General features: G+C 61.7%; 53 protein-coding genes, 1 tRNA gene, 1 pseudogene and 1 riboswitch. Of the genes and pseudogenes, 29 read left to right on the top strand and 26 right to left on the bottom strand.

Annotation, left to right across the window (positions count from 1 at the left end; translation table 11 throughout):
• Nucleotides 1–973 precede the first annotated feature (973 nt).
• Nucleotides 974–2,017 (top strand): hypothetical protein, encoded by a 1,044-nt coding sequence (locus F7R19_RS25465; RefSeq protein ID WP_150982437.1) that lies wholly within the window; start codon nt 974–976, stop codon nt 2,015–2,017.
• A 212-nt stretch (nt 2,018–2,229) separates the two neighbouring features.
• Here the strand turns inward: F7R19_RS25465 and F7R19_RS25460 are convergent, their stop codons facing one another.
• On the bottom strand, nt 2,230–2,568 hold the full coding sequence (locus tag F7R19_RS25460; RefSeq protein WP_150982436.1) for a hypothetical protein: 339 nt from the start codon (nt 2,566–2,568) through the stop codon (nt 2,230–2,232).
• A gap of 641 nt (nt 2,569–3,209) precedes the next feature.
• Here F7R19_RS25460 and F7R19_RS30305 point away from each other — a divergent pair.
• Nucleotides 3,210–3,737: a hypothetical protein gene (locus F7R19_RS30305; RefSeq protein ID WP_223505817.1), complete on the top strand. Its 528-nt coding sequence runs from the start codon at nt 3,210–3,212 to the stop codon at nt 3,735–3,737.
• A 185-nt stretch (nt 3,738–3,922) separates the two neighbouring features.
• On the top strand, nt 3,923–4,462 hold the full coding sequence (locus F7R19_RS25450; protein WP_249043173.1) for a hypothetical protein: 540 nt from the start codon (nt 3,923–3,925) through the stop codon (nt 4,460–4,462).
• Between the two features lie 201 nt (nt 4,463–4,663).
• On the opposite strand, the pseudogene F7R19_RS25445 reads toward F7R19_RS25450, so the two are convergent.
• The 15 genes and pseudogenes from F7R19_RS25445 to ybgC all read right to left on the bottom strand — a co-directional run.
• A pseudogene (locus tag F7R19_RS25445) lies at nt 4,664–4,804 on the bottom strand (helix-turn-helix domain-containing protein); the annotation flags it as partial.
• The gene (locus tag F7R19_RS25440) at nt 4,791–5,372 is read right to left on the bottom strand and encodes a 3'-5' exonuclease (RefSeq protein ID WP_150982434.1); all 582 of its coding nucleotides are present in this window, start codon (nt 5,370–5,372) and stop codon (nt 4,791–4,793) included. The pseudogene F7R19_RS25445 and the gene F7R19_RS25440, both read right to left, overlap by 14 nt.
• Nucleotides 5,373–5,833: 461 nt before the next feature.
• On the bottom strand, nt 5,834–6,091 hold the full coding sequence (locus F7R19_RS25435; RefSeq protein WP_150982433.1) for a hypothetical protein: 258 nt from the start codon (nt 6,089–6,091) through the stop codon (nt 5,834–5,836).
• 111 nt (nt 6,092–6,202) lie between these two features.
• Nucleotides 6,203–6,400: a ribosome modulation factor gene (locus tag F7R19_RS30720; RefSeq protein WP_425545164.1), complete on the bottom strand. Its 198-nt coding sequence runs from the start codon at nt 6,398–6,400 to the stop codon at nt 6,203–6,205.
• Between the two features lie 3 nt (nt 6,401–6,403).
• Nucleotides 6,404–7,432, bottom strand: a complete 1,029-nt coding sequence (locus F7R19_RS25430) for a site-specific integrase (RefSeq protein ID WP_150982432.1) — start codon at nt 7,430–7,432, stop codon at nt 6,404–6,406.
• A gap of 164 nt (nt 7,433–7,596) precedes the next feature.
• Nucleotides 7,597–7,672 (bottom strand) — tRNA-Lys (locus F7R19_RS25425).
• Between the two features lie 70 nt (nt 7,673–7,742).
• Nucleotides 7,743–8,858 (bottom strand): YeeE/YedE family protein, encoded by a 1,116-nt coding sequence (locus F7R19_RS25420; protein WP_150982431.1) that lies wholly within the window; start codon nt 8,856–8,858, stop codon nt 7,743–7,745.
• A gap of 83 nt (nt 8,859–8,941) precedes the next feature.
• Nucleotides 8,942–9,625 (bottom strand): 7-cyano-7-deazaguanine synthase QueC, encoded by a 684-nt coding sequence (queC, locus tag F7R19_RS25415; protein ID WP_150982430.1) that lies wholly within the window; start codon nt 9,623–9,625, stop codon nt 8,942–8,944.
• 211 nt (nt 9,626–9,836) lie between these two features.
• Entirely contained in the window at nt 9,837–10,595 is a 759-nt protein-coding gene (gene ybgF, locus F7R19_RS25410; protein ID WP_061956804.1) for a tol-pal system protein YbgF, read from the bottom strand.
• A gap of 17 nt (nt 10,596–10,612) precedes the next feature.
• Nucleotides 10,613–11,128, bottom strand: coding sequence for a peptidoglycan-associated lipoprotein Pal (pal, locus tag F7R19_RS25405; protein ID WP_200899021.1), 516 nt, complete (start codon nt 11,126–11,128; stop codon nt 10,613–10,615).
• Between the two features lie 20 nt (nt 11,129–11,148).
• The gene (gene tolB / locus F7R19_RS25400) at nt 11,149–12,489 is read right to left on the bottom strand and encodes a Tol-Pal system beta propeller repeat protein TolB (RefSeq protein WP_061956803.1); all 1,341 of its coding nucleotides are present in this window, start codon (nt 12,487–12,489) and stop codon (nt 11,149–11,151) included.
• A gap of 214 nt (nt 12,490–12,703) precedes the next feature.
• Nucleotides 12,704–13,777, bottom strand: a complete 1,074-nt coding sequence (gene tolA, locus F7R19_RS25395; RefSeq protein ID WP_211922791.1) for a cell envelope integrity protein TolA — start codon at nt 13,775–13,777, stop codon at nt 12,704–12,706.
• Between the two features lie 69 nt (nt 13,778–13,846).
• Complete coding sequence (gene tolR, locus F7R19_RS25390; RefSeq protein ID WP_061956801.1) at nt 13,847–14,284, bottom strand: protein TolR; 438 nt, start codon at nt 14,282–14,284, stop codon at nt 13,847–13,849.
• Between the two features lie 21 nt (nt 14,285–14,305).
• Nucleotides 14,306–14,989 (bottom strand): protein TolQ, encoded by a 684-nt coding sequence (gene tolQ, locus F7R19_RS25385; protein ID WP_061956800.1) that lies wholly within the window; start codon nt 14,987–14,989, stop codon nt 14,306–14,308.
• Nucleotides 14,986–15,390 carry a tol-pal system-associated acyl-CoA thioesterase gene (ybgC, locus tag F7R19_RS25380; RefSeq protein WP_061956799.1) on the bottom strand — a complete coding sequence of 135 codons (405 nt, stop codon included), beginning with the start codon at nt 15,388–15,390 and terminating at the stop codon, nt 14,986–14,988. The genes tolQ and ybgC overlap by 4 nt, the downstream gene beginning before the upstream one ends.
• Nucleotides 15,391–15,559: 169 nt before the next feature.
• Nucleotides 15,560–15,662: riboswitch (ZMP/ZTP riboswitch) on the top strand.
• Nucleotides 15,663–15,852: 190 nt separating this feature from the next.
• Here ybgC and glyA point away from each other — a divergent pair.
• The 16 genes from glyA to F7R19_RS25300 all read left to right on the top strand — a co-directional run bounded on the left by glyA (nt 15,853) and on the right by F7R19_RS25300 (nt 31,722).
• Entirely contained in the window at nt 15,853–17,100 is a 1,248-nt protein-coding gene (glyA, locus tag F7R19_RS25375) for a serine hydroxymethyltransferase (RefSeq protein ID WP_061956798.1), read from the top strand.
• 144 nt (nt 17,101–17,244) lie between these two features.
• Entirely contained in the window at nt 17,245–17,712 is a 468-nt protein-coding gene (gene nrdR, locus F7R19_RS25370) for a transcriptional regulator NrdR (protein WP_150982428.1), read from the top strand.
• Nucleotides 17,713–17,901: 189 nt separating this feature from the next.
• Nucleotides 17,902–18,501, top strand: coding sequence for a type IV pilus modification protein PilV (gene pilV, locus F7R19_RS25365; protein ID WP_061956796.1), 600 nt, complete (start codon nt 17,902–17,904; stop codon nt 18,499–18,501).
• Entirely contained in the window at nt 18,501–19,430 is a 930-nt protein-coding gene (locus F7R19_RS25360) for a PilW family protein (protein ID WP_150982427.1), read from the top strand. The genes pilV and F7R19_RS25360 overlap by 1 nt, the downstream gene beginning before the upstream one ends.
• Entirely contained in the window at nt 19,430–20,062 is a 633-nt protein-coding gene (locus F7R19_RS25355; RefSeq protein WP_150982441.1) for a pilus assembly PilX family protein, read from the top strand. Before F7R19_RS25360 ends, F7R19_RS25355 begins: the two co-directional genes overlap by 1 nt.
• A gap of 43 nt (nt 20,063–20,105) precedes the next feature.
• Nucleotides 20,106–23,978 carry a pilus assembly protein gene (locus F7R19_RS25350; RefSeq protein WP_150982426.1) on the top strand — a complete coding sequence of 1,291 codons (3,873 nt, stop codon included), beginning with the start codon at nt 20,106–20,108 and terminating at the stop codon, nt 23,976–23,978.
• A 12-nt stretch (nt 23,979–23,990) separates the two neighbouring features.
• Nucleotides 23,991–24,443: a type IV pilin protein gene (locus F7R19_RS25345; RefSeq protein ID WP_150982425.1), complete on the top strand. Its 453-nt coding sequence runs from the start codon at nt 23,991–23,993 to the stop codon at nt 24,441–24,443.
• A gap of 5 nt (nt 24,444–24,448) precedes the next feature.
• Entirely contained in the window at nt 24,449–24,997 is a 549-nt protein-coding gene (locus tag F7R19_RS25340; RefSeq protein ID WP_150982424.1) for a GspH/FimT family pseudopilin, read from the top strand.
• Nucleotides 24,998–25,194: 197 nt separating this feature from the next.
• Complete coding sequence (locus F7R19_RS25335) at nt 25,195–25,530, top strand: hypothetical protein (RefSeq protein WP_170292655.1); 336 nt, start codon at nt 25,195–25,197, stop codon at nt 25,528–25,530.
• On the top strand, nt 25,527–26,459 hold the full coding sequence (locus F7R19_RS25330) for a PilW family protein (protein ID WP_223505820.1): 933 nt from the start codon (nt 25,527–25,529) through the stop codon (nt 26,457–26,459). Before F7R19_RS25335 ends, F7R19_RS25330 begins: the two co-directional genes overlap by 4 nt.
• Nucleotides 26,453–27,022 (top strand): pilus assembly PilX family protein, encoded by a 570-nt coding sequence (locus tag F7R19_RS25325; RefSeq protein ID WP_223505822.1) that lies wholly within the window; start codon nt 26,453–26,455, stop codon nt 27,020–27,022. Before F7R19_RS25330 ends, F7R19_RS25325 begins: the two co-directional genes overlap by 7 nt.
• Nucleotides 27,019–28,848, top strand: a complete 1,830-nt coding sequence (locus F7R19_RS25320; RefSeq protein WP_150982421.1) for a pilus assembly protein — start codon at nt 27,019–27,021, stop codon at nt 28,846–28,848. The genes F7R19_RS25325 and F7R19_RS25320 overlap by 4 nt, the downstream gene beginning before the upstream one ends.
• Nucleotides 28,845–29,309 (top strand): type IV pilin protein, encoded by a 465-nt coding sequence (locus F7R19_RS25315; protein ID WP_150982420.1) that lies wholly within the window; start codon nt 28,845–28,847, stop codon nt 29,307–29,309. Before F7R19_RS25320 ends, F7R19_RS25315 begins: the two co-directional genes overlap by 4 nt.
• Nucleotide 29,310: 1 nt before the next feature.
• Nucleotides 29,311–29,841, top strand: coding sequence for a GspH/FimT family pseudopilin (locus F7R19_RS25310; RefSeq protein ID WP_150982419.1), 531 nt, complete (start codon nt 29,311–29,313; stop codon nt 29,839–29,841).
• 86 nt (nt 29,842–29,927) lie between these two features.
• Nucleotides 29,928–31,049: a bifunctional diaminohydroxyphosphoribosylaminopyrimidine deaminase/5-amino-6-(5-phosphoribosylamino)uracil reductase RibD gene (ribD, locus tag F7R19_RS25305; RefSeq protein ID WP_150982418.1), complete on the top strand. Its 1,122-nt coding sequence runs from the start codon at nt 29,928–29,930 to the stop codon at nt 31,047–31,049.
• Between the two features lie 46 nt (nt 31,050–31,095).
• Nucleotides 31,096–31,722 carry a riboflavin synthase gene (locus F7R19_RS25300; RefSeq protein WP_150982417.1) on the top strand — a complete coding sequence of 209 codons (627 nt, stop codon included), beginning with the start codon at nt 31,096–31,098 and terminating at the stop codon, nt 31,720–31,722.
• A 165-nt stretch (nt 31,723–31,887) separates the two neighbouring features.
• Here F7R19_RS25300 and F7R19_RS25295 read toward each other — a convergent pair whose 3' ends face one another.
• Nucleotides 31,888–32,079: a YjfB family protein gene (locus F7R19_RS25295; protein WP_061956783.1), complete on the bottom strand. Its 192-nt coding sequence runs from the start codon at nt 32,077–32,079 to the stop codon at nt 31,888–31,890.
• Nucleotides 32,080–32,208: 129 nt separating this feature from the next.
• Entirely contained in the window at nt 32,209–33,240 is a 1,032-nt protein-coding gene (locus F7R19_RS25290) for a CaiB/BaiF CoA transferase family protein (protein ID WP_150982416.1), read from the bottom strand.
• A 253-nt stretch (nt 33,241–33,493) separates the two neighbouring features.
• On the opposite strand from F7R19_RS25290, the gene ribBA reads away from it, so the two are divergent.
• The 4 genes from ribBA (at nt 33,494) to F7R19_RS25270 (ending at nt 37,050) form a co-directional block, all read left to right on the top strand.
• A complete protein-coding gene (ribBA, locus tag F7R19_RS25285) occupies nt 33,494–34,609 on the top strand; it encodes a bifunctional 3,4-dihydroxy-2-butanone-4-phosphate synthase/GTP cyclohydrolase II (RefSeq protein WP_061956781.1) in 1,116 nt (371 codons plus the stop codon).
• 89 nt (nt 34,610–34,698) lie between these two features.
• Nucleotides 34,699–35,199, top strand: a complete 501-nt coding sequence (gene ribH / locus F7R19_RS25280; RefSeq protein WP_061956862.1) for a 6,7-dimethyl-8-ribityllumazine synthase — start codon at nt 34,699–34,701, stop codon at nt 35,197–35,199.
• Between the two features lie 37 nt (nt 35,200–35,236).
• Nucleotides 35,237–35,716, top strand: a complete 480-nt coding sequence (nusB, locus tag F7R19_RS25275) for a transcription antitermination factor NusB (RefSeq protein WP_061956863.1) — start codon at nt 35,237–35,239, stop codon at nt 35,714–35,716.
• 152 nt (nt 35,717–35,868) lie between these two features.
• Complete coding sequence (locus F7R19_RS25270; protein ID WP_150982415.1) at nt 35,869–37,050, top strand: pyridoxal phosphate-dependent aminotransferase; 1,182 nt, start codon at nt 35,869–35,871, stop codon at nt 37,048–37,050.
• A gap of 103 nt (nt 37,051–37,153) precedes the next feature.
• Here F7R19_RS25270 and F7R19_RS25265 read toward each other — a convergent pair whose 3' ends face one another.
• Nucleotides 37,154–38,221: a lytic transglycosylase domain-containing protein gene (locus tag F7R19_RS25265; RefSeq protein WP_061956861.1), complete on the bottom strand. Its 1,068-nt coding sequence runs from the start codon at nt 38,219–38,221 to the stop codon at nt 37,154–37,156.
• Nucleotides 38,222–38,863: 642 nt separating this feature from the next.
• Between F7R19_RS25265 and ubiD the strand changes: the two genes are divergently transcribed.
• Together ubiD and F7R19_RS25255 are read left to right on the top strand one after the other, a co-directional pair.
• Nucleotides 38,864–40,381 carry a 4-hydroxy-3-polyprenylbenzoate decarboxylase gene (gene ubiD / locus F7R19_RS25260; protein WP_150982414.1) on the top strand — a complete coding sequence of 506 codons (1,518 nt, stop codon included), beginning with the start codon at nt 38,864–38,866 and terminating at the stop codon, nt 40,379–40,381.
• Nucleotides 40,382–40,456: 75 nt separating this feature from the next.
• A complete protein-coding gene (locus F7R19_RS25255; RefSeq protein ID WP_150982413.1) occupies nt 40,457–42,469 on the top strand; it encodes an acetoacetate--CoA ligase in 2,013 nt (670 codons plus the stop codon).
• 57 nt (nt 42,470–42,526) lie between these two features.
• On the opposite strand, the gene F7R19_RS25250 is transcribed toward F7R19_RS25255, so the two are convergent.
• Nucleotides 42,527–43,183: a glutathione S-transferase family protein gene (locus F7R19_RS25250; RefSeq protein ID WP_150982412.1), complete on the bottom strand. Its 657-nt coding sequence runs from the start codon at nt 43,181–43,183 to the stop codon at nt 42,527–42,529.
• Between the two features lie 267 nt (nt 43,184–43,450).
• Here F7R19_RS25250 and F7R19_RS25245 point away from each other — a divergent pair, with 267 nt between their 5' ends.
• Entirely contained in the window at nt 43,451–44,689 is a 1,239-nt protein-coding gene (locus F7R19_RS25245; protein WP_150982411.1) for a polyhydroxyalkanoate depolymerase, read from the top strand.
• 22 nt (nt 44,690–44,711) lie between these two features.
• Here F7R19_RS25245 and F7R19_RS25240 read toward each other — a convergent pair whose 3' ends face one another.
• A complete protein-coding gene (locus tag F7R19_RS25240; protein WP_285847160.1) occupies nt 44,712–45,197 on the bottom strand; it encodes a cupin domain-containing protein in 486 nt (161 codons plus the stop codon).
• Nucleotides 45,198–45,440: 243 nt separating this feature from the next.
• On the opposite strand from F7R19_RS25240, the gene F7R19_RS25235 reads away from it, so the two are divergent.
• On the top strand, nt 45,441–46,331 hold the full coding sequence (locus F7R19_RS25235; protein WP_150982410.1) for an aldose epimerase family protein: 891 nt from the start codon (nt 45,441–45,443) through the stop codon (nt 46,329–46,331).
• 2 nt (nt 46,332–46,333) lie between these two features.
• Here the strand turns inward: F7R19_RS25235 and F7R19_RS25230 are convergent, their stop codons facing one another.
• From F7R19_RS25230 to F7R19_RS25220, 3 genes are all read right to left on the bottom strand, one after another.
• Nucleotides 46,334–46,723 carry a DUF5594 family protein gene (locus F7R19_RS25230; protein ID WP_150982409.1) on the bottom strand — a complete coding sequence of 130 codons (390 nt, stop codon included), beginning with the start codon at nt 46,721–46,723 and terminating at the stop codon, nt 46,334–46,336.
• Between the two features lie 388 nt (nt 46,724–47,111).
• On the bottom strand, nt 47,112–48,065 hold the full coding sequence (locus F7R19_RS25225; protein ID WP_223505824.1) for a potassium channel family protein: 954 nt from the start codon (nt 48,063–48,065) through the stop codon (nt 47,112–47,114).
• A 30-nt stretch (nt 48,066–48,095) separates the two neighbouring features.
• Entirely contained in the window at nt 48,096–49,307 is a 1,212-nt protein-coding gene (locus F7R19_RS25220) for a hypothetical protein (protein WP_150982407.1), read from the bottom strand.
• Nucleotides 49,308–50,149: 842 nt separating this feature from the next.
• On the opposite strand from F7R19_RS25220, the gene F7R19_RS25215 reads away from it, so the two are divergent.
• Together F7R19_RS25215 and F7R19_RS25210 are read left to right on the top strand one after the other, a co-directional pair.
• On the top strand, nt 50,150–51,343 hold the full coding sequence (locus F7R19_RS25215) for a reverse transcriptase domain-containing protein (RefSeq protein ID WP_150982406.1): 1,194 nt from the start codon (nt 50,150–50,152) through the stop codon (nt 51,341–51,343).
• Between the two features lie 42 nt (nt 51,344–51,385).
• Entirely contained in the window at nt 51,386–52,534 is a 1,149-nt protein-coding gene (locus tag F7R19_RS25210) for a TIR domain-containing protein (protein ID WP_150982405.1), read from the top strand.
• Nucleotides 52,535–52,666: 132 nt separating this feature from the next.
• On the opposite strand, the gene F7R19_RS25205 is transcribed toward F7R19_RS25210, so the two are convergent.
• Together F7R19_RS25205 and F7R19_RS25200 are read right to left on the bottom strand one after the other, a co-directional pair.
• Nucleotides 52,667–52,990 (bottom strand): hypothetical protein, encoded by a 324-nt coding sequence (locus F7R19_RS25205; protein ID WP_150982438.1) that lies wholly within the window; start codon nt 52,988–52,990, stop codon nt 52,667–52,669.
• A 387-nt stretch (nt 52,991–53,377) separates the two neighbouring features.
• Nucleotides 53,378–53,728 carry a hypothetical protein gene (locus tag F7R19_RS25200; RefSeq protein ID WP_150982404.1) on the bottom strand — a complete coding sequence of 117 codons (351 nt, stop codon included), beginning with the start codon at nt 53,726–53,728 and terminating at the stop codon, nt 53,378–53,380.
• Nucleotides 53,729–53,882 lie beyond the last annotated feature (154 nt).

The raw sequence follows: 53,882 nt of genomic DNA, 5'->3' as shown, positions 1-53,882 counted from the left end.
GGCTTTCCGCTTCCGCAAAACTGATCTGTCGCTTCATCACCGGACCTGAATCATGGACACATCTATGACAACGCGTTCACCAAACGCCTCGATGACCCGCACGCTGATTTAATCAGCGTTTCCCTAGGTGATGACGGGGAGCCATGCAATCTTTGCAGGATCCTGTGGATAACATGCCCATGAACATTCACCTTTGAAACACCCCACCCCATAGACATTCACCTTTGCATCAAAAGTGAATGTCTGTGGGGCGAGATGCGAAAGAGCGCAGACTTATGCCAGCCCCATAAACATTCACTTCACACCCCATAGACGTTCACCTTACACCCCATAAACATTCACCTCACCCCATAAACATTAACCTTCGATCGAAATAAGCCTTACCGATCAGATATTTGCAACCACGTAAACAGTCTGTTGTTGTTTGTACTTTAAAAAACAACATACAAACAAGAGCGAACGATACGCCTTTAGCACGTCATGCTGTGGACAGCCGCCGTGGAACGGCGGCCCGCGTGGACAACCTGATGGACAGGCAGGGTCGCCCTGCCTGCCCACGAGGTTGCCCGCACTTGCCCACAGCAACCCCTGGTGCGCTAACCAAATGCACTACCAAAGTTGGTGGAGGACAGCCCCCAAAAAGGCCGTCCAAGGTAACCTTGAATTCCCCCGCTCTGGCGTCCTGGCGATCTCAGTTCAGGAGGACACCCGCCTAGCGCATTGCAGACACGCGCCTGACCGGGAGAGCCCTTGCGGTCCTGCGCCTTGATTTTCGGCGTGTCATTGCTCGTAGTATCTGCGGCCCGCTGCGGATCCCACACGCAGATTCTTCGGTATTGACTCTAACATTCGATAGCCCCTATCTATTAGCCCGGTTGCCCCTTGATATTCATTTTGACTACGTGTAGCCTTTTTGAGTTCGCACTCATCGACTCGAACGCCATCGAGGCAACAGCACATCAAGAGAAAGAACATGTCACAACCAACATTCGGGCAGTTGCTGTACACCCTTTTTAGCCGCGGTGTAGTCTTGGCGCGCAAGACTCCCGCTCAAGAGAACGAACCGATAACACCGACCTCCATCAGATTGCCCCCTCACGTCCGCCGCTTCTATGAAGCTCAGGCCGAGGCACTCGGTGGCATTTCGTTTCAGGCCGCAATCACAATGGCGCTGACCGGTCTTGCCGAAGCATCTGTAGCTGACGAGCCTTACCACGACCCGGCGCATTTCGCCAGGACGGTCCAAGAACGCTTCTTCCTACTGTTCAAGGAACACCGCATTGATCTGATTGAGATCCCATCTATCTTGGAACAGTCTGGCTTCACCCCGTCGTCACTGACGCAGCCAGACCGGCTGCTTGACCTTTTGCGACCGTCCGTAGTTGCTTGGCTAGCCGAAACAATGGGTATCCGCGCGGATTGGCTCAAAGGCACTTCACCGTTTCCGGCAGAGGACAAATTTAACTGGTACACGTACGTACCGAACGCTATCCGCCGACTCAGCAGCCTCGTACTGGCAGGCAATCGGGTCGATGTGCTATTTGTCCGGCGCGCCGGGGCGGACTTTGCTGCCGCACTTGCCGGCGGCGATGCAAACTCCGACCGTGAACCGGTCGGAGTTGTCTTACGCATTTACCGCAAGACAACTGACCAGGTCTCCTACACGACCTATGAGAAATGGGCCTTCGAGCGTTGGAACTATGAGCGTTGCCGCCATCAGCTCAAGCTGATGATGACTTTTTGCGATCAAGCGATGGCGCACCACATTCCCGGACTGTCATATGCCGGGCTTGAACTTCCCGCCGACATCTTTGATCAGCTCGATCACGATAAATGCTTGCCAGTAACTGCCTTCAGGTCTTGGCGGAATGGTGCAATTTGGCATCCAGAGGATTACGGCTCGCTGCGCGACAACTGGGTAACCGAGGAGCGTGACGATTTCCGATTGAACGTGCTGCCAGAGTACACATCATCCAATCTCGATCGCTTCCTTGCACCCGAGTATTGGCGGGGCTGACAGCTCACACCAAGAGTGACGCTCAATCGCTGCCCATCTTGCTGTTTGGACAACCGCCAATCGTGCAACTGATCCCGATGACAAGTCGCGATTGATCGATTGATTGCTTGTCCGTGCCAAGCTATGCATTCGGCAGAATGGCGGGCTCGCCTGCAATCACGCAGCATCGGCCAGGGCGCCCTCCCGTCCGGCACCGTTTGAATGGAGAACGATCAATCGGCCAGACTGAGCGGCGTGTGGTCAGGCTTCTCGTTCACGCGCTCTACTACACCGAGGACTTGATCAGGCTCCGGCTCCCATGCAAGGTCTGGGTAGATCTCACTGTTCGCGTCGTCGTAAATGCGGATGTCGAACGCCTCTGACTTACATTCCGGGTATCGTTCGTATAGGAGACAGAGGGCAGCTTTCGCCTGCGATGGCCGCGGAAGTTCGTCCACCAAATATCGTTCCAGATAGGCGCTATAAACTCCCTGCCACCTTCGGGCTCCACTCGCCTCCGCAGCAATGGCTACGCTGAGGTAGAGGAACTGCTCATGATCGTTGATCGGCATTGTGTTGGCTCCAAGATCCATCGGGATGGAAAGGCAATTTACCTTTGCTGGCCAAGAACACCAAACCGGGAGTCAAAACTTGGCCAAATTTTGGAAAAAGCTCGAAGTTGCACCATTCCCGATGCACTCCTTGCCCCATCCGCATGGGGAGTTTTGTCGACGAGGCATGAAGAAATCGACGATCAGCCCTCAAATTGGAGCTCGCCTAGGAGGATCGTTGGCTGACCATAAACTTGGTGGATTTCGTATCGTATTGGGAGCGATACGATACGGAATACGATACGGAACCATCGCCACTCAAACGGTGCGGGGTATGGCTTGGGATTCAAGTACTTTCGCCTGGCGATCTTCTTCCATGCCACTGTGACTCAAGTCACAGTAAGTGGTCTGATGTGAACGGAGTCAAAGTGACCTAGATTTACAGAAAGGGCATACAACGTTCGGTCACAGTGACGCGGGAAACTGGCAGCACCTGGGTCACATTGACCACGATCTTTATGGGCGAACGCAGTTGGGTGGGTACCTGGATCGCTGGTCTTGATTCAGCACCGAACGCGACTAGTCGTGTTGATCGATGGAAATGTCACCGCACGCCATCAGGAAACCGTTTCTTTTCGCCTGTCCCCAGGCCGAGGTCTGCTATGCGCGAATATCACCCCCGAACCATCCAAGAGCTGGCTGCATGTACCTGCGATCGCTGCAAGCGCCGGCTTACGCCCGACAATGGCGAGTGGCAAGAACGCCTGTCGTTCGACCATGCCTGCGGCTTCGATTCGCTGTTTGGCGACGGCAACACGGTCAGCCTCGACCTCTGCCAGCGCTGCGTGCGGGAAGTATTAGGACAATGGCTGCGCATCATACCGGCCGAGGGCGTCGACGCCCTTGACAGGCTGCGCGGGTCCGTGGTGCGCTACGACGAGCCGACATCGGCTGCCGCTGTCGAGTGGCAGACAGAAGGGGAGAAAAAAACACGCAAATTAGGAGGACTGGAGAAGTTCACCAAATTCGGGCCGGACTTCATGGCCGAAGGTCGTGGCGAGCACGAGCAAGTCGAGAGAGGGAAAGCAGCTCGCCGCTTTCGGGCACTTAAAGGTAGGGGGTGGGCGAAGCACGGCCTTGACGCACCATTGTTTATTGGCGGCACAAAGAAACCGAAGAAACGGCTATGAACCGCGATGACCAACAAGCTGACCCTGCCGCTATTGAACTTCAACCTACCAGAGATAGACGGCTATAAAATTATCAAGAATCAAAATCGGGGAACGACATGCAGCACTACAGCCAGCGCGTACGAGACAGTATCCTGCCCCTTTCAGTTGGGGACACTCTTCCGAAGGCCTTTGAGGAGTGGACTGTGACCGAGAAGGTTGTCGACCATGAGACTCCCCAGGAAATATGCGAATTGTGCGGGCAAGAGTCGCTACGTTATCAGTTCGAAATCCGAAATAGCTTGAACGCGAACACCCTTTGGGTAGGCTCTCAGTGCATCTTGAAGTTCGGGCTCTCTGTGTTCGAGAACGGCCGCGTTCTTTCGCCGGAAGACGCCAAGAAGAAGATTAGTCGCATCATGGAGCAGATGCGACAAGATGCCTGCATTCGAGCGCTTGAGGCGCTGGCTATTACGGAAAGGAATGAGATCCTTTCAAGTGCGGTTCAGTACTTCAAGAAACACAAGTACTTGTCTCCCAAACACGCCTTCGTGGTTCTGTGGAGACTGAATCGGCACAGGATCGACCACAACCCTTCATTTTTCAAGATTGACCTCAAACATGACAGGTTCAAGGCCCAGTTGAGGGAGATGGAAACCAGCCGCGTGCACGTGCTTTGGCCCGCGCTTACGTCATCCCAGCGTCAGATAGCCGAGCGGTACGGTCACACTCCTCCGACTCCTTGAAGTCCCCATCTTGGATCTTTATGTAGGCATATCTTCCAACGCGGCGATGACCCCCGGGTCATCGGTAGAAGCACGACATCGAGCGGACGGGCCTCATCGCTAGAAGCACGATACCCACGAGGCGGGCTTCATCGGTGGAAGCACGATACCTCCGGGTGGGCCTCATCGCTGGAAGCACATCACTTATCCAGACGGATTGCCCTTGAGGGCGCGCGTTTCGTCGATGCGGTTTTGCAACTCAGCCTGGTAGCGCGCCGCCTCGGCGGGCGCAAAACCCAATTCGGCAAACAGGTTCGCACCGGGCTTCGTGACGTGCCGGATTTCGGTGTCAATCTCGCTCATGTTCTAGCCTTCCGATTTCGCACGATAGAAGAGCAGGGCAAGCATGCAACAAGCGAGCGATATTCTGAGCATCGGATAGACCTCGGTGGTGCTCACCTTGCAGTTCGAGCCCGACAATGCGCAAGGCAGTGGCCATGCCGCACTGCTTGATCTTTCTGGCCTTCGCAAAGGCGGCCTTAAGGTTCTGGTGCGACAGCATCGCCAGCGGGTTATCGATGCCATGACGAGCGCTCTCACGCTCCATCTGGTTACGGTCGAAGGCTCCCCACGATCCCCACCAGCTGCCGGGCTGCTGATGGCGTTGGGCAAACTCGGCTAGCTCAGTGGCCACCGTTGGCCAGCTAGGCGCGGCGTCGATGCTCGCCTGGTCGATGTGGGTCAGGCTAACGCAGAATGGCGTCAGCATGGCGCGCTCGGTCGGCCGCACAAACCGCTGGAAGGTATCGATGACTTCCCCCGCTGGCGTCGCCCAGACGGCCCCAATCTCAATGACTTGCATCTGCTCTGGCGGGATGGTTCCATCATCGGCGCAGGTGGCCTCAAGGTCGATGATAAGGATTGGACTCATGGGTTCTCCGACTGGGGAATCTGTCTCTCAATGGTGGCAAGGCAAGGCCGGAAGTGTGGGCAAGTGGGGCAAGCTGTGCGCAGCGCGTGGGCAACCCGCTGGGTTGTCCATCCGCTGTGCATGGCTTGTCCCGCGTTCCGCCCGCCAGGGCGGATGTCCACACGAGAGGCCGCGTCCCACGTAGCTACCGTCGAGGCGCCCCCTTGAGGTACACAGCAATCTCGTCCGGTAGTGTGCCTCCGCTCGGCGAGTCGTGGGGACCGGCCCCGTATTCCACTGGTATAACCTCCGCCCTTCCAAATCCGGGGCGCGCTGTCAAGTTTGCTCCGATCGAGAGAGGCTGCCGAGCTACAGAAGTTATGTCGTCGTATCCGAACTCATACCCTTGCACAACGACCCGTGCGTCTGCCGGATAGCTTCGCAGGCGCTCGATCAGTTCCGCCACATTCATTGGCCTCTCCTCAAGCGTCTGTCATATTTTCCACAAACAGATCAAAGGCAGCGGCCGCGGTTGAGCATGTCGAGACCCGCGTGCGCTGCCGTGCAATCACCTCCGCCAGACGAGTCGGAGTTCGATGAGACTTCACGACGCGGTTCAAGGCCGGGCGCAAAAGGCAAACTAACGCCTTGGTGAATGCCGGATGGGCATCACTCAGGTCGGGCGACGCCTCATGCAATACGTCTTCAATCAACACCGTTGCTACAATTGGTCTAGCCATAACAGTGCACCTCTCAGATAGGTGGGTTGTGGTCAGGTCCCTGTCAGGTGGCCGCCTGGCAGGGACCGCGTCGAAATCATGTTGAGCCGGTGCGGAGAGCGCCTCCGCTCATCATTTTCCGGTTGCACCAGGCTCTGGACGGAGCTTGCAAGCGTCTTGCCTCCACTCCGCATTGCCTTCAATCCAGCCGCTGTGCCATGCCCAGCTTAGTTCGCTGCTTGGGGGATATGGACAAAACAACCCGGGACGGCCTTGCTGCCCTACGGCGAACCCTTCGTTCCAGGCTTTCGGATCTTGTTTGAGATACATCGCTCACCCCAACTTGGCTAGCAGGTCCTCGGGCTTCAGGTGCGTATATCGCCTTAGCATGACCATGGAACGGTGGCCACTAATGGAGGCGACTTCCATGACGCTCATTGAACGCTCAAACATTCGGGAGACCGCCTCGTGCCGGAGGTCGTGCCAGCGAAGGTTCGCAATGCCGAGACTGGCCAATGCCCGTTTCCAAACACACATGACCGCATTGGCCGTAGTCGGGAACACGTCGCCATCTGCGTTCTCAACAACCTCGCCACGGTCGTTCCGGGGCCGAAGTGTCTCCAGGACACGAACTGCCCGGGTCGACAGAGGCAAGACAGGCGGGACACCTTTGTTCGCCGCAGCCCTTGAGGCAGGCGGGAAACGGACCATCCGGCTATCAAGATCGATCCACTCCCAACGCAGCGAGAACAAGGAACCCTGTCGAAGGCTGGTCTCGATGGCCAAATCAAATGCCGGTGCTGCGTATGGGTTTCCGCTGACCTGGAGGCGCGTATGAATGCGCTCATACTCTCCTGGTAGAAGTCGGCGGTCGCGGGCGCTGCTACCGCTGGGCTTCCGGATGTTCTTCAGTGGATTCATTAGGACGTCCAGCCCACCCCACTCCTTACGCGCGGTCTCGTAGAGGTGACTTACCAGCTGCAGCTCCAGCCTAATTGTGTTTTCGGCGCGGCCTGCAGCCCGCCGCTCATCACGATAGCGTGCGAAATCTGCTCCACGGAGGGAGCCGAGTGTCCGGTAGGCAAGCTCGTGCCGGAGCCAGCGAGCAATACGCGTGTTCTCTTGCTTTGGATAGCGCTTTGTCGGGACGATCTCACGCTGATACCGCTCGAGCGCCTCTCGGAGCGTTGTGCGCTCCGCCTCAGTGCGGTCCACGTACATCCCGGCGTCCATTTCGCCTTCGGTGCGCCGCGCCCACTGCTGGGCCTGCTGCCGGGTGTCGAACGTGCGATAGATAGGTTTGTACCCGCGGCGTCGAATCTCGACACGCCAGTACTCACCACGCTGACTGATGTAAGCCATTCTCCAGACTCCTGTTGCTCAATGAAGCGCTTGGTCTGGATTTTTCCGTTCCGGCAGTTTTCCGGCAAAGGGCAGTTTTTGACACCGCCGCGCACGAGCTACGGACGAAAAAAAAAGCACCGCGATCGCTCGCAAGTGCTTGATTTTCTTCACCGGAGGTGAACTGGTGGGTCGTGCGTGACTCGAACACGCGACCAACGGATTAAAAGTCCGCTGCTCTACCGACTGAGCTAACGACCCGGAAAAACTGAATCCGCGATTATAGGGAGTCGACCTATGACTGTCAAGACGCCGAGCCCTTGCGCCGGGCTCAGGCCATACGCTCCAGACGCCACATCTGATATTTGAACGCGAGGATTGCGCCCACGACGATCATGGCAAAGACGATGAAGGAACCGATCGCCAGCGTCGACACGCCGGACAGTCCCTGCCCGATCGTGCAGCCCAGCGCGGTGACGCCGCCCGCGCCCATCAGGATGCCGCCCACCATATGGTTGGCCACGTCCTCGGCGTTGCCAAATCCTTCCCAGCGGAACGTGCGCGAAATCAGCGCGTAGGCCGCGGCGCCGGCAATCACGCCGAACACGCTGACAATGCCGATCGTCAGCACCTTGCTTTTGTCGCTGAACATCATCAGCCAGTCCAGCGTATAGGCGTAGGGCGCCACGAAACTCAGACTCTCCATGCGGCCGCTGTTCGTGCCGACAAACAGTTCCTCCAGCGTGTTCGGGTCTTCCGACACATAGCCGAGATGGCCGGACACGTACCACATCCCGACGATGATCAGGCCGACGGCAAGGCCGCCCAGCAGGTTGTCGAAGGTCCGAAACCCGTTGCCTAGCAGCGCCCAGATCACCAGCACCGCGCCGATCACCGCGCCGAGCGCCAGTTGCAGAGAGCCGCGCGCCATACCCGTGGCATGCGCCACAAGCGACGGCAGATCCTGTGTGGACGGCAATGCCACGGACACGGCGTCCACCGTATTCACGCGCACCACGCCAAACAGACCGCGCAGGGTCATATACGCCGACAGCCCGAGAAACACGAATACCACCAGCGATTTGAGGTTGCCCGCGCCAATCCGCACCAGCGTCTTGCTGCCACAGCCCGATGCCAGCACCATGCCGAAGCCGAACATCAGGCCGCCGACCGCCGCCGACAACCAGCCCAGCCGTGCCGACGTATAGATCGTCTTGGTCGGATCGATCAGCCCTGCCCACGCCAGCACGCCGGTGCCGATCATCGCCACGCCAATCGCCAGGATCCACATGCGCATGCGGCTCCAGTCGCCGATGTTCACGATGTCCGAAATGGCGCCCATGGTGCAGAAATGCGTACGCTGCAGAACGGCGCCAAACAGAAACGTCAGGACGAAAGTACTCAGCAGCACCGTGCGCGTCAGCGCGGGAATATCGATTTCAGGCATGTCGGACCGGGGGCTCGGGATTTCTGTTTCTATTCGAAAATGGGGACGCTCATGGCTGGCGTCCCTCTGTATTGCGCGGCCGCTCAGGCAGCCGTTTGATAGCGCGTTGGATCGGCTACGCCGGCAGCTTCGAAGCCTGCCCTGCGGATACGACAGGAATCGCACACACCGCACGCGCGGCCCGCATCGTCTGCCTTGTAGCACGACACGGTCAGGCCGTAATCGACGCCAAGCGCCACGCCGGCGCGAATGATCTCGGCCTTGGTCATGTCGATGATCGGCGCATGGACGCGAAAGCGGTCGCCCTCGACGCCGGCCTTGGTGGCCAGATTTGCCAGCGTTTCGTAGGCGGCAACGTATTCGGGACGGCAATCGGGATAGCCGGAGTAATCGACCGCATTGGCGCCGAAGAACAGGTCGCGGCCGCCAATCGCCTCGGCCCAGCCAAGCGCCAGCGAAAGCATGATGGTGTTGCGCGCCGGCACATAAGTGATGGGAATCCCGCCGGTCGCGCCGTCGGTGGGCACGTCGAGAGAATCGTCGGTCAGCGCGGACCCGCCGAAGCGGCGCAGATCGAGATCGATGATTTCGTGGTGCCGGGCGCCAAGCGCCGCAGCCACCTTGCTGGCCGCTTCCAGCTCCGACGAATGGCGCTGGCCGTAGCGCATCGACAAGGCATAAGTCTCAAATCCCGCCGCATTGGCCATGGCGAGAACGGTGGCGGAATCCAGGCCGCCCGAAAGTAGAACGATTGCGCGTTTGGTCATGATGGGTTGCGCGCGGAACAAGCGCGCTGTTGGACACGCCCCGGTCAGGGCGAAGCGCGTATTTTAGCGCGCGCCCTGCCGGAAAAAACAAAACGGAGGCATCAGCCTCCGTCATGGTCCACAGCCCGCCGCGGATTTCACGCCGCTCGGGTTTCCCGCAACCCGCGTGAATACCATCGAGCGCCTGGGGTCGACTAGCGCACCGCGTCCGTTATTTCAGCGTCTTCAGCCTGTTGCTTGCGGCCTGGGCGCCTTCGGTCCCGGGGAACTTCGCCACCACTTGTTCCAGCGTTTTCTTCGCGGCCGCCTTCTGGCCGGTTTCGAACTGGTTGTTGGCGACGGCGATCATCGCGTCCGGCACCTTCGCATGGTCCGGGAACTGCTGGATCATGTTCTGCAGGACGTAGGTCGATCCCTTGTAGTCGCGTTGCGCGTAGAGCGAATTGCCGAGCCAGAACTGCGCCAGCGGCAGATACGGGCTTTGCGGATACTTCTTCGCAAACGCCGAGAACGCATTGCCGGCGCTCTTGAAATCGCCCGACTGAAACTGCTTGAGCGCGGCATCGTACTCGGGTTTTTCGGTCGGTTGGGCCAGGCCTTCGCGACCTTCCACGTTGACCTGTTGCGGCTCGAATTTCTTCAGGCGCGCATCCAGGTCGGCGTAGTAATCCTTCTGCTGCTTTTGCAGCGTATCCACCGTGTTCTGCAACACTTCGTTCTGACCACGCAATCGTGCCACTTCCTGACGCAGACCTTCCAGCTGGTTCTGCATGTCGAGCTGGGCCCGGCTGCTTTGATCAATACGCTGCGATGCCGTTGCCTGGAAACCATTGAACTGGTCCCGCAGCTGGATCACCGCCTTGCGCGCCTCGTCGTCATCGAACACGCCGGCGTGCGCGGAACTGGCTGCCAGCAGACCACCGCCAGAGACGGCGGCCAGCCACAGCAGGGTGGAAACGCGAGCATTCATGAAGAATTATCCGTGGATCAGTAGACGATATCGGCGCGACGGTTTTCAGCCCACGAGGCCTCGTCGTGACCGGTAGCCTTCGGCTTTTCCTTGCCCAGGCTTACGGCTTCCATCTGCGATTCCGGCACGCCCAGCGACGACAGCGATCGACGCACGGCCTCCGCACGCTTCTGGCCCAGCGCCAGGTTGTATTCGCTGGTACCGCGCTCGTCGGTGTTTCCCTGGATCAGGATCTTGCGGCTCTTGTTCGCGCCCAGGTACTGGGAGTGAGCTTGCAGCAGACCTTGATAGTCGGACTTCACAGCGTAGCTGTCGAAGTCAAAATAGACGCTGCGCTTGGCCAGCGGGCCGTTCGGGTCGTTCAGCGGATCACGCGAAACGTCCACCGGCTGCACCTGGCGCGCGTCGGTGCTCGGACCGCCCGTGCCGGCGCCCGATTTCGAAGCGTCGTCGAGCTTGACACCCGAGCTGCAGGCGCCCAACGCCAGCAGGGCGGCCAGGGCGAGCGATTTGGTCATCATCATTTTGGACATGGCGAGAGACTCCTCTTTTTCTACTGCATGAAAGGACCCCAGGACGGCTCGCGGACCTCGCCGGACTGGAGTGACAGAACCTGTTTCGTTCGGCCATCCGTGGAGACTGCCGCCAGTACCGAGCGGCCGCCAGAACGGGTGGCGTACAGGATGTATTTACCATTGGCGGCGAAGCTGGGGGCTTCGTCGTTGGTTGTGTCGGTGAGCGAAGTCACATCACCATTGGACAGGTCCTGCAGCTGCAGACGGAAGCCGCCCGAACGCGTGATATAGGCCAGATACTTGCCGTCCGGCGAAATGCGCGGACTGACGTTGTAGTTGCCCTTGAAGGTCACGCGTTGCGCTGCGCCGGATTCCTCGCCAGAGGCCGGCATACGATAGATCTGCGGCGCACCGCCGCGATCGCTTGTGAAATAGATGCTGCGGCCGTCCGGCGCGAACTGCGGCTCGGTATCGATCGCGCTGCTGCGCGTGATGCGGCGCAGCCCGGAACCGTCGGCATTGACCAGGTAGATCTGCGTGTTGCCATCGCGCGAGAGGGCCACCGCCAGGCGCTGGCCATCGGGCGACCACGACGGCGCGCTGTTGTTGCCCTTCTGGTTCGACACCAGCGTGCGCTTGCCCGTGGCCAGGTCATGCACGTAGACCACCGGCTTGCGCGCCTCGAACGAGACATAGGCCACGCGGCGGCCATCGGGCGACCACGACGGCGAGATGATCGGCTCGGTGCTGGTCAGTGCCACCTGTGCGTTCTGGCCGTCGGAATCGGAAATCAGCAACTGATAGCGGTTGCCCACTTTCGACACATACGACAGGCGCGTGGCAAACACGCCGCGCTCGCCAAGCAGCTTTTCGTAGATGTAGTCCGCGATCTTGTGGGCGGTCACGCGCAGTTGGCTCTGCGACACGTTGAATGCCAGGCCGCCCAGGCTCTGGCCCTTGACCGTGTCGTACAGGCGGAAACGCACCTCGTACTGGCCGTTGCCGCTCGGTGTCACGCTGCCGGCGACAAATGCATCGGCGCCCTTGGACTTCCAGCTGCCGAGATCCACCTGCGCGGATTCGGCGACCGTTGCGCCAGCCGGATCGATATTGCGGAAGCGACCGCTGTGCTGCAGGTCGCTGCGAATGATGGCGGTCAGATTCTGCGGGGCCTGCGCCTCGCCCTGGAAGTTGGCCGTGGCTACCGGAAACTGGTTCGATCCCACGCCGGTGATTTCCACGTTCAGTTGCGCGTGCGCGACGCCGGCCGACATCAGTGCCGCCGCCAGCCACGCCATGAGAGCGTGCCGGCTCTGGTCGCGGGTGGGGGTGGCGTTCTGGCGCCGGGACAGCCAAGTGGGGGCCCAAAGCTTTCGCATGCTGCTCCTCAGTCGATATCAGGATTCATCGGTACGGCGGGCACAGCAAGTGATGCAGCACGGAAGGCATGCAACTTGGCGCATGCTCCGTTTGCACACGTCTTGCACGCTGCCGGCCGCGTCAGGCAACCGTTCATGGTAGCGATGCGACCAGTGACCAACGATGAAGGTTGCATTCTGTTGCAAATCATGGCGCTCTAGCCGTGCTGGCCGCTCAGTCCTTCGGCCGGAACGTGATCGTGAATTCAAACGATGGCGCTTTGCCGTCCTCATCGCGCGGCAGCGGATCCGATCGCTCGACGGCGCGCAGCACGGCGTTGTCCCAATCCGAGCTGCCGCTGGACTTGGCCAGGCGTTTGGACAGGATCGATCCGTCGGGCGCCAGGCGCACCGCGACGACGGCCGCCGGATTGCCTTCGACATCGCCATTGAAAATGATGTTCGGCTTGACGCGGCGGCGCACACGGTCCGAATAGCCCGGCGACGCCTTGCCGCCCGATCCCGCGCCGGAGCCAGTGGCCTTGCCCACACCGCCGCCGCTATTGGCCGAGGTGCCGCCACCCGCCAGCGCCTGCAGACGCGCCAATTCGCTATTGCGCGCCGCGTTGGCCTGCGCCTTGGCCTTTGCCTCGGCGTCGGCCTTTGCCTTGGCTTCCTTCGCCTTCTGGTCAGCTTCCGCGCGCGCCTTGGCCTGCTTCGCCTTGTCTTCGGCGTCAGCCTTTGCCTTGGCTTCCTTGGCCTTCTGATCGGCCTCCGCACGGGCCTTCGCCTCGGCTTCCTTGCGCTCCTGCTCGGCCTTCTTGCGTGCGTCTTCCTTGCGCTGGGCTTCGGCCTGCTGCTGGCGGATATCTTCCTTGCGCTGGGCTTCCTTCTTTTCCTGCGCGCGGCGCTCGGCTTCCAGGCGCGCTGCTTCCTGGCGTTCGGCCTCTTCCTTGCGCGCCGCTTCCTTGCGCGCCTGTTCTTCGCGCGCCGCGGCTTCCTCGGCCTGCTTGCGCTTCTGGCGTTCCAGCGCGATATCGGCCTCCTGCTCGGCGTTGCTGCGCACCGCAGGCTGAGGCGGCGTCGGCACGGGCACTGGCTGCGGCACCGGACGTACCGCCGGCGCCGGCGTGACGTCCGGGATTTCTTCCCACAATTCGGCCTCGGCGCCTACCGGCGTGCTGCTCTGCCAATGCACGCCGTAGTACAGCACGATGCCGAGCAGCAAATGCATCAGCAGCGCGAGCAGGAACGACCGCATCGTGCCGCGTTCCTTGACCGGCTGATAGGGATAGGCGCCGGCCTTCATACGCGAAGGCCGTTGCAGAAGAGGACGTGACGAGAGGCTGGCCACTTGGCGACGGGGGCTCGAGAACGCTTACTTGGACTTCACCATCAGACCGACGCGCTTGACGCCGTCGGCCTTCAACACGGACATCACGTCAAGCACGGCTTCGTATTTGACAGCGCGGTCGGCCGCAATCACGACCGGCTGGTCCGGGTTTTCATTCTGGCGCTCGTGAACGAAATCGATCAGGCCGCGCTTGTCGAGCTTGCGCTCGAACGCGTTGCCGGCGTTGTCCTTGCCGCGCGCGGTCAGTTCGCCGTCCTCATGGACCGTGACGATGATCGGCGGCGTCTGCTGCTGCGGCGTGGCGTTGGCCACGGACGGCAGGTCTACCACCGCGGGATTCACGATCGGTGCTGCCACCATGAAAATAACGAGCAGCACGAGCATGACGTCGATATACGGCACGACGTTGATCTCGGCGCTGGCCCGGCGGCGTGAACCGCCGCGGCGCTGGATGGCTGCCATGGCTCCAAGCTCCCGATTGGTTTAACGAGTCTGCCGCTGCAGGATGTTCAGGAATTCTTCCATGAAGCTTTCAAACCGGATGGCCAGGCGATCGATCTCCGTGGCGTAGCGGTTGTAGGCAATCACAGCCGGAATCGCCGCAAACAGGCCGATGGCAGTAGCGACCAGTGCTTCGGCAATGCCGGGGGCAACCGAGGCAAGCGTCGCCTGCTGCACGTTCGAAAGGCCGCGGAACGCATTCATGATCCCCCACACCGTGCCGAACAGACCGATATACGGACTTACCGAACCCACCGAAGCGAGGAACGGCAGGTGCGACTCCAGGACATCCATTTCGCGCTGGTATGCGGCGCGCATGGCGCGTCGGGCCGCATCGAGCAGTGCGCCGGCATCGTTGCTGCGCTCACGGGCCTTCAGGAATTCGCCCATGCCGGATTCAAAGATACGCTCCAGCGCGCCGGTGTTGTGACGGTTATTGACCGCGCTGTTGTAAAGAGCCTGCAGGTCTCCGCCGGCCCAGAAATCGCGCTCGAAACCCTCGGTCTGGGTGCGCGCGGCGCGCAGCGCCAAATGCTTGCGGAAAATGTATGTCCACGAAAACAGCGACATCACCAGCAGCAGCGCCATAACGGCCTGGGCCAGCAAGCTCGCGTGGAGCACCAGCGAAATGATCGACAGGTCTTGTGTGACGGTCACTGGATTCATCGAGCGTTTTTTATGGTGGCAAGAACAGGGGCGGGTATCGGAGCCGGGCGAAATGTGATTTTATCTACGCATCCGACACGGATCTGGCCGGACGCAAGCAAAACACCCTCACGCCAGGCTTCCTGGGCGAATTGGACTGAGGCCGGTCCAACCCGTTCGATATCGGTGCGAATTTGCAACTGATCATCCAGCCGGGCGGGCGCATTGTATTCCACAGAAGTACTTCGTACGACGAAGACCACGCCCGAAGTATCTGCGAGCGTTTGCTGTTCGATGCCGAGCGAGCGCAGCCATTCGGTGCGGGCCCGCTCGAAGAACTTCAGGTAGTTGGCGTAGAACACCACGCCGCCGGCGTCCGTGTCTTCCCAGTACACGCGCAACGGCCACACGAAATTTGACATGGCGGGCATTGTAACGGAGCGCACTGGTTAACCCGTAGGCGACTTTGCAACAGCAAGTTGCGAGCCAACCGCCCGCGGCGCTTGCCGGCATGGGCGGGCGCGGGTATGGGGCGGTTGCTCCGCTGTCTTGCGGCGAGGCCCGCCTTCGCATAAACTCTGGCGCAACCATTCCACCTTGCGCGACTGGCGAAGTCAGTGGGTACTACCACGAGGAAGCGCAAGTTCCTTGGGCGCGATGTTCATAGCGCCTGCCGCTCGCCTGGGCAGCGAATGGGAAGCAGGGTGCGCCCTGCACCGGTCGGCCATACGGGTTTTACGTGGCCGGGCGCCGGTGCCGGACGCCAGTGCTTTCCGCGCGCGCCCTACCCGCGAAGTATTCCCAAGAAAACCGATAGCGCCGAATGCATCCGATTTTCCTATCGACATTGCCGGCCGCTTTCCTTTTTACAGACGAGTCACGCCATGTTTGAACGCAGCCGCTTCACGATCGAGCAGATCGACCCCGAGGTCTTTGCCGCGATCCAGAAAGAAAACCAGCGTCAGGAAGACCATATCGAACTGATCGCTTCCGAAAACTACACCTCGCCCGCCGTGATGGCCGCGCAGGGGTCGCAGTTGACCAACAAGTACGCCGAAGGATATCCGGGCAAGCGTTACTACGGCGGTTGCGAATATGTCGACGTGGTCGAGCAGCTCGCCATCGATCGCGTCAAGCAGCTGTTTGGCGCCGAAGCCGCCAACGTGCAGCCGAACTCGGGCTCGCAGGCCAACCAGGGCGTGTTCTTCGCCATGCTGAAGCCGGGCGACACCATCATGGGCATGAGCCTGGCTGAAGGCGGTCACCTGACCCACGGCATGGCGCTGAACATGAGCGGCAAGTGGTTCAACGTGGTGAGCTACGGCCTGAACGCGCAGGAAGACATCGACTACGACGCGCTGGAAAAGCTGGCCCATGAAAAGAAGCCGAAGCTGATCATCGCGGGCGCGTCGGCCTTCGCCCTGCGCATCGACTTCGAGCGCATCGCCAAGGTGGCGAAGGCGGTGGGCGCCTACTTCATGGTGGACATGGCCCACTACGCTGGCCTGATCGCCGCCGGCGTGTATCCGAACCCAGTGCCGCACGCGGACTTCGTCACCACGACCACCCACAAGAGCCTGCGCGGCCCGCGCGGCGGCGTGATCCTGATGAAGGCCGAGCATGAAAAAGCCATCAACTCGGCAATCTTCCCCGGCATCCAGGGCGGCCCGCTGATGCACGTGATCGCCGGCAAGGCCGTGGCCTTCAAGGAAGCGCTGCAGCCGGAATTCAAGGCGTACCAGGAACAGGTGGTGAAGAACGCCGCCGTGCTGGCCGAAACGCTGATCGCACGTGGCCTGCGCATCGTGTCCGGCAAGACCGAAAGCCACGTGATGCTGGTCGATCTGCGCGCCAAGAAGATCACCGGCAAGGAAGCCGAGAAGATTCTGGGCGATGCACATATCACGGTGAACAAGAACGCGATCCCGAACGACCCGGAGAAGCCGTTCGTCACGTCCGGCATCCGTCTTGGCTCGCCGGCCATGACCACGCGCGGCTTCAAGGAAGACGAGGCGCGCCAGGTCGCCAACCTGATCGCCGACGTGCTGGACAACCCGCACGACGAGGCCAACATCGCCAAGGTACGCGAGCAGGTGTCCGCGCTGACGCGCCGCTTCCCGGTCTACGGCTGAGCGATACGCTGATTGCGCGGTAGTTAGCGCGCACCAACGGCGCCACTGCCCGATGGGTGGTGGCGCCGGTTGACCCGCCACAGATCCGCGGAAGAACTCAAAGATGCAAAATGCGGACTGGCAAATTTCTCCGGGTGGTCAGGCATGAAATGCCCCTTCTGCGCTCATTCCAATACCCAGGTCCTCGATAGTCGCGTATCCGAAGACGGCGAGACCGTGCGCCGCCGCCGCCGTTGCGAAGCCTGCGACCGCCGGTTCACCACCTACGAGCGCATCGAGCTGTTCTTCCCCGCCATCGTCAAGAAGAACGGCTCCCGCGTCGATTATTCGCGCGGCAAGCTGAAGGATTCGATGCGGCTGGCCCTGCGCAAGCGCCCGGTTTCGGCCGAAGCCATCGACGAAGCGATTCTCCGGATCGAGGAAAAACTGCTGGCTCTGGGCGAAAAGGAAATGCCAAGCAGCCAGTTGGGCGAACTGGTCATGCGCGAGCTGCGCAAGCTCGACAAGATCGCCTATATCCGCTTCGCCTCCGTCTACCGAAGCTTCGAAGACGTGTCGGAATTCCGCGACGTACTCGACGAATTTTCCCCTCCCACCCCACGAAAGGGGTAGTCACTTCACTAAAAAAGCTGTCTAATCTGCACTGACCTCCTTCGGGTAGGAGGTTGACCAACGAGCGCGCGATTCAACCGCTACACCCTGCGGCACCGGCCCATCAGAGGCCCGGACGCAACAGAACTTAGAACGCCAGCGCGCCGAGAAAAAACAAAAAGAACTGTCGTTTATTGGACGGGAGTCGTCATGGGTCAATCACGCTGCCGGGGGGCAGCCGGCTTCACTATGCTTGAAGCATTGGTCGCCATCGTCGTGCTCGCCTTCGGCGTGCTGGGCGTGGCAAACCTGCTCATCAAGTCATTCCGCTTCGCGCAGCAGTCTTCCTATGACGTCGTCGCCCTGCAATTGGCCAACGACATGGCGGATCGCATGCGCGCAAATCTGGTGCAGACCAACGCGGGCGCCTTTGACAACTTCGACACGAAGCTGGGCATCCCACAGATTTCCGACGCAAACAATCTCTACAAAACCGCCTGTGCCGGCGCGTCAAGCGTATGCCAGCCGATCGCGGCCGCTTTCGATACCGCCGAGTGGGCGCGGCGCGTCACCGCCGGCCTGCCCGGCGGACGGGCCGTGATCTGCCGGGACACCAACACCTGGACCACCACCGGCTATTTGTGGGACTGCAACGACACGGGCGGCGCCAATGCGCCGCTGGTCATCAAGATTGGCTGGATCTCGCGCTTCAATGACAGCACCGATACCGGCACGGCCGATGGCCTGGCTGCCGATGGGTCCGCAACCGTGCAGATCGTCGTCGTGGTTTCACCGGGAGTTGCAAGTTGATGCCGCGCCGATGTGCTCCGCCGCTACCACGCCGCGATGCCGGCTTTACGCTGATCGAGCTGATGGTCACGCTGGTCATCACGCTGCTCGTGCTGATGGCGGGACTGTCCTTCTATCTCATGAGCCGCAGCAGCTATGTGACCATCGACGATAACGCCAACCTGGAAGAACGCGGCAACTTTGCGATCTCCATCATGACGCGCCTGATGCGTCAAACCGCGTACGTACCTGTCGTCAGCGATACCGGTGGCATGCTTTCTGTCACCTCGGCGATGCTGACCGGCCTGGACAACTGCTCGACACCCAACGACAGCGAGACCCTGAGCTGCGGACCGGGCACCGCGGTCAACGGCAGCGACGCGGTCATGATCCGCTATTACGGCATCGGCAAATCGGAAACGCAAAAAAACGTGCCGGACGGTTCGGTCATCGACTGTTCCGGGCAAGGTGTGGCGGGATCGACTAGCAACGACACCGCCGATACCGAGCGTGGATTATCGATGCTGTTCATCGCCAATGGCGCCAGCGGCAAGCCATCGCTGATGTGCAAGTACCGCGCGCGTGCGGCCAACGGCGTCGAAGGCACGACTTTTGTCACGCAGGAACTGGTGCCCGGCGTCGAAACCATGCAACTGCTGTACGGCGTCACCACAAACGGCGATGACGTGCCCGACAAATACGTCACCGCGGACGGCATGGCAGCCACGGACTGGGTCAACGTCAAGACGGTAAAGATCGCTCTGGTCGTGCGTGCGGACAATCTCAGCGCCGATGCAGGCACGCCCGCCACGATCTCGCTGTTTGGGCCGCTGTACAGCGGTAACAACGCGACTTTCACGCCCACGACAGACACGGGATCCGTACGGAAGCTGTACTACGCCACCGTGCAGATTCGCAACTATCAGTCCTGCGGAGATTCGTCATGCTAATGGCCATCCGACCCGCGAGGCTCCACCGCTCGCGTCGCCCCACAGGCATCGCGCTGATTACCGCTGTGATCATGCTGCTGGTGATCACGCTGCTGGCGCTGGGCGGCGCGCGCCTTGCGCTCGACACCAAGCGCTCCACGCGCAACCAGCGCGACTTCGAAATCGCATATCAGGCGGCGGAAGCGGCGCTGTATGACGCCGAAATCGATATTCAGGGCGCCGTAGCGGCAAAGAGCCGGTCGAGCATTTTCGCGCCGGACAAGCCCGTGGGATTCCTCGCGGGCGGCTGCAACACCGGCACCGCGGCGCCATCGCCATACCTCGGCCTGTGCGATACCTTCCGCGGGACCGGCGAGCCGATCTGGAACACCATCGACTGGACGGCCGCAACCGGCAACAGCACCGTGGAATACGGCACGTTCACGGGGCGCCAATATCCGACGGGATCGGGTCTCACGCCGGCCCGCAAGCCGCGTTACCTGATCGAGCTGCTGCCCGATAGTTCGAACGGCAGGTCGGCCAGCAACGACGCGGCCAAACGTTATCTCTACCGGATCACTGCCATCGGATTCGGACCCAACGACACCACGCGTGCAATGGTCCAGTCGATCTATCGCAAGTCCGACTCCTGAGCCCCTTGCCTTCGTCTGCCCCCACAAAACCGGGAACGCATTCATGAAGATCCAACACCGATTATTCGTCGCCTGCGCCATGCTCTGGTGCACGCTGTTGTCTGCAGCCACGACCGTACCGACCGTCTCGATCTCGAGCACCCCGCTCTATGGCCAGTCGCAGAACATCCACCCCAACCTGATGCTCACGCTGTCGGTGGAGTTTCCGACCACTGGTGCGGCCTATCGGAGCGCGTACGACAAGTCGCAAAACTACCTCGGCTACTTCAACAATACGAAGTGCTACACGTACAACGCCACGAATGGCTACTTCACGATTTCCGGCGCCGCATCCAGCAATCATGAATGCTCAAGCGCCTTCAGTGGCAACTTCATGAACTGGGCGTCCGCATCGGCGATCGACGAACTCCGTCTCGCCATGACCGGCGGCGACCGGGTAATCGACACCCGTACGCAGACCGTACTGCAGCGCGCGATGCTGCGCGCCGACTTCTTCAAGAGCGGCAGCTACTTTCCGCTCAAGAGCATCGACGGCAACGGCACCACCAGCGCACCCAGCAAGGTCACCCCGTTCAGCTACAACAAGCTTTACATGGCGTCATGCGGCAATCACATCTATTTTTCCGATGCCGACGATTCCACGGCCAACTGCACAAGCCTGGGCAAATATGCCGACGTTACGGACAAAAAGGGCGCGGTGACCGAACGACGCGGCTTCCGCGTTCAGGTGCAGGTTTGCGACAGCAACGAGGCCACCACCCGCACCGACCTTTGCTACAGCTACGATGGGACGAACTACAAGCCTGTCGGTGAAATGCAGCGCAATGCCGACCGCGTGCGCTTTGCCGCCTTCGGCTACCTCAACGATCCCACCAACAACTCGAAACTGGCCCAGAACGAGCGTTATGGCGGCGTGCTACGGGCCCCGATGAAGTATCTCGGCGATAACGCCGTCAACGCTTCGCTCAACACCATCGCCAATCCGGCCAAGGAATGGGACGCCTATGGCGTCCTGCTGCAAAACCCGTTGAACGACGCCACCACCGGCAACAGCGGCGTGATCAACTACCTGAACAAGTTCGGCCGCACGATGGTGACCGATCTCGGCAAGCCAACCGACAACCCTGTCGGCAGTTACAAGACCTACGATCCGCTGAGCGAGCTGTACTACGAGAGCATCCGCTACCTGCAAAACCACCCTGACGGCCCCACGCCCGAAGCCATCAACAACATCACCACGGCATACGCGGATAACTTTCCGGTCTATACGACCTGGACCGATCCGCTGCTGAACAGTTGCCAACGCAACTACGTGCTGACAATCGGCGATATCAACACTCACCAGGATCACTACATCCCCGGCAACGGCATCGCCAACCAGGGCGATCCGGCGCGCGCCGCCGACAGCTGGAGCAACTTCAACGTGGTCGACTGGACCAACAAGGTCGGTGCGCTGGAAACCAACACACCTGCCGCGGGCAACGCCAATCCGCTGGATTCGTCGTTCACGAACCTCGGCACCAAGAATCACCCGACTTCCAGCAATTCCACCTATTACATGGCCGGCGTCGCCTACTGGGCGCACACGTCGTCCTTCCGGCCAACCATGCCCGATGCGCGCGTGACGACGTTCGGCATCGACGTGAACGAGAACGGCAACGGCACGGTCGGCAGCACCCAACGCCAGAGCCAGATCTTCCTGGCCGCCAAATACGGCGGATTCAAGGAAGAGACGTCCGATGGCGGCAACAAGGACGGCAATCCGTTCAAGACCCTGGGCCCCGGCGGCACCGTGGTGACCAACAACACCGAGTGGGAAGCGGCGCCCGCCGGTTCGAACATTCCGTCGAACTGGTTCCTGGCCAGCCAGCCGGCGCAGATGATCAACGCGATCAAGCAGGTGTTCACCCAGATCACCAGTTCCGCGGGCACGCTGTCCGGCGTGGCGCTCAGCAGCACCCGCATCGTCGATAGCGGCTACGTCTACACGCCGGGCTTCGACCAGCAGTGGAACGGCAAGCTCAATGCATTTCCATTGACCAAGGCGCCCGACGGCACCGTGTCGATTTCCTCGACATCGGCCTGGGAAGCCGGCGCCAAGCTGACGGCACGCAGCTTTTCCTCGCGCTCGATCTTCACCCTCAGCAGCACGACCGGCGCGGGCACGGCATTCGCGTGGGGCAATCTCGGCAAGACGCAGCAAGACGCGCTGAACCTGAATCCCGGCACCGGCACCAGCGACGGCCGTGGCCAGCAACGCGTCGATTACCTGCGCGGCGATCGCAGCCTCGAAGCCGACAGCCTGGGCAACGGCGGTGTATTCCGCGGGCGCAAAACCGTGTTCGGGGACATCATCAACTCCGGGCCGCTGTATGTCGGCGCGCCGTCGCCTTCGCGCACGGGCGCAGGCTACAGCACCTTCTTATCGAAGTACGTCGCGCGCACGCCGATGCTCTACGTCGGGGCCAACGACGGCATGGTGCACGGCTTCAACGCGACAACCGGCGATGAGGTCTTCGCCTACGTGCCCAACGCAGTGTTCAACAACCTGACGCAGCTGACTTCGCCGACGTACAACCATCGCGCCTATGTCGACGCTACGCCGGTCGTCTCGGACGTCCAGGTCGGCGGCAACTGGAAGTCAGTGCTCGCCGGCGGCTTCGGCGGCGGCGCGCAGGGCGTGTATGCGCTCGATGTCACGGATCCGGTCGGCAGCCTCAGCGGCGCGGCCTTCAACGCTTCGAACGTGATCTGGGAATTTACCGACAAGGACGATGCCGACATGGGCAACGTCATGGGTACGCCAGTATTTGCAAAGTTGCTTAGCGGCTATGACAGCAGCAACCAGCCGCTCTACAAATGGTATGTGATCGTCGGCAACGGCCTGAACTCGAATCAGCCGGACGGCTCCGCCAATTCCAATGCACCGAGCGTGCTGTTCATCCTGTCGCTGGACAAGGCGCCGGGCGCCGCATGGTCGCTCAATGGCAACTACTGGAAGATCGTTACGCCCTCGCCTTCCACCACGGCCACAGCCAACGGCCTGAGCACGCCCGCCTTGATCACGCAGGTCAGCGGCGCGGCGCTCGCCGCGTATGCCGGCGATCTGCAGGGCAATCTGTGGAAGTTCACTCTGACCGGCACCCCGGACACCTGGAACGCCAACGCCGGCGGCGCCCTGCCCGCCTATGGCGGCGCACCGGGCAAGCCGATGTTCGTGGCCACCTCGCCGACAGGCGCCCGCCAGCCGATCACGATGCAACCGCAAGTCGTGTATGCGCCGGCCGGCTACATGGTGCTGTTCGGCACCGGCAAATATTACGAGCTGGCCGACACCAACGCCGCCACCGCCCAGACAAATTCCTTCTACGGCATCTACGATGGCGGCGGCACCAACTATGTCAGCGATCGCAGCAAGCTCAACAAGCTGACCTTGAGCTACTACGACAGCGGCAAATCGATCCAGTACTCGGGCAGCGCGGCAGCGCCGGGCTATGTCGCGCCACGCAAACCGGGTTGGGTGATCGATTTTCTTGACACCACCGAGCGGCAGATCACGTCCGCGGTGGTATCGGGCGGGCTGGTCTACTTCAATTCGATCTACACCGCCACGGGCACCTGCGGCACGTCCGGGGGCAGCCGCAGCTACGCGCTGAACACGCTGACCGGCCTGCCAACGCTCGGCATTTCGGGCTATCTGTCGACCATCGGCCTGCTTGGCGCGCCGTCGATCATCATCACCAATGTCACCGTGGGCGCCCGCGACTCGGTAGGCGGCTTGCCCCAGACGACGCGGACGCAGGTCATCGGTTTCGGTACGTCTGGCGCGGCCACCACTTCGCCGCCGCTCGATTCCAACAGCCGGCCGGGCCGCACAAGCTGGCGCGAGGTGCGTAACTTCACGATTGCGAACTGACAGAAAGCCGCCATGACAAGCCATATCAAACGCCGCCAAAGCGGCTTCACGCTCGCGGAATTGATGACCACGGTCACCATCATCGGCATCCTGTGCGCGTTCGCCTATCCGTCCTACCAGGAGTTCATTCTCAAGGGACGCCGCACCGAAGCGAAGGCAGCGTTGATGAGCAGCATGCAACTGTTCGAGCGACACTACTCGCAGGTCAACACGTACTACACATCGAGCACCGATGCCACCATCTGGAACGGTTACCAGACGTTTTCGGGCGATGCCAGCAACGGCAGCAACTATGACATCCGCGCCATCCAGTGTCCCGGCACCAACAATGGCCAATGCATCGAGCTTCAGGCCATCCCAAGGCGTACCGACGCCACATGTGGAACGTTAGTGCTGCGAACCAACGGCCAGAAGAACAACATGGCCAACGGCACCACGTATTCCCAAACCGCAAATTGCTGGTGACCGCGATGCCCCCGATCCACGCCCGCCGCATGCGCGGCTTCACGTTACTCGAGCTGATGATCACGCTGGTGGTTGGCGCGGTGCTGGTCGGATTCGCGGTACCCAGCATGTCGGGCCTGATCCGCAGCAATCGCGTGATGACGACGGCAAACAGTTTCAACTCGGCGGTGTCAAAGGCGCGGACCACCGCGGCGGCCACCAACAGCTATGTCACCGTGGCGCCACTGGGCGGCGACTGGAAAAACGGCTGGCAGGTCTTCAACGAGCATGCGTCGCCAAACGGCACTTACGAGGAAGGCATCGACACGCTGATTTCCGAATCCGATCAGCCGCCTGCCGACATGTCGATCACCGTCGCGACCACACCACAGGGCCTGGGCTCGATCTCGTTTTCGCCGGTCGGCTATTCGCAGACAGCGGCCACCAAGGCCCAGATGGCGATGACGGTCGGCTTTGCCATTTCCGAAGCACAGCGCGTGGTGGAAATCAGCTTGCTGGGCCGCGCACGCGTCTGCAATCCTTCTATCGACACGACCACCTGCACGATGCCGTGATGCATCCGGTCACACGCCCGCCGTATCCGATATCCATTCGGAAACACACTGACGCAAGCCCTCAACAAACGGACACGTTTTAACCCCTCGCTAGCCGCTATCGTGGGCATCCGTTCTCTCTGAACCGATGCACCATGTGTTCCACCAAATTTCCCCGTGCCGTCTCACTGGGCTCACGTTCTCGCCATGCGGGGCACGTGTTGTTCGAGTCGCTGCTCTGCATCGCGCTGATCAGTCTTGGCGTGATGCCGCTGGCCGTGCTCGGCAGCCACTGGCTGCGCTGGTCCGGCGATCACGAGCAACTTACCGCAACGCTTCAGTTGGCGGCAGAACGCGCCGAAGCGGGCGACGCTACGTGGCCGCTGGTCGGTGGCGATCCGCAGCGCGTTGCGCTATGTGATGCGCCGACTGTCGGCGCCGGATGCACGCCGGGCCATCGTGTTGCAGTCGCCGGCTTGTCCCCCGATACGACGACAGAAATCGGCGCGGGAAAGCAACCGCTCGCGGGCATCGCGTTGTGGGTGTCGCCATGACCGGAGCTCGCCGCAAATGCGGCTTCGCGCTGGTCAGCGTAATGGTGGGGATATCCCTCGCCATGATTGCCTCCGTGGCGGCGCTCGCCACTTTCCAGGTGCTGCGCGATAGCTATGCGGTAACGGCCGATAGCGTACTGATAGAGGAACGCGGGCAGCGCGCCCTTGCAATCATCGCGCACGCCGTTCGGCAGGCGGGATGGATACCCGCCCATGTGTCGATGTCGGCCGCACATCCAGCGCCCGATGCGCCAATCGAAGGCCGCGACGATTGCGGACAGTTGTCATCACAGCCGCAGATGCAGTGCACCCGTTCCGGAGTGGCCGCCAGCGACGCAGTGCTCGTGCGCGTATCCGGCAGCGGCCTGCCGACGGATAACACATTGCCTGACGGCACGATGAGCGATTGCAGCGGCTACGCGCTGCCCGCGACAGCTACGCCCGCCGATGACGCCCCGCTGCCGTACCACGCCGCCACCAATCTGTTCTATATCGGCAAGGCCAGCGACGGCGTGCCGCAGTTGCTGTGCCGCTACCCCACGCGGCAAGGCAACCGTGTGCTGACCAACGCCTACACCGCAGGCACGCTGGTGCGCGGCGTCGAAACCATGCAATTGCGCTATGGCGTGGACATGGACGACGACGGCAACCCCGACCGCTTTATTCCCGCTCGCACTGTGCAAGAACTGGGCGAGGGGGCGTGGCATCGCGTGCGCGCCGTGCAAATCTCGATGGTGGTGCGAGGCGACCGCCGCACTGCCCAGCCCTATCCCGTGACAGTCCTGCAGCTTTTCCCTTCCCAGGCCGACGGCGACGCATCGGTGGATTCGTCGTTCCAACCGCCGGCTCGCTCACCGGTGCGCCGTCGCGTCTTCTCGACCACGATCCGGCTGCGCAATCCATCGCCATGCATGGAGGCCAAGTGCTGAAGCCACGTCCACAAACAGTCGCCGCCCTGATTGCCTTCGTCGCCATGCTGATGTTGCTGATGGCGTCGATCAGTGCCGCCATTACGCTCTTTCTCATGATGGGCCGCCAATTGGCAAGCCAGCAGTTGGATCGCGAGATCGCGTTTCGCGCAGCGGAGGCCGCGTTGCTCGACGGCGAGTCGGATCTCGTTGCCGCCGCGCATGGCGACGACGACCGATTCGCGGTATGGCCCGCCCCTGGCGCCTGCGGTGAAGGCGCACAGGCAGGCCTGTGTCGCACCAGCGGCCGGGACGCCGCGTGGCAAGCCTGGCTGGACGGCAGCTCGGCCAGCATCGCAAGCCGCAACCTTGGCGTTGCACTGGGTACGTTTACCGGTGCACAACTTCCACCGTTGCCGCCCGACGTGATCGGTGCCACGACCCTGCCCCGCTATCTGATCGAACTGCGGGACGACGCTCCGTCGCCCACACGCGACGCATGGCCCGTCTTCCGCATCGTCGCGTTGGGTGTAGGTCGCGATCCTTCGGTACGCGTGGTATTGCAAACGGAGTTTCAACCATGAGGATTTCCCAGCGAATCCATCTTGGCCTGACCGCCATCGCATTGGCGATCAGCCCGGTGACGCTCTGCGCGTCGCCGCCAGGCCAGTTGCCGCTTGGCTACCGCATTTCAAACGGCGACTTCCCCTGGACCGGCAGACTGCATGCGCTGGCCTTCCGCACGGCGTCACCGTCTTCGTCTGCGGTATTGACGAAATGGGAGGCAGGGTTCCAGCTCGATCAACGCCAGACGCCATCGCGGCAGCTCTATCTGGGCGGCGCGCACCTTGGCGCACTGCATTGGGATTCCATCGACGCAGAGGCAAAAGTGGCGCTGGACAGCGTGGACCCAACCGAGCACGGCGCCAACCGTCTGGCATGGCTGCGCGGCGACCGCACGGACACATCCTTGCGGCCGCGCGATACGCGGCTTGGCAGCGCCAGCGGCGCACGCATTCATCTGGTGTTGCCGCCGCAATGGCTGCCCATGCAGCCTGGCCATGCCGATTATCGGTGGCGCCATGTGTCGCGGCCGGTGACGCTATGGCTCGGCACACGCGACGGTCTGGTTCATCAATTCGATGCCCTGTCCGGAGACGAACGCGCAGCCTACCTGCCGTACGCAATGCTGGCTGGCGCCGCATCGCTGACGTCGGCCGATGGGCCCGTCCCTGCCGCGCCCTGCCCGCGGCCCGAAAGTGTCGATGCGGATCCCGCGGGCACCTGGCGCACGCTGCTGCTTTGCGGCGTTCCCGCCAGTGAAACGCCTCGATTCACCCAGCCGGGCGCGGCTTTCGTGCTCGACATTTCCGACCCGGACGCCGAAGCCAGTCAATTGGGATTGCTCTGGGAAGTCGGCGCATCGCCAGCGCTGCCGATCTCGGGCGACGGGCCGATCCGCGCCGCGATGTGGATCGAGCATGGCGTGCGCCGCTGGGCCGTCGTGGCCGCGCTTGCCCCTGACGTGGAGACCAGTGCGCGCGCTGGCATTGCCTTGCTGCCGCTCGACCGCTCGCCCCAGTTCTGGGCCGCGTCCGGCAACGTGCCGCGCATCGGCTTGCCGGACGCGGGCTGCGGCGCGCCCGCGGTCAGTGCCCATCTGCTTGCCACCACGGTGAACGGCAATGTCGACGGGACGTCCCAGGCCGCCTATGTAGTGGACGACACCGGCCGGCTCTGGCGCTTCGGACTTGATCATCTCTCCCGCAACGACAGCGCTTCGCCCGCGACCTGCATGCATCGCCATCAGGCGCCGGCCCCGGGCCAGGCAGAGGCACCTGTCGTCATCCAAACCGGCACTGGCCCGCTCGTGGTGTTCGGCTCGGGCGGAGATCTTTCCGCGATTCCCGATCGCCCCGGCCGCGGCATGCCGGCACAGGTTGATGCGCTTGCCGATGGCGACGGCGTTGTCCTGCGCACCCATCAGGCCGGCGCGGCCACATCGGAGAACGGCTGGACGCTCCGGCTGCCCCATGAAGGCGAGCGCATTGAAACGCTGCAGGGACCCACGCCGGTTCATTTGAGCTTCACCACCGTGACGCCAGACGGCCGGCAACGCAGCTATCTGGTCGATGCCGCGACGGGAGAATCCGTGATCACCACCGACGCCAACGGCGCTATTGCACCGGCGGTGACAGGTCTGCCGTTCGACGGCGAGGTCGCCCCGGTCGTCGTATCGACGGCCACGTCGACCGGGGCGGATACGTCGGCCGGCAAAACATCGCGCGACGCGTTCAGGCTTGAGCTTTGGCAGATCGATGGCGACACCGCGCGCCTCACCCAGCAAGCCACCTGGTACCGGCAGCGTGGCCGGCTCGGCTGGCGCGAACTGATTCGGTCACCATCATGAGCAAGGAACGTCTCCACCGGCGCGCGGGCCACTTCGCATTCTCGCTACCGGAGCTGGTCGCGGCGCTTGCGATCGTCGCAATCGTGATGACGCTTGCATTGCCGACGTGGCAACGGCACATCGAACGGGGCTGGCGGATGCAGGCGCGCGCCGAGATGATCGCGGCGATGCTGACGCTCGAACGACACGCTTTGCTCACCGCCACCTACGCAAGCGAGCCGGGCGGTGCTTCGCCCGCCGGCGACTGGCCAAAACCGCTGCCGCCACCCCCTGCGCCCACGCGTCACTGGCTGACAGCCACCAGTTGCGCGGGGCGCTCGCTGTCGCATTGCGTGGAAGTCCGCGCCACACCAGTGCGCCCCGATGCGGCGTGCGGGACCCTGGTGCTGCGTAGCAGCGGCGAGTGGCTTTCCATGCCCACCGAACTTGGTGAACCCCTGCCGCTGCCGCCCAACTGTTGAAATGACCCGCACGATCTCATCGCAGCAGGGCGCCACCCTTGCCGAAACGCTCATCGCGCTGGCTGTGGCGCTGACCTTGGCAATAGCAGCGTGGCCCATGCTGCGCGACATGCACGCCACCATGATCGCCACACAGGCCGCGGATCGCCTTGCGGCGTCGCTGGCGCTGGCGCGCTCCACCGCAGCCAATCGGCGTATGGAGGTCCTGTTGGAGCCGCTCGGCGACAACACAGCGCTCGATCACGGCTGGCAGCTTAGCGTGCCCGACGCAGACGCGGACACCACGGACGCACCGTTTGCAGTCGTTGCGCTCAACGAACGATGCCTGGGCGTGGCATTGCGCGGTACGGGAGGCGCCGCGGGGAGCCAAAGCCTGCACTTGACAGCTGTGGGATACTCACGGTCTGAGCATGGCGGTTTCTTTGCCGCCACGTTTCAGGTGAGCTGCGGCCACGCACAACGACAAGTCCGGCTGGGTGCCCAGGGGCGCATACGGATTTGCCAACCCGGCGTGGATACCGACTGCGATTGACAACCCGACGCCAGCCCATGCGCGCCCCGCCTGACGACGCCAGGTCCTGACTCCCGATTTCCTCTTTCGGCCCGATTCCGCACGCCATGTTTTCCGATTCCGACCACACCGCCATGGAACAAGCCCTCGCGCTGGCAGCGCGCGGGATGTTCACGACCACGCCAAATCCTCGCGTCGGTTGTGTCCTGATGAAGGATGGCCGGATCATCGGTCAGGGTTACACGCAGCCAGCCGGACAGGATCACGCCGAGATCCAGGCGATGAAGGACGCCATCGCGCACGGGCACGATCCCGCCGGCGCCACCGCATACATAACGCTCGAACCCTGCAGCCACTTCGGCCGTACGCCGCCATGCGCTGACGCATTGGTGCGGGCGCGCATCGCGCGCGTGGTGGCGGCCATGGAAGACCCGAACCCGGCGGTGTCGGGTCGCGGACTGCAGCGGCTGCGCGATGCTGGTATCGATGTTCGGTGCGGCTTGCTGGAAAAAGAGGCACGCGATCTGAATATCGGCTTTGTTTCGCGGATGACGCGCGGCTTGCCGTGGGTGCGCGTGAAAGTGGCTGCGTCGCTGGATGGCGGCACGGCGCTGCATGACGGCACCAGCCAATGGATCACCGGTCAGGCTGCGCGCGACGATGGTCACGCCTGGCGCGCACGCGCCTGCGCCATTCTCACCGGCATCGGTACGGTGCGCGACGACAACCCGGCGCTGACCGTGCGCGCCGTTTCCACACCGCGCCAGCCGCAACGCGTGCTCGTCGATTCGCGCCTCGAAGTTCCGCTCGATGCGCAGATCCTCAATCGCGACACTGGCGAATTCGCGAAACCGGTGCTCGTGTTCTGCGCCATCGACGACAAGGCCCGCCGGCAGGCGCTGGAAGCGCGCGGTGTCGAAGTGGTGGTGCTGCCCAATCGCCATGGCAAGGTCGAACTGCGCCGCATGCTCGAGGCGCTCGGGCAACGCGGCATCAACGAACTGCACGTCGAAGCGGGCTTCAAGCTCAATGGATCGCTGATTCGCGAAGGCTGCGCGGACGAACTGCTGATTTATCTGGCGCCGAAGCTGCTGGGCGATGCGCAAGGGATGTTCAATCTCCCGCCCCTGGCCAAGCTCGACGACGCCGCATCCTTCCGCTGGCATGAAGTGCGCCAGATCGGCGACGATTTGCGCTTGATTGCGCGCCGTGCCGATAACACGCACTGAGCCGGCACCAGACAACTACGCACTACGCATACTTGAAGAGGCAAACATGTTTACTGGCATCGTGGCGGCGGTTGGCCGCATCGAATCGGTCACCCCGCTTGGCGACGTCAACGCAGGGGTACGCCTGCGCGTGGCGGCCGGCGATCTGGACTTGTCCGATGTCGGCATCGGCGACAGCATCGCGATCCAAGGCGCATGCATGACAGCCGTGACGCTCGAGCCCGGCCATTTCGAAGTCGATGTCTCGCGCGAATCGCTGGACAAGACCGTGGGGCTGGATCAACCGGGCCGCGTCAACCTCGAAAAGGCACTGCGCCTGGCGGACCGACTTGGCGGTCATCTGGTGTCGGGCCATGTCGACGGCCTTGGAGAGGTGGTGCACTTCGCCCCGGTCGGCGAATCGCACGAGCTGCGCATCCGCGCGCCGCGCGAGCTTGGCCGCTACCTCGCCTACAAGGGCTCTGTGGTGGTCAACGGTGTATCGCTGACCGTCAACAATGTCAGCGATTCGGCCGAGGGTTGCGAATTCTCGATCAACCTGATTCCGCACACGGTGGAGGTCACCACGCTCAACGAGCTGTCGGCGGGCAAGCGCGTGAATCTGGAAATCGATCTGATTGCACGCTATGTGGAGCGGATGCTCTCGGCATCCGGCGCGCAACACAACGGCTGAGCATGCGTGGCCGTTGAGCTGAGGCGTCAAGCCTGAGGCAAAGCACGACCAGGACCGAAATCGTCGGGAGGACCTGCGGCCGTTGCCCGTTCCTTGCTGTCAAGGCGCCGCCGGGCAAGCGGCCTTCGGCAGGCACACCGAAGACCGCCGGCGCTTTCAGAGGCGTTACACCTTGATGTCGATGGTGTTGCCCAGATGCGGCGGATTGCTGCCGGACGATGCCACAGGTGTCGCGCCTTGCAACAGTTGTGCAACACCTTGGGCCTGCAGATCCAGCGTCTTGCGCAGCATCAGCAGCGCCACCGGGTCACTGCCGGCATCGGCCGCGCCCAGCGAACTGACGAGGGAAGTACTCATGAAGGACTACCTTGTACGAGTTGGGAAATACGGCGCGCGCGACACACTCGCGTGCGCCACGCGTCCGCATCCTTGTTTTCGGCGGCAAACCAGATACCTTGAGCGGCCGCTTGCCGTCGGCCGGAAAAGCTAACGGTCCAGCGGGACAAATCGCGGGGCGCCTGCCACATCAAGCGTGCCGTCGCCATTTTGGACAAACAATCCCCGCGCTGCGTTGTGCGGATGCGCCGCGGCTTCGGCAATGCTGAGCACTGGCGCGTAGCAGACATCGGTGCCGCCCAGCAAGGCGTCCCAGTGCGCGCGCGGCTGGCTGCGGAATAATGTCTTGAAACGCTGCTTCAGCGCCGGCCACGAGCCGGCGTCGTACTGCGTGGCGGGATCCACGTCCGTCATGCCCAGCTTCTGCAGCAGTAACGCGTAGAACTGTGGCTCCAGCGCGCCGATCGTGATGAATCCACCATCGGCGCACTCATATACGTCGTAGAACGGCGATTGATGGAAGGGACTCGGCGCCGGGCCGTCCAGTTGGCCATTGTTTCGCACCCACAACGCGATGCTGCCCAGCATGGCGACCATATCGACGATCGCGCCATCCACCACGCGCCCGCGGCCAGTGGCGCGCGCGTCCAGCATCGCGCAGACCATGCCGAAGGCCAGCCCCAGTGCGCCGCCGGCATCGCCGACCACCGTCGGCGGAATCATTGGCGTCTGGCCCGGACGCGCCGCCAGTGACAACATGCCGGTCAACGCGACATAGTTGAGGTCGTGCCCGGCCGCCTGGGCCAGTGGCCCACTTTGGCCCCAGCCGGTCATCCGGCCATAGACCAGCGCGGGATTGCGCAGCGCGCAGTCGGCGGGCCCCAGGCCCAGTCGCTCCATCACGCCGGGTCGATTGCCCTCGATCAGTCCCGCCGCGCTGGCTACCAGATCCATGGCTTGGGCCAGATCGCCCGGCTGCTTGAGGTCGAGCGGCACGATGGCTTTGCCCCGCCGCAGCGGGCTCGCCTTTGCGCCGCCCAGTTGCTCGGCCACGGCCACGCGCTGGCGACGGGCGACGACCACAACCTCCGCTCCCATGTCCGCCAGCATCCTGCCGGCCAGTGGCCCCGGGCCGATTCCTTCGAATTCGACGATGCGGATGCCCTGCAGCGGTGGTGTCATGCGATGTCTCCTGTTTGCCGGCCAAAAAGGTGTCTTCCGATATGCCGCTTTACGCACTTCCGTGCAACCCGGGCCAACCCGTGGCTGCGGATCGGCGCTTCGATTGGCGCCGCGAACCGGGGCATCGCGGAGCGGCATGGCGTACAATAGCGGCCTTGATTTCGTCGGCCTCAAAGCATCTGCGCCGCCCTGCCCCGCCGCTGACACCATCGGCACCCTCGCACCCGCCCGTTATTCAGACGTCGCCCCAGCCATGACTATCGCCCGTACCGAAGACATCATTGCCGACATTCGTGCCGGCCGCATGGTCATCCTCGTAGATGAGGAAGATCGCGAAAACGAAGGCGACCTGGTCCTGGCGGCCGATTTCGTGACGCCTGAAGCCATCAACTTCATGGCCAAGTACGGGCGCGGCCTGATCTGCCTGACGCTGACCGCGGAACGCTGCCGCCAGTTGGAGCTGTATCCGATGGTGTCGCGCAACGGTACCGTGCATGGCACCAACTTCACGGTGTCGATCGAAGCGGCCGAAGGCGTGACGACCGGCATTTCCGCGGCGGACCGCGCGCGCACCGTCCAGGCCGCGGTTGCCAAGGACGCGCGTGCCACCGATCTGGTGCAGCCCGGCCACATTTTCCCGCTGACGGCCCAACCCGGCGGCGTGCTGATTCGTGCCGGCCATACCGAGGCCGGCTGCGACCTCGGCGCCCTGGCCGGCCTGACGCCCGCCGCGGTGATCTGCGAAATCATGAAGGACGACGGCACGATGGCGCGCCTGCCGGACCTGATCGAATTCGCTCGCGAACACGACCTCAAGATCGGCACCATCGCCGACCTGATCCACTATCGTAGCCGCACGGAAAGCATCATCGAACGCATGGGCGAACGCGACATGCAAACGCCCTGGGGCACGTTCCGCGGCGTGATGTATCGCGACAAGCCGTCGGGCCGCGCGCATCTGGCGCTGGTCAAGGGCCAGCCGCATCCGGAGCGCGATACGCTGGTGCGCGTGCATGAACCGCTGTCGGTGCTGGACGTGCTCGAATCCGGCCGGACCACGCATTCGTGGAGCGTGCCGGCCGCGCTGGAAGTGCTGCACGGCAGCGAGCAAGGCGTGATGGTGCTGCTGAATTGCGGCGATTCGCCCGACGAGCTGTTCACGCAGTTCGCCGCGCTGGACGCGCCGCAGAATCGGCCGCGCCGCAAGCCCGATCTGCGCATCTACGGCGTCGGTGCGCAGATTCTGCGCGACGTGGGCGTCGGCAGGATGCGCGTGCTGGGCTCGCCGCAGAAAATGCCGAGCATGACCGGCTATGACCTGGAAATCGTCGGCTGCCAGCCCATGAGCGGCGAGCCGGGCTGCAACTGAGTGGCCCCGCGGGCCGCATCGAATCACACTGAATCACAGGACATCGGCCATCCGCGCCGATGCCCGACCGAATGAATGGAGAACTGACAATGGATCACGGCTTCTACGAGAGCAACCTCGACGGTGAAGGCCTGCGTATTGGCATTGTGCAGGCCCGCTTTAACGAGCCCGTCTGCGACGAGCTGCGCGAAGCGTGCCTGGCGGAGCTGGAAAAACTTGGCGTCGAAGGCGAAGACACGCTGCTGGTGACCGTGCCGGGCGCGCTCGAAGTGCCGCTTGCCCTGCAGAAGATGGCCGAAAGCGGCCAGTTCGACGCGCTGGTGGCGCTGGGCGCCGTGGTGCGCGGCGAAACCTATCACTTCGAGCTGGTTTCGAACGAATCGGGCGCCGGCATCACCCGCGTGGGCCTGGATTTCAACGTGCCGATCGCCAATGGCATCCTGACCGTCGACACCGACGCGCAAGCGCATGCCCGCACGCGAGAAAAGGGCCGCGACTGCGCCCGCACCGCCGTGGAGATGGCCAACCTGGTCGTGGCGCTCGATTCGCTGCGCGAAAACGAAAGCAACGACGAGGAAGATGATGAGTAACCCGTCCGACATCGGCGACAAGGGCGACAACGGCGACATGGCCGGCAAGCCCGCTGGCGCCAAGCCGCGCCCCGAACCGAAGGCGCCGCCCAAGAGCGCGCGCCGCCGGTCCCGCGAACTGGCGCTCCAGGGCCTGTATCAGTGGCTGCTGAATCGCCACGACATCGGTGCAATTCAAGCGCATCTGCATGATGCCCAGGGCTTCAACAAGGCGGACGTCGAGCACTTCGACGCGCTGCTCAATGGCGCCGTGCGCGAGGAAGAGCGCCTGACGGCAGCCTTCGCACCGTTCCTGGACCGCACGGTCGAAGAACTGTCGCCTGTGGAGCGCGCTGCGCTGCTGGTCGGCAGCTACGAACTCGTGCACTGCCTGGACATCCCCTACAAGGTCGTGATCAACGAGGCCGTCGAGCTGACCAAAACCTTCGGCGGGGTCGAAGGCTACAAGTATGTCAACGGCGTGCTGGACAAGCTGGCCGCCCAGGTGCGGGCACCGGAAGTGGCAGCGCGCCGCTGATCGCACTTTCGAACAGCTGTTGCATTTCGGCGCACGGCGTTCGATGATGCCTGCGCCGGCAACAACACCCGCCCTGGCGGGTGTTTTTATTGAATCCGCTTCCGATGCTGCCGCGCGCAAGCATCCATTTGAGGCCGTTCGCCCCCATCGCCATGAACTCCCAGCACATCGCCACCGCCTCCCGGTTGGCCAACATCGAAGCGTTCCATGTCATGGAACTGGCCAAGCAGGCGGCAGAGCTGGAGCGCGCCGGCCGGCACATCATCCACATGGGAATCGGCGAGCCCGATTTCACGGCGGCGCCGCCGGTCATCCACGCGGCCGAGGCCGCCATGCGGCGCGGCGTCACGCAGTACACCGGCGCGCTGGGCATCCATGCGCTGCGCGAAGCTATTGCCGGCCACTATAAAACCGCCTATGGGCTCGATATTCCCGCGCGACGCGTAATCGTCACGGCGGGCGCTTCGGGCGCGCTGTTGCTGGCGTGCGCCGTCCTGGTGGAAATCGGCGCGGAAGTGTTGATGCCGGATCCGAGCTACCCCTGCAACCGCCATTTTGTCGCCGCCTTCGACGGCCACGCCAAAATGATCCCGAGCGGCCCGGCAGAGCGGTTTCAGCTGACCGCCGCGCAGGTGGCGTCTCATTGGGGCGCCCGGACGCGCGGCGTACTGCTGGCGTCGCCGTCCAACCCCACCGGCACGTCGATCCTGCCTGACGAACTCAAAGCCATCCTCGCCGAAGTGCGCGCGCGCCGTGGTTTTGCCATCGTCGACGAAATCTACCAGGGCCTGTCGTACGACGGACCGCCGGTTTCCGCGCTGGCGCTGGACGACGACGTCATCACGGTCAACAGCTTCTCGAAGTATTTCAATATGACGGGATGGCGCCTGGGATGGCTGGTCGTGCCCGATTCACTCGTATCGGCATTCGAAAAGGTGGCGCAAAACCTGTTCATCTGCGCGTCTGCGGTGGCACAGCATGCCGCCGTGGCGTGTTTCTCGCCCGAGGCGCTGGCGATCTATGATGCGCGCAAGGAGGAATTCCATCGCCGCCGCGACGCGATCCTGCCGGCGCTGGAAGCGCTGGGCCTGCGTGTGCCGGTCAAGCCCGATGGCGCGTTCTATGTCTATGCCGACTGCCGGCATGTGAACCATCCCGCCGCTGGCGACGCCGATCGGCTGACGCAGGCGATCCTGCACGACGCGGGCGTGGTCATGGTGCCGGGGACCGATTTCGGCCCGCATACGGCCAACGACTACATCCGAATTTCGTACGCGACGTCCATGGCGAATATCGAGGAAGCGATGCAGCGCCTGCATCATTTCCTGCGCTGAGTCGGACAGCCCGAAGCAATGAAAATGGCACCCCGCGGGGTGCCATTCTTTTTTGCGACGCGGACCAGCCGCAGCGCAGGACGCCGGAGCGTCCGGCCGACGATCAGGCGGCCTGGGCGGTATTGCCGGCGGCCTCGAGCTTTTCGCCGCCATTCTGATGATGCTCGGCCTGCGTCTTGGCATCGGCCGACGCCTTGGCGGCTTCGGTGGTGGGCAATCCCAACAGCGCGCGCAGTCGAGCGCGTTCGGCCAGAACCTTGGCACCATAGCCACCGTCGGTGTTGGTCGTGGCGCCGACGTAGTACTTCAGCCCGCCTTCAATCGAACCGGCGCGGGCGATGCAATCCTTGAGCACCAGCGCGCCGATCTTGATGTTGGCGTACGGATTCAGCGCGGCGGCCACGCCGCCCACGGCTTCGTACTTGTCCTGGTGGACCTTGGTCATGACCTGCATCAGGCCCTGCGCACCGACGCCGCTTTCGGCGTACGGATTGAAGCTGGACTCGATTGCGATCACTCCCAGGATCAGCAGCGGATCGATCCCGACTTCGCGCCCGGTCATGTAGGCGGCCTTCACCAGTTGCGCGGTCGCCTGCGTTGCCACGCGGTACTTGCGGGCGATGTAGTCGGCCACGGCGGCCTGCTCACGGGCAGAGCCCAATGCCGAGCTGCTGCGCGCATCCAACGCCACGCGCTGCAGCGGGATCTGCGCAGCCAGATGGGCCACCGACGGAACCTTGCCTGCAGCGGTCTGGCTCCATTCGTCCACGCCCGACACCGTCGGCAAGCCCTTCACGCCAGTGCCTGCGACTACCAGGCGGGCAGCGGCCACATCGGCCGACATCGCCGGCACGGTGACCTGCGCTGGCGCCTGGCTGACGGCGGCGTCCACCAGCACGGCAGGCGCTTCCTTGCCCGCCAGCGCACCGGCGAGGGACGTCCGCCATTGCTGGCTCACGGTCAACGTGACTGCGGCAGCCACGGAAAGCACCCCGAGACTGTTCAGGGCGTACTTCAAGGTTGTTCGGCCGCCGCGCAACAAGGCGCGACCTGCCACCGGATGGGCCAGTCGCACCTGAAGTGCGCGGCTCACACCGGGAACCGGCTGTCTGAAGCGGACCTGCAATGCCCGCCCGATGCCGGGAAGATGAAGGGTTTTCCAACCGCTCATGCTTACCTCCATCCGCTGCCCGCTGCGCGCGCCACAATACAGCGCGTGCCCGATCTCAACGTACTCAAGTAAGGATGCTGCGCCACCTAGCAGGGGTGTCCAGCATCTGTTGGCGGGCGCTCCCCATGCGCCCAACGAGAAACAGGGTACGAGCTTGGGGAGCCGCACCCTGCCACTTAAGACTCTACGACCCTGGCATCCCGCCAGGTGACTGCGCACCGGGCGCCTGCCGGGCACCGCTTGGTGACAATCGAATGGAAGTTTGCTGACGTCGCTTTTTTCGCTTCACCCTCTTGACATCGGGCACGAAGCTATGTTGCGACGCAACACTTCACAGAGCAGACCGGATTGTAGGAACGCTTTTATAACCCGTCAAGCATAAGAAAACAAATAATCACTACTTTCAGAAATATGTAACAACGCTTTTTACGACGTCGGGGGCTTGTCGTACGACCTCGAATCGCAAGCCCCACCTAGCCTCACGGCCATCGATCCGATCCCGTGATCTCGCAATTTACTTACAATTTCGTCACCATCCCGCACGCGATTTTTTTGCGCCATTGAGGTGGCGTGTGTATCGTCACACACTCCGCCGCCGTCCCGCCGGATTGGCGCGACGCCGCATTCCGAACCGAATTCACCATGCAATACAAAGACTTGCGCGATTTCATCAGTCAACTCGAGCAGCGCGGCGATCTCAAACGCGTGAGCGCCGCCGTGTCGCCCAACCTCGAGATGACCGAGATTTGCGACCGCCTGCTGCGCGACGAAGGCCCCGCCGTGCTGTTCGAACGGCCGCGCCACGACAATGGCGATATATATAAAGTGCCGGTTCTGGCAAATCTGTTCGGCGCAACACAGAGGGTGGCGCAAGGCATGGGCGCCTCCTCGCTGGAAGACCTGCGCGACATCGGCCGCGTGCTTTCGGCGCTCAAGGAACCCGAGCCGCCGCGCGGGCTGCGCGAGGCGGGCAAGCTGTTCACACTGGCCAAATCGGTCTGGGACATGGCGCCCAAGCGTGTCAGCAGCCCGCCGTGCCAGGAGATCGTCTGGGAAGGCAACGATGTCGACCTGGGCCGCCTGCCGATCCAGACCTGCTGGCCCGGCGACGCCGCACCGCTGATCACCTGGGGCCTGGTGGTCACCAAGGGGCCGCACAAGAAACGGCAGAACCTCGGCATTTACCGGCAGCAGGTGATCAGCCGCAACCAGGTCATCATGCGCTGGCTGGCGCACCGCGGCGGCGCGCTCGATTTTCGCGAGCACGCGCTGGCCAATCCAGGCAAGCCGTTTCCGATCGCCGTGGCGCTGGGCGCCGATCCCGCCACCATCCTCGGCGCGGTCACGCCCGTGCCCGATACGCTGTCCGAATATCAGTTCGCCGGACTGCTGCGCGGCAGCCGCACGGCTTTGGCCGGCTGCCTCACGCCAACGTTGTCCGAACTGTCGGTGCCGGCCTCGGCCGAGTTCGTTCTCGAAGGCCACATCCAGCCTGATCCCGACCATCCGTCCGGCTACCAACACGCGCTGGAAGGTCCGTATGGCGATCACACCGGCTATTACAACGAGCAGGACTGGTTTCCGGTCTTCACGATCGAGCGCATCACCATGCGCCGCGATCCGATCTACCACTCTACCTACACCGGCAAGCCGCCCGACGAGCCGGCGGTGCTCGGCGTGGCGCTGAACGAGGTGTTCGTGCCGCTGCTGCAGAAGCAGTTTCCGGAAATCACCGATTTCTATCTGCCGCCCGAAGGATGCAGCTATCGGATGGCCGTGGTGCGCATGAAGAAGCAGTACGCCGGCCATGCCAAGCGCGTGATGTTTGGCGTCTGGAGTTTCCTGCGCCAGTTCATGTACACCAAGTTCATCATCGTCGTGGACGACGACATCGACGTGCGCGACTGGAAGGAAGTGATCTGGGCCATTACGACGCGCGTCGATCCCAGCCGCGACACGGTGATGGTCGACAACACCCCGATCGACTATCTCGACTTTGCCTCGCCGGTGTCGGGGCTGGGGTCGAAGATGGGCATCGATGCGACCGACAAGTGGCCCGGCGAAACCACCCGCGAATGGGGCACGCCGATCCGCATGGACCCGGCCGTCAAGGCCCGCGTCGACGAAATCTGGGGATCGCTGTTCGAAGCCGGCAAGTAAAGCGGCGCTCCGCTATCATCTGCGGACTTCCCATCACTCTCATGGCCCGCGCAGACGGGCCGCGGAGGAGACAAGATGACCGTTGCACCAGCAACCGGCGGCGCGCCGATGTGGACGCCGTCGGCCGCCTTTGCCGACAGCAGCCGGATCGCCGCGTTCATGGCGTGGCTGCGCCGCGAGCGCTCGCTCGATTTCCCCGACTACGCCAGCCTGTGGAACTGGTCCGTCACCGACCTTGAAGCGTTCTGGCAGAACGTCGTCGATTATTTCGACGTCCGCTTCGACACACCGGCCCGCAGCGTCCTCGATCGTCGCATCATGCCCGGCGCACGCTGGTTCGACGGCGCGACACTGAACTACGTCCAGCAGGTCTTCCGCCACGCCGGCAGCGGCGCGCAGCGGCGCCGCACCGCGATCCGCCACGCGGGCGAGGCCGTGGAACTTGCCGATATCAGCTGGGAGACGCTCGAAAAGCAGGTGGCGTCGATGGCGCACGCGCTGCGTCAGATGGGCGTGGCGCGCGGCGATCGCGTGGCGGGCTACCTGCCCAATATTCCCGCCACGGTCGTGGCGTTCCTGGCCGCCGCGAGCATCGGCGCGGTGTGGTCCGGCTGCGCGCCCGACATGGGTCAGGTGGCGGTCATCGATCGCTTTCGTCAGATCGAACCCAAGGTGCTGATCGCCGTCGATGGCTATCGCTACGGCGGCAAGGCCTACGACCGCGCCCCGGTGCTGGCCGATCTCGTCGCGGCGCTGCCTTCGCTGACCGATATCGTCATCGTGCCGTCCATCGGCAGCCACGTCGATACTGGCAGCCGCGTGCGGCGCCACGGCTGGGCCGATGTGCTCGCCCACGACGTCCCGCTGCAGATCGACCCGGTGCCGTTCGACCATCCGCTGTGGATCGTCTACTCGTCCGGCACCACGGGCATGCCCAAACCCATCGTGCACGGCCATGGCGGCATCGTGATCGAGCAGCTCAAGCTCATGGCGTTCCACAACAATCTGGGCCCCGACGACGTGTTCCACTGGTACAGCAGCAGCGGCTGGATCATGTGGAACGCGCAAATCGCGGGGCTGCTGCTGGGCACCACGATCGCGCTCTATGACGGCAACCCGGCCTGGCCCGACGCCGGCGTGCTATGGCGATTCGTCGACGATGCCCGGGTGACGATGTTCGGCGCGGGCGCAGCATTCTTCACCGGTTGCATGAAAGCCGGGATCGAACCGGCGCGGATCGCCGACGTGTCGCGCCTGCGCGGCATCGGCTCCACCGGCTCGCCGTTGCCCGAAGAGGCCTACGCGTGGATCTACGCGCATGTCCGTAAAGACGTCTGGCTCGCGCCAATGTCGGGCGGGACCGACTTCGCGGGGTCGTTCGTGGCGGGATGCCCGCTGCTGCCGGTATACGCCGGCGAGATGCAATGCCGGTGCCTGGGCGCAAAGGTCGAAGCCTTCGACGACAGCGGCCGCGCGCTGATCGACGAAGTCGGCGAGCTGGTGTGCACGCAGCCCATGCCTTCGATGCCGCTGTTCCTGTGGGGCGATGCCGACGGCAAACGCTATCGCGACAGCTATTTCGACACCTATCCGAACGCCTGGCGGCACGGCGACTGGATACGTATTTCGGCGCGCGGCGGCGCCACCATCTACGGCCGCTCCGATGCGACGATCAATCGCCATGGCATCCGCATGGGCACCAGCGAGCTGTATCGCGTGGTCGAGGAATTGCCCGAGGTGCTCGACAGCCTGGTGGTCGATCTCGAATACCTGGGACGCGAGTCGTACATGCCGCTGTTCGTCGTGCTGCGCGATGGGTTGCAACTCGACGATGCCCTGCGCGACACGATGCGCGCTCGCATCCGCGCAGCGTTGTCGTCGCGCCATGTGCCGAACGACATCGTCCAGGCGCCAGCCGTGCCGCGCACGCTGTCGGGCAAGAAGATGGAGGTGCCGATCAAGAAGCTGCTGCTCGGCCACTCGGCCGACAAGATCGCCAATCCGGACGCGATGGCCAACCCCGATTGCCTGGGCTGGTACTTCGCCTACGCGGCCGATTATCTGGCGCGTCAGCCGCGCGTGGCGTGAGGCTGCGTCGGCCGAGGGCGAAACGCGCCGGCTTTCGCCTCTCTGCCCTCTCTGCCATCAGAACTCGACGTCGAGCTCGCTGATTTCGTCGGGCTCCTCGCGCGCCGCGTGAATCCATTCCTGCATCTCGGGCATGGCAAGAATGGTCTTGCAGAATTCCACCAGCGGGGCATCGAGCTTGACCCCGTAGGTGACAAAGCGCGTGACCACGGGCGCGTACATCGCGTCGGCCATGGTGCGATGCTTGCCGAACAGGAATGGACCGCCATAGCGCGTCAGGCAATCGCTCCAGATGGCAGTGATGCGATCGATGTCGGCCTGCGCGCGCGACCAGACCTTCAGCCCGGGAAAATGTCCCTTGAGATTCATCGGCAACGCTGCGCGCATGGCCGCAAAACCGGAATGCATTTCACCGCAGATGGCGCGGCAGTGCGCGCGCGCCACCAGGTCGTCGGGCAGCAATTTCGCCTTCGGCCGGATCTCGTTGAGGAATTCGGCAATTGCCAGCGTGTCCCACACGGTAACGCCCTGATGCCGCAGGCAGGGCACCAGGATCGACGGCGACAGCAGCAGAATTTCGGCGCGTGCGGCCGGATCATCGGGCGGCACCAGCACTTCCTCGAATTCCAGACCGGCAAAGCGCGCCAGCAGCCACCCGCGCAATGACCACGACGAATACGTCTTGCTGCTGATGGTCAGAGTGGTCTTGGCCATCGTGCCTCCTCCGCTCCGCTGGAGCGTGACATTCGCTTGCAGTATCGGCGGCGCGGACCGGTTTGACCAGTTCGCACCCATGCGGTGCGTGGCACCGGCACGCCAGCACCAGCGCGATGCCGCGTGCCCGCTTGCCACGCGCTGACTACGCCACGTTGCACAGTTTGCGTGTGTCCGCCCACGCAATGCGCAAGCCGCATGCCAACTTTCATGACGATGGCATATATATTGCGGCTACTGGGCTCGAATATGCGAGGGGACCGAGCCATGCTCTACCAGGCCTACCAGACCTACGCGGACATGATGCAGCCGGCGTGCTCGCTGGCGGACATTACGGCCACCCTGGTCGATGCATTCCAGCGCATGGTGCCGCGCGCCGACCAGAGTGAGTCATTGCGGAGCCTGCGCGCCGGCTGCGAAGTGCTGGCGCTGGCCCGGCTCACCCACTATCGCCCGCCATTCGGCATCGACAGCGTGCGAATCAACGGCGCAGCCGTGCCGGTAGTCGAAGAGGTGATCACGCGGACGCCGTTCTGCTCGCTCTTGCGCTTTCGGCGCGAAGGCATGCCGCAGCAGCCGCGCGTGCTGCTGGTGGCGCCGATGTCCGGCCATTTCGCCACGCTATTGCGCGGCACCGTGGAAACGATGCTCCGCGATCATGACGTCTACATTACCGACTGGCACAACCCGCGCGACATTCCCCTGGTATTCGGCCGCTTCGGCTTCGACGAATACGTGCAGCACCTGATCACATTCCTGCATGCGCTGGGCGGCAATACCCATCTGGTGGCCGTGTGCCAGCCAACGGTCGCCGCGCTGGCGGCGGTATCGCTGATGGCCGAGGACAACGACCCGATGCAGCCGCCGAGCCTCACGCTGATGGCGGGACCGATCGACGCGCGCGTGAATCCGACCAAGGTCAACGAACTGGCGACCAGCCGCCCGATCGAGTGGTTCGAAAACACCCTGATCGGCTACGTGCCGCTGCGCTTCGCCGGCGGCCTGCGTCGCGTTTATCCGGGTTTCGTGCAGCTGGTTGCGTTCATGAGCATGAACCGCGAACGCCACGAGCAAGCCTTGCGCGACCTGTACGACTTGCGCGCACGCGGCGAACACGACAAGGCCGACGCGATTCAATCGTTCTACACCGAGTACTTCGCCACCATGGACTTGACCGCCGAGTTCTATCTCGAAACGGTCAGCCTGGTGTTTCAGCGCTTCCTGCTGGCGCAGGGCCTGCTCGATGTGGGCGGCCGGCGCGTCACCACCGCCGCCATCCGCCGTACGGCATTGCTGACCGTGGAAGGCGAACGCGACGACATCTGCGCCATCGGCCAGACCATGGCCGCGCAGGACCTGTGCGCAAGCCTGCGGCCCTATATGCGCATGCACCACATCCAGACCGGCGTCGGCCACTACGGCGTATTCAACGGCAAGCGCTGGGAATCCCAGGTCTATCCGCTGGTGCGGGACACGATCCACATGAGCGACGACATGCGGGCATGAGCGCGGCGTGCGCGACGATGCACTACAGCGCCGCGTCGCGCCAGGACTGTGGCAGCGTCTCTGTCCACGGCGTGACGGGCGGCACCTCGCACGGCGCGAGCGCATCGATCGTCTTGAAGTCGGCCGGCCCGACGATCTCCAGGTACTCCATGTCGGGCGAATAGTCGAACAGGTAATGCACGATGCCGGGACGCTGATGCACGCAATCACCCTCGGCCACCAGGGTTTCCTGATCCTCGTACATGAAACGCGCCCAGCCCTTTAGCATCAGCACGACATGGAAATCGGCCACATGACGATGCCAACCCGTGCCCTGCTCCGGCGGGAGGTTCGCCTTGACGAGCTGTACCAGCAGCTTGCCTTGCGTGGCGTCGGCAATGCCCAGGTCACGGTAAAGAAAGAAGTCGCGCAAACCCTGGTCGACAAATTTGGTGTCGAACGGGCGAACATGGGAAAAGCGTGTGGTGGAAGCCAGCGACACTGGCTGGAGCGGCGGCAGCTGCGACATGGAGCACTCCTTGTTCAGCACGGGAATGGGCCACGAGCACGGTCATGGCGCCCTTGCGCTGCAACATTCAGGCCGGGCGATTTTGGGGATGAAGTGGCGCGCGCGACATCGCGGCCGCCTCCACGGCTTGTCCATGCACGACGACCGCGCAAGACCCGGCGCCGAAATGATGCGCGTCGCCCCATCGTGGCGGCACGCGCTTGCGCTACGCTGCGGGTTTCTGAGATTGCAAACCTTGAGCCGATGACGACCACACAACGCTTTCAGAACCAGGAACTGATCCGCATTGGAGACGACGACAATTATCTGCTGCTGGCACCGGGGCACGGCGGCCGGCTGGTACGGTGGGTGCGGCGCGGGCAGGACATCCTCTACTGGCCCGACGATGCCGACTGGACTAACGTCGCGCGGGTCAGGGGCGGCAATCCGCTGCTGTTTCCGTTTATCGCCAGGCACCTTGTAGACGGACAAATCGGCAAGTGGCGCGACCGCGCAGGGGTCGTGCGCGATATGCCGCCGCATGGTTTTGCCCGCGATCTGCCATTCGACATTTCCGACATTTCCCAGGCCACGGTCAGCCTGACGCTGCGGTCGTCGCCGGCAACACACGCGGCGTATCCGTTCGGGTTTGTATTCACCGCAACGTATCGGGCGATACCGGACGGCTTCGAAGTGACACTGCACATCCGCAATACCGGCGATACGCCCCTGCCTTACTACGCCGGCCATCACTTCTATTTCGCCCTGCCCCATGACCAGCGCGCGCAGAGCCGCATCACACTGCCCGCCACGTTGCGCGTCAGACAGCTGCCCGATGGCAGTCTGACCGCCGCCGAGCCCGGCGAACGCGCCTACTCGATCAGCGACCCACGCCTGCAGGACACCTTCCACGTGCTGAACGGCACCGGACCCGTCGCACTGCAAATGCCTGCGCGCACCATCGATTTCGCGCTCGGCGGCAACGGCTCCGTGCCGTGGTACGCCGTGACCACGTGGACCGAGCGCGAGACGTCGGACTTCTACTGCGTGGAACCGTGGCTCGGCCTGCCCAACGCCATCCACCACGGCCACGGCTTGCGCTGGGTGCCTGCGGGCGCCGCGGAGCACGCCACTTGCCGCGTCACCGTCAGATAAGGCTACGACAACAGATGCTCGAAATCGAGGCCGCCGATCAGCACCTCGGCCTCGGCCTGCGTGCGCGAACCCAGATCGATCCGACGCGGCTCCTGCCAGGCATAGAGCTTGGCCGGCAGCGCATCCAGATATTCCGCAAAGCGCAGATTGCCGCCCGACGCGAACAGTCTCTCGACTTCGAGCCCATCCCAGGACAACGTGATAGCGAGCGGATGTGCATAGCGCCCACGCTCGGCCCGCGGCGGCGCCCAGACCCGCAGCCGCGCCGGTTGATCGAAGGCCACCGGCGGCAGGATCTCGGTATGCAGCGTGCCATGGGACAGCTGCTGCACGCGATCCACGATGCGGGGCAACAGTTCGGCAGTGAAACGTTCGGCAGGATTCGGATGCACAGGCGGGGGCGTCTTGTGAGGATGGCTGCTATTGTGCGCCGATATTTCGCCGACGGAAGACACCGCACGGCGGCTCACTGCGGGAGAGCCGCAGGCCGGGTCCGGCGCGGACATCGGCGCAGCGAGCCATGCTACAATCCGCCCCCAACAAGCCATGGCGGGCGTCGTATAATGGCCATTACCTTAGCTTCCCAAGCCGCAACGGCTTGACCAGACCCACTGTTCATGCGGGTTTTATGCGCGGATTCTCCGGGCATGTCCATCTCCCCCACATTCTTTGCGTGTCTCGACGAGATGCCAGTTTCGGCCCCACCTGCGTCCGCGAAAAGCTAACGATATAGCGTCTGATCCTGAGACCCCGCTGACACCGACGTCGCAGAAGACCACTCTATATTCGTCCCTGCTTGATTAATTCGCTCATGCAGTTCCGAAAAAGTGAATTACTGATACCAATCTTGGCTGATGCTGCCTTATGGAAATGTCTAGGCCATGGCTTCGGCGGAACAAGTGCGTACACTTGCTCTAGCCGCCTCGGGGTTACCGCCCCCCTTTCCCATGAATCTATTTTTCCTAGCTTCGCCCGAATCAGACCGATCGTCGCCCGTGCGCTGCCATCGCTCATATGAAAGCTTTCCATAATGCTTGCAAGACGCCCAATGCGACGAGCAGATTTTAGAAGACCAACTTCCAATTTTGGATCGAGCACTGATGTATTAAGAACGTCTAAAAGAGAGGATAGAAACGCATGCATCATCCTGTAAAGTTGCCTCAACGCACTCCCATTTCCAAAATCAGCTAGCCGTCCTTGGTGAGACTGGAATATCAGATAGGCTTGGAGCCCCTCCGTCAGGGTTAGGCATTTTTCGACGGATTCCTTTGATGCTTTATCCGACTTCAGTGACTCCGCGAGTTGCCCCAAGTCATTTGAGAAACCGGAAACTCTTCGCTGCTGATCACTTGTATAAATAAGCAAAAGTAAAGCGCTTTGCCGCTCGGAAGCAATCTTCCCGATAAGGAGCGCGGTCAAGCAAAGCCCTCCCATAACCTCCACTCCAGCGATCAATCGCCCCCAACCGATTGGAGTGAGATCCCCATATCCTACCGTAGTAAATGTGATGATGCTGAAATATAAGCACTCAAGAAAACTGTCCCCCGCTTTTTTATCAAGGCCATTTGGTCCACCGGCGGCCACCCAGAAATAGCCAGCGGACGTGACAATAAAAAATATCACACATATCGCGATCTTCTTATACGTTAGACCATCAATAAACCTCCCAAGCGGTGTACTCAGCTTGTTGTGCGGTCTTTGTTGCTGAGTTATATCGTCGATTGATGTACTCATGGCTGATCGGATCATCTCAATTATAATTTTCTACCGGGGAAAATGGTCCATTTCGGTACGGTCCATCGCGGAAGCCTGCCTTGCCCTGCGCCGCTGATTCGGCGCAGTGTCTCGCTTCTCACCCTTCGCAGCCATAGAGGGGGGCTGCGGGGCCGGAGAGACCTCGATCGACTCTGTAGGGATCGTTTGACCAGTTGGCCGTCCTGCGACAAGCTGCCGGTAACCGACAACGGAACCCAGGCCGAGAAGGCAGCAAAACCCAAGGCCAACAATCCAGTAATGCCCGTGTATCTTCTTCTCCTGGGCAGCAACAATAGCCTTCGCTTTCAGCAGTTCATCCTTCAAAGCACGAGATCGTGCCCTCTCAGTTTCTAGATCTCGTTGGCCCGTCTCAGCACTGCTGGCAATGACTTCCATGCGCTGCGCCGAGTTGGTGTTCAGCCTCTCAAGCTCAACAGCCCGGGCAACGGTGGCCTGCAATCGACTCTGCGATTCAGCGCCGGCACGCTTGGCACTATCCCAACCCGTGCGAGCCTCTTGCAGTTCCTTCTGCAAACGAGATACCTCTTGCTCTAAGAACTCGGCGGAGCGGGCGTCGCTGATAACCTGCCCCATAAGAAACCCCTTTTGAAGCATGTTCCGGATCCGCTCCACATGTGCAAGTTCGCGTGGATCGGAAGTGTCCTCGTCGTTGTACGGGTACTCGAACGTTGCCAGCAATGGCACCTCGACGACTGGGACGCGGAGTCGCTGAAGTGCCCTCTGTTTGTCCACTGGCACGGCGTGCGTGTGCTTGACCTCGATGAATACTTCGCCCGACCATCGAAGCCCTATCGAACTCGTCGAAGTAAATTGCAAGAACACATCCGCGTAAAACGTCGCATCTTCCGTAGCGATGGCTTTCTCTGTCTCGCCATGCGTTATGGTGATGTCATGTTCGCCATGAGACCCCAACTTGAGTCTCGTGCCTGATAACCCAGCTATTGCCTCCTTCAACAACCGATGGGAAAGGGACTCTCCGCCGCCGCCCTCTGCATCCGAGGCGTTGATGTAGGCGAAGAACGTCGCCTCCGCCGTCTGAACTTGCTTTACAGGCTTCCTCTGCCCTGGCTTGTGGTTGCTCCAATAGGTTTTGCCTAACGGCTTGCCCCCATACTTTGCGCGCTCCTGACGTATCGCCCAGGCAGTAGTTCGTTCTGGACCAAATTCATGGAGATACGCCCAAGTCTTACTGACTGTCATTCGTTTGATATCTAGGGAGAAGCCCCCACCGGAGCTCAACTGCTCCAGATGTCGACGTTAACACCGCAAAATTTAGTCCGGATGTATGGACGAGGCCGGCCAATGAAGACGAACCGCAGCAGAATCGCCCCCTCTGCCAACCCAACAAATGCCTTATACGCCACTATTTATGTTTGTGCTGTATCAGCTTTACAACACTAAATCTGGGACTGTATTCGCCACATGATACTATCCATCGTGTACGTAGCGCCCTTCAGGCATCTCTGCGGGTTGCGCTGCACGTGACCAAGCGGCCAACAGGCGCAAACGCGAGTGATCGCGGGCGCGTCACCGGCGGAATCAGCGGCACCCAAGCCTCGCATGAGGCGCAGTGCAAGGCGTTCGCCGGCCGGTCGATGGATTCGCCTTCTTCCCCGAATATTGTTGGGAAGGCGAGTAAGAAACGTGCAGGGCCGCCCGGAGGCAGGGAAGCGGGCGCGCGGACAACGCCGGGACGCGGGCACGCCACTTCGCCGCGCCGGGGTCGATTCTCGCGCTTGGTTTGCGCCGGTTGGCTCGCCGCTGCCGCGATCTTCACGAGTTTTGATGGAACCGGAGCGATCGAAATGGGACGTATTCGCATTTTCGGCGACGCGGGAATGTGCGTCGACCTTCAGGCATCTCTGCGGGTTGCGCTGCACGTGACCAAGCGGCAAACTGGCGCAAACGCGAGTGATCGCGGGCGCGTCACCGGCGGAATCAGCGGCACCCAAGCCTCGCATGAGGCGCAGTGCTAGGCGTTCGCCGGCAGGGCTCTCATACGCGTCGAGTCGGGGAAATCAACCTCGGCGCGAAACCTGGAAATGACCACTAGCGCCTACTATCAAGTTCTCTCCAGGGAATCTCTCGATGACACTTGGCAGAGACTCTACAGACGAACGAAACCCAGCTCACGCAATACTGCGGGGGTGGACGGCATCTCAATCAACGACTTCGAGCGAGATGCTAAGGCAAATCTTTCTCGGCTGAGCAAAGAGATCCGCCAACGTTCTTTCAAGCTCTCGCCACTCTCCCCCTCCCTAATACCGAAACCGAACGGCAAGGACCGTCTGATTTGTGTTCCCACGGTTCGGGATCGCCTTGTCCAAAGGGCTCTCCTAAGTTTTCTCGCTAAAAAGTACGGGAAAATAATCGCCAACAAAATTAGCTACGGATTCATTCAGCATCGGTCAGTAAAAATGGCCGCTGAGGCTGCAATCTCTCTGCGCTCGACATATCCGTGGGCGTTCAAAACTGACATCACGTCGTTCTTTGACCGTATTCCCAGGGATCGCCTGACACATGCAATACGCTCGCTCGTCAAAGAAACGTCGCTGCATCCGATACTTACAGAGATTATCGGTTGCGAGATTGCCCCTACGTCTCGTGGTAACGAGAGGCGCATTCGGCGGCTCGGCATACGGGATGGCCTAGGCGTCCGGCAAGGTATGCCACTATCCCCTTTCTTTGCAAACGCAATATTAATCGGCTTTGATGCGAAAATCGTGAGCAACGGGTGGCAAGCCGTCCGATATGCCGATGATCTGCTCTTCTTAGGTAAGACCGAAGACGAATGCCATGAAATAGCACGGCAGTGCAAGCAATGGCTTTCTGAACTGTCGCTGGAAATTCCGGAGATCGGCCCAGGCTCCAAGTCATCTATCCACGCTCCCGATGAAGCGGTTGAGTTTTTGGGATTAAATCTTGCGAGGAACGGCACAGGCTATGCCCTGTCCCTGTCACCCACCCAACGTCAGCGTATTCGGGACGAGATGCTTGCCCTCGGCTCTATAAAAGAACTCATCAGTCGACGACTTGGGCTAGCAAGCCTCGGACAGGTAATCTCCGCAAAGAAGGACGGCTATCTCGCTGCCTACGACATATGTAGCAACCTCTCAGAGATTGAGAATGATCTCAATGAGATGGAGTACAAGGTATTACGCAAACTTTATGTTGATGAACTACACATTGACCTAAAACGCCTCACCCCAGACGCTCGGAAATTTCTGGGAATATAGCTCATCAGGCACACCTTAATGCACTAACCAAAATCAATTAATATGAGCGATCATCAGATTTTTTTGAGCTACGGCAGCCCTGACCTTCAGCGCGTTCGCGCAATATATGATCGACTTCGCGAAAAGGGATTGAATATATGGTTCGACAAAGAGAAGCTACGACCTGGCCAGCAATGGGACTTTGAGATCAGAAAGGCGTTGCGGCAATCGGATATAGTCCTACTCGTCATATCCGGTTCGTCCATCGACCGACGCGGCTACGTGCAACGGGAGATTAAGATTGCAATCAGCTACTTAGAGGAAAAACTAAGAACCGACGTCTATGCAATACCTATTCTCTTAGATGACGGCATATCACTTCACCCACCCCTTAGCGACATCCAGCATATCTCCGCCAGCGACCCAAATTTTGAAGAAAATCTCCTTCAATCTATTAATATTCAGCTGGCCGAAATCGGGAAAGAGCAATCAACGGAAGTTTCCCAAGATATTGTCATGTCTAAGGAGCGCTTTCAGGAAAGATGGGATGGACAACCCGGATTTGAAATCGAATACTGGCTACCAAGATACTCATCTAAAGAGTACACACAACTGAGAGAGGTGTCCACGTTGATCGAATCTTATTTTGTGGAGCGAACTCAGGCATTTCGTCGCCAAAAATTAGAACAAGATCCAGCGTCCTATCACTGGTCTCAACCGCGCTTCCGCCGAACGAACACCTATTCTGGCGACATAATGCAACAAAGGGTGGTAGGCCGCGTCCTGAGCATCACATACCTATCATCCTGGTATTATGCCGGAGCCGCACATGGGAACTACAGCATTGAGACTTTCAATTTTTTCCTGGATCCTCTCATTAAAATAGAAAACATAAAGAGTATTTTCAAGGAGAGTGATGAGACGTTTTCCAGCATTCAAAGTCTTGTTCGAAAGGCATTGATGACACCTCGGACCAGCGACGATCAAAATGAACAGTCTTTCTCCCCTGATGAAGACTGGATTATCAGAGGAACAGAGAGTTGGTCGGACTTTGAAGCATTTTCCTTCTCAGATAACTCCCTGGTAATTCACTTTTCCCCCTATCATGTTGCGTGTTTTGCAGCGGGCCCCCAGCAGGCAGAACTGCCACTAGACGAGATTAAATCGTTATTCGCCGATAGTATCGTTGGATTCTTCGACCTACCACTTTAGAGGCAAGGTCGTAGCGCGCTCTGGCGATCAAAATTCGATCGAGAGCAAATCGTACGTCGTCGCGCTGATCGGTCGTGACGAAAAAAAAGACTCCACCATGGGAGTCATCTTTGTTTTTTCGGCGCAACAACGTTACTTTTTGGATAGCAATCCATTCTTCGCCTTGAACATCTGATAGTAGGTGCTCGCTCCAGCCTTGATCAGCTTCACCTCTTCGATGAACTTCTGAATGATGTCCTTGCGGGTGACACCCTTCACGCTGCTCATGCGCTTGTAGATTTCCGTCGCCACCACCATCTTGGTCGGCGCTGCTGCGTCTTTATCTTGCTTGGCAGCGATCATCTGCAACCACTCGGCGTCAGCCGTACTGCCATCCTTCTTGCCCTGCGGGACTTCCTGTTTCGGGACCTCGGGTTTCACAGCCTCCGGCTTCGGCGCAATAGCGTCCGCCGCCACGGCACCCGCTGCCGATTTCTCCTGCCCACCAGTTGCCTTGTTAGCGCTGGCGTCTTTAGCGTTCGGGGTTGCGACGGCCTTGGGGTTGGTCATGATCGGGGCTCCTGATGTCATTGGAGCTCCTACTGTCCGGCGAACCTCGGAGGCAGACAACAAGAGCAGCATTGATCACATTTCTCTTACTCTAGCCCGGGAATCACTGAGCAACAGTGACAGTTTTCACGTCACCGCCGCGTAATCACGCCTTAACCCATTGTTTTTACTGGACTTCTTAAGCCAGATCATTAGCTTAAATAGGCCCGGCGTGGGGAACAGCCCGGAGCCCATCCTCCGGGCCGCAGATAACTCGCGCGTATAACAAATAACAAAAAACAGTTATCTATCCAACTATCCAGATACGCGGTTATCTGGGGCGATCTTACGGATCCGTTTGACCGGATGGATCTCGCCATCCGTCACGACCAAATCCCAATTCCCCGTGTCGCTATCCAGCGCCCCATGGGCTTTCTTGAAACCGCCACGGTAGTGATCGCTATACGCCTGGATGCGAGCGAGGGAATCGGAATCAAGGCCGTACGAATAGATCTTCTTGCCGTCGATGTAACGCACTTTACGGTCGCCAAGGCTGAGGCCAATGAGACTCAGGAACGCAGACAGCTGCGACATTGGTTTCCATTCGAAATCTTCCCGCACGCTGATCCCGAGAATCAGGCCGATATTGACCGCCTCGGCCTTCACGACATTGATGAACGAAGTGAGACTCCCTGGAGCGGCCCCACGTATCTGAGGACACAAGGACTCTCTTAAAATAAGGGATAGTCTTGTGCCTATCAGTAAGCCTAGTCATTACGTGGAACCCATCGAAATTCTGACCGAGCCGGAGCGCCGTCGT

Source organism: Cupriavidus pauculus, from assembly GCF_008801835.1.
GTDB classification, from domain to species: domain Bacteria; phylum Pseudomonadota; class Gammaproteobacteria; order Burkholderiales; family Burkholderiaceae; genus Cupriavidus; species Cupriavidus pauculus.
The sequence above is the reverse complement of the archived record's forward strand: the minus strand, read 5'-3'. Positions and strand labels throughout refer to the sequence as shown.

What these genes read in the sequence shown, in the direction of transcription:
- F7R19_RS25465 (WP_150982437.1), top strand. Translation starts at nt 974, where the DNA reads ATGTCACAACCAACATTCGGGCAGTTGCTGTACACCCTTTTTAGCCGC.
- F7R19_RS25460 (WP_150982436.1), bottom strand. Translation starts at nt 2,568, where the DNA reads ATGCCGATCAACGATCATGAGCAGTTCCTCTACCTCAGCGTAGCCATT.
- F7R19_RS30305 (WP_223505817.1), top strand. Translation starts at nt 3,210, where the DNA reads ATGCGCGAATATCACCCCCGAACCATCCAAGAGCTGGCTGCATGTACC.
- F7R19_RS25440 (WP_150982434.1), bottom strand. Translation starts at nt 5,372, where the DNA reads ATGAGTCCAATCCTTATCATCGACCTTGAGGCCACCTGCGCCGATGAT.
- F7R19_RS25435 (WP_150982433.1), bottom strand. Translation starts at nt 6,091, where the DNA reads ATGGCTAGACCAATTGTAGCAACGGTGTTGATTGAAGACGTATTGCAT.
- F7R19_RS30720 (WP_425545164.1), bottom strand. Translation starts at nt 6,400, where the DNA reads ATGTATCTCAAACAAGATCCGAAAGCCTGGAACGAAGGGTTCGCCGTA.
- F7R19_RS25430 (WP_150982432.1), bottom strand. Translation starts at nt 7,432, where the DNA reads ATGGCTTACATCAGTCAGCGTGGTGAGTACTGGCGTGTCGAGATTCGA.
- F7R19_RS25420 (WP_150982431.1), bottom strand. Translation starts at nt 8,858, where the DNA reads ATGCCTGAAATCGATATTCCCGCGCTGACGCGCACGGTGCTGCTGAGT.
- queC (WP_150982430.1), bottom strand. Translation starts at nt 9,625, where the DNA reads ATGACCAAACGCGCAATCGTTCTACTTTCGGGCGGCCTGGATTCCGCC.
- ybgF (WP_061956804.1), bottom strand. Translation starts at nt 10,595, where the DNA reads ATGAATGCTCGCGTTTCCACCCTGCTGTGGCTGGCCGCCGTCTCTGGC.
- pal (WP_200899021.1), bottom strand. Translation starts at nt 11,128, where the DNA reads ATGTCCAAAATGATGATGACCAAATCGCTCGCCCTGGCCGCCCTGCTG.
- tolB (WP_061956803.1), bottom strand. Translation starts at nt 12,489, where the DNA reads ATGCGAAAGCTTTGGGCCCCCACTTGGCTGTCCCGGCGCCAGAACGCC.
- tolA (WP_211922791.1), bottom strand. Translation starts at nt 13,777, where the DNA reads ATGAAGGCCGGCGCCTATCCCTATCAGCCGGTCAAGGAACGCGGCACG.
- tolR (WP_061956801.1), bottom strand. Translation starts at nt 14,284, where the DNA reads ATGGCAGCCATCCAGCGCCGCGGCGGTTCACGCCGCCGGGCCAGCGCC.
- tolQ (WP_061956800.1), bottom strand. Translation starts at nt 14,989, where the DNA reads ATGAATCCAGTGACCGTCACACAAGACCTGTCGATCATTTCGCTGGTG.
- ybgC (WP_061956799.1), bottom strand. Translation starts at nt 15,390, where the DNA reads ATGTCAAATTTCGTGTGGCCGTTGCGCGTGTACTGGGAAGACACGGAC.
- glyA (WP_061956798.1), top strand. Translation starts at nt 15,853, where the DNA reads ATGTTTGAACGCAGCCGCTTCACGATCGAGCAGATCGACCCCGAGGTC.
- nrdR (WP_150982428.1), top strand. Translation starts at nt 17,245, where the DNA reads ATGAAATGCCCCTTCTGCGCTCATTCCAATACCCAGGTCCTCGATAGT.
- pilV (WP_061956796.1), top strand. Translation starts at nt 17,902, where the DNA reads ATGGGTCAATCACGCTGCCGGGGGGCAGCCGGCTTCACTATGCTTGAA.
- F7R19_RS25360 (WP_150982427.1), top strand. Translation starts at nt 18,501, where the DNA reads ATGCCGCGCCGATGTGCTCCGCCGCTACCACGCCGCGATGCCGGCTTT.
- F7R19_RS25355 (WP_150982441.1), top strand. Translation starts at nt 19,430, where the DNA reads ATGGCCATCCGACCCGCGAGGCTCCACCGCTCGCGTCGCCCCACAGGC.
- F7R19_RS25350 (WP_150982426.1), top strand. Translation starts at nt 20,106, where the DNA reads ATGAAGATCCAACACCGATTATTCGTCGCCTGCGCCATGCTCTGGTGC.
- F7R19_RS25345 (WP_150982425.1), top strand. Translation starts at nt 23,991, where the DNA reads ATGACAAGCCATATCAAACGCCGCCAAAGCGGCTTCACGCTCGCGGAA.
- F7R19_RS25340 (WP_150982424.1), top strand. Translation starts at nt 24,449, where the DNA reads ATGCCCCCGATCCACGCCCGCCGCATGCGCGGCTTCACGTTACTCGAG.
- F7R19_RS25330 (WP_223505820.1), top strand. Translation starts at nt 25,527, where the DNA reads ATGACCGGAGCTCGCCGCAAATGCGGCTTCGCGCTGGTCAGCGTAATG.
- F7R19_RS25320 (WP_150982421.1), top strand. Translation starts at nt 27,019, where the DNA reads ATGAGGATTTCCCAGCGAATCCATCTTGGCCTGACCGCCATCGCATTG.
- F7R19_RS25315 (WP_150982420.1), top strand. Translation starts at nt 28,845, where the DNA reads ATGAGCAAGGAACGTCTCCACCGGCGCGCGGGCCACTTCGCATTCTCG.
- F7R19_RS25310 (WP_150982419.1), top strand. Translation starts at nt 29,311, where the DNA reads ATGACCCGCACGATCTCATCGCAGCAGGGCGCCACCCTTGCCGAAACG.
- ribD (WP_150982418.1), top strand. Translation starts at nt 29,928, where the DNA reads ATGTTTTCCGATTCCGACCACACCGCCATGGAACAAGCCCTCGCGCTG.
- F7R19_RS25300 (WP_150982417.1), top strand. Translation starts at nt 31,096, where the DNA reads ATGTTTACTGGCATCGTGGCGGCGGTTGGCCGCATCGAATCGGTCACC.
- F7R19_RS25295 (WP_061956783.1), bottom strand. Translation starts at nt 32,079, where the DNA reads ATGAGTACTTCCCTCGTCAGTTCGCTGGGCGCGGCCGATGCCGGCAGT.
- F7R19_RS25290 (WP_150982416.1), bottom strand. Translation starts at nt 33,240, where the DNA reads ATGACACCACCGCTGCAGGGCATCCGCATCGTCGAATTCGAAGGAATC.
- ribBA (WP_061956781.1), top strand. Translation starts at nt 33,494, where the DNA reads ATGACTATCGCCCGTACCGAAGACATCATTGCCGACATTCGTGCCGGC.
- ribH (WP_061956862.1), top strand. Translation starts at nt 34,699, where the DNA reads ATGGATCACGGCTTCTACGAGAGCAACCTCGACGGTGAAGGCCTGCGT.
- nusB (WP_061956863.1), top strand. Translation starts at nt 35,237, where the DNA reads ATGGCCGGCAAGCCCGCTGGCGCCAAGCCGCGCCCCGAACCGAAGGCG.
- F7R19_RS25270 (WP_150982415.1), top strand. Translation starts at nt 35,869, where the DNA reads ATGAACTCCCAGCACATCGCCACCGCCTCCCGGTTGGCCAACATCGAA.
- F7R19_RS25265 (WP_061956861.1), bottom strand. Translation starts at nt 38,221, where the DNA reads ATGAGCGGTTGGAAAACCCTTCATCTTCCCGGCATCGGGCGGGCATTG.
- ubiD (WP_150982414.1), top strand. Translation starts at nt 38,864, where the DNA reads ATGCAATACAAAGACTTGCGCGATTTCATCAGTCAACTCGAGCAGCGC.
- F7R19_RS25255 (WP_150982413.1), top strand. Translation starts at nt 40,457, where the DNA reads ATGACCGTTGCACCAGCAACCGGCGGCGCGCCGATGTGGACGCCGTCG.
- F7R19_RS25250 (WP_150982412.1), bottom strand. Translation starts at nt 43,183, where the DNA reads ATGGCCAAGACCACTCTGACCATCAGCAGCAAGACGTATTCGTCGTGG.
- F7R19_RS25245 (WP_150982411.1), top strand. Translation starts at nt 43,451, where the DNA reads ATGCTCTACCAGGCCTACCAGACCTACGCGGACATGATGCAGCCGGCG.
- F7R19_RS25240 (WP_285847160.1), bottom strand. Translation starts at nt 45,197, where the DNA reads ATGTCGCAGCTGCCGCCGCTCCAGCCAGTGTCGCTGGCTTCCACCACA.
- F7R19_RS25235 (WP_150982410.1), top strand. Translation starts at nt 45,441, where the DNA reads ATGACGACCACACAACGCTTTCAGAACCAGGAACTGATCCGCATTGGA.
- F7R19_RS25225 (WP_223505824.1), bottom strand. Translation starts at nt 48,065, where the DNA reads ATGAGTACATCAATCGACGATATAACTCAGCAACAAAGACCGCACAAC.
- F7R19_RS25220 (WP_150982407.1), bottom strand. Translation starts at nt 49,307, where the DNA reads ATGACAGTCAGTAAGACTTGGGCGTATCTCCATGAATTTGGTCCAGAA.
- F7R19_RS25215 (WP_150982406.1), top strand. Translation starts at nt 50,150, where the DNA reads ATGACCACTAGCGCCTACTATCAAGTTCTCTCCAGGGAATCTCTCGAT.
- F7R19_RS25210 (WP_150982405.1), top strand. Translation starts at nt 51,386, where the DNA reads ATGAGCGATCATCAGATTTTTTTGAGCTACGGCAGCCCTGACCTTCAG.